Annotated in this window: 44 protein-coding genes, 1 pseudogene and 1 riboswitch (1 of these 46 running past the window's edge); of the genes and pseudogenes, 18 read left to right on the top strand and 27 right to left on the bottom strand. The window is 41.1% G+C overall.

The window, feature by feature from the left end; genetic code table 11:
• The 9 genes from CWC04_RS18160 to CWC04_RS18120 form a co-directional block, all read left to right on the top strand.
• A protein-coding gene (locus CWC04_RS18160) for an alkene reductase (protein WP_096739789.1) crosses the window boundary here: on the top strand, positions 1-323 show its 3' portion. The gene continues 721 nt to the left of window position 1, outside the view; the window shows 323 of its 1044 coding nt (coding positions 722-1044); its start codon lies off the left edge, out of view; its stop codon occupies positions 321-323.
• Positions 324-519: 196 nt separating this feature from the next.
• On the top strand, positions 520-2793 hold the full coding sequence (locus CWC04_RS18155; protein WP_055255334.1) for a TonB-dependent receptor domain-containing protein: 2274 nt from the start codon (positions 520-522) through the stop codon (positions 2791-2793).
• Positions 2794-2879: 86 nt separating this feature from the next.
• Positions 2880-4007, top strand: a complete 1128-nt coding sequence (locus tag CWC04_RS18150) for an alkaline phosphatase family protein (protein WP_138686083.1) — start codon at positions 2880-2882, stop codon at positions 4005-4007.
• A complete protein-coding gene (locus CWC04_RS18145; RefSeq protein WP_138686082.1) occupies positions 4004-5065 on the top strand; it encodes an alkaline phosphatase D family protein in 1062 nt (353 codons plus the stop codon). The genes CWC04_RS18150 and CWC04_RS18145 overlap by 4 nt, the downstream gene beginning before the upstream one ends.
• Positions 5066-5225: 160 nt before the next feature.
• Complete coding sequence (recC, locus tag CWC04_RS18140; RefSeq protein ID WP_138686081.1) at positions 5226-8528, top strand: exodeoxyribonuclease V subunit gamma; 3303 nt, start codon at positions 5226-5228, stop codon at positions 8526-8528.
• Positions 8515-12078, top strand: a complete 3564-nt coding sequence (gene recB / locus CWC04_RS18135) for an exodeoxyribonuclease V subunit beta (protein WP_138686080.1) — start codon at positions 8515-8517, stop codon at positions 12076-12078. The genes recC and recB overlap by 14 nt, the downstream gene beginning before the upstream one ends.
• A complete protein-coding gene (gene recD / locus CWC04_RS18130; protein WP_138686079.1) occupies positions 12075-14036 on the top strand; it encodes an exodeoxyribonuclease V subunit alpha in 1962 nt (653 codons plus the stop codon). The genes recB and recD overlap by 4 nt, the downstream gene beginning before the upstream one ends.
• A 310-nt stretch (positions 14037-14346) precedes the next feature.
• A complete protein-coding gene (locus CWC04_RS18125) occupies positions 14347-15408 on the top strand; it encodes a hypothetical protein (RefSeq protein WP_138686078.1) in 1062 nt (353 codons plus the stop codon).
• Between the two features lie 87 nt (positions 15409-15495).
• Positions 15496-16563: a hypothetical protein gene (locus tag CWC04_RS18120; protein WP_126006591.1), complete on the top strand. Its 1068-nt coding sequence runs from the start codon at positions 15496-15498 to the stop codon at positions 16561-16563.
• A gap of 59 nt (positions 16564-16622) precedes the next feature.
• Here the strand turns inward: CWC04_RS18120 and ttcA are convergent, their stop codons facing one another.
• From ttcA to ccoN, 11 genes are all read right to left on the bottom strand, one after another.
• Complete coding sequence (gene ttcA, locus CWC04_RS18115; RefSeq protein ID WP_029774533.1) at positions 16623-17540, bottom strand: tRNA 2-thiocytidine(32) synthetase TtcA; 918 nt, start codon at positions 17538-17540, stop codon at positions 16623-16625.
• A gap of 103 nt (positions 17541-17643) precedes the next feature.
• Complete coding sequence (gene uspE, locus CWC04_RS18110; protein WP_024032584.1) at positions 17644-18570, bottom strand: universal stress protein UspE; 927 nt, start codon at positions 18568-18570, stop codon at positions 17644-17646.
• A gap of 106 nt (positions 18571-18676) precedes the next feature.
• Positions 18677-19414 carry an FNR family transcription factor gene (locus CWC04_RS18105; RefSeq protein ID WP_126006594.1) on the bottom strand — a complete coding sequence of 246 codons (738 nt, stop codon included), beginning with the start codon at positions 19412-19414 and terminating at the stop codon, positions 18677-18679.
• A gap of 68 nt (positions 19415-19482) precedes the next feature.
• The gene (locus CWC04_RS18100; RefSeq protein WP_126006596.1) at positions 19483-20154 is read right to left on the bottom strand and encodes a sulfite exporter TauE/SafE family protein; all 672 of its coding nucleotides are present in this window, start codon (positions 20152-20154) and stop codon (positions 19483-19485) included.
• Entirely contained in the window at positions 20147-20314 is a 168-nt protein-coding gene (gene ccoS, locus CWC04_RS18095) for a cbb3-type cytochrome oxidase assembly protein CcoS (protein ID WP_002963071.1), read from the bottom strand. Before ccoS ends, CWC04_RS18100 begins: the two co-directional genes overlap by 8 nt.
• Positions 20311-22686, bottom strand: coding sequence for a heavy metal translocating P-type ATPase (locus CWC04_RS18090; protein ID WP_138686077.1), 2376 nt, complete (start codon positions 22684-22686; stop codon positions 20311-20313). The genes ccoS and CWC04_RS18090 overlap by 4 nt, the downstream gene beginning before the upstream one ends.
• Positions 22687-22694: 8 nt before the next feature.
• Entirely contained in the window at positions 22695-23186 is a 492-nt protein-coding gene (locus CWC04_RS18085; RefSeq protein WP_004588822.1) for a FixH family protein, read from the bottom strand.
• Between the two features lie 141 nt (positions 23187-23327).
• Entirely contained in the window at positions 23328-24362 is a 1035-nt protein-coding gene (gene ccoP, locus CWC04_RS18080; protein WP_054982343.1) for a cytochrome-c oxidase, cbb3-type subunit III, read from the bottom strand.
• Entirely contained in the window at positions 24359-24544 is a 186-nt protein-coding gene (locus tag CWC04_RS18075; protein ID WP_004588824.1) for a CcoQ/FixQ family Cbb3-type cytochrome c oxidase assembly chaperone, read from the bottom strand. The genes ccoP and CWC04_RS18075 overlap by 4 nt, the downstream gene beginning before the upstream one ends.
• A 5-nt stretch (positions 24545-24549) precedes the next feature.
• Positions 24550-25224: a cytochrome-c oxidase, cbb3-type subunit II gene (gene ccoO, locus CWC04_RS18070; protein ID WP_004588825.1), complete on the bottom strand. Its 675-nt coding sequence runs from the start codon at positions 25222-25224 to the stop codon at positions 24550-24552.
• 12 nt (positions 25225-25236) lie between these two features.
• A complete protein-coding gene (gene ccoN, locus CWC04_RS18065) occupies positions 25237-26670 on the bottom strand; it encodes a cytochrome-c oxidase, cbb3-type subunit I (protein WP_004588826.1) in 1434 nt (477 codons plus the stop codon).
• A gap of 339 nt (positions 26671-27009) precedes the next feature.
• Between ccoN and CWC04_RS18060 the strand changes: the two genes are divergently transcribed.
• From CWC04_RS18060 to CWC04_RS18050, 3 genes are all read left to right on the top strand, one after another.
• On the top strand, positions 27010-27435 hold the full coding sequence (locus CWC04_RS18060; protein WP_138686076.1) for a hypothetical protein: 426 nt from the start codon (positions 27010-27012) through the stop codon (positions 27433-27435).
• A 919-nt stretch (positions 27436-28354) separates the two neighbouring features.
• Positions 28355-30937, top strand: a complete 2583-nt coding sequence (locus CWC04_RS18055) for a TonB-dependent receptor (protein WP_029774528.1) — start codon at positions 28355-28357, stop codon at positions 30935-30937.
• A 103-nt stretch (positions 30938-31040) separates the two neighbouring features.
• Positions 31041-32393 carry a hypothetical protein gene (locus CWC04_RS18050; protein ID WP_024032591.1) on the top strand — a complete coding sequence of 451 codons (1353 nt, stop codon included), beginning with the start codon at positions 31041-31043 and terminating at the stop codon, positions 32391-32393.
• A gap of 66 nt (positions 32394-32459) precedes the next feature.
• On the opposite strand, the gene CWC04_RS18045 is transcribed toward CWC04_RS18050, so the two are convergent.
• From CWC04_RS18045 to CWC04_RS18010, 8 genes and pseudogenes are all read right to left on the bottom strand, one after another.
• The gene (locus CWC04_RS18045; RefSeq protein WP_004588905.1) at positions 32460-32711 is read right to left on the bottom strand and encodes a hypothetical protein; all 252 of its coding nucleotides are present in this window, start codon (positions 32709-32711) and stop codon (positions 32460-32462) included.
• Between the two features lie 17 nt (positions 32712-32728).
• Positions 32729-33565: a peptidoglycan binding protein CsiV gene (locus tag CWC04_RS18040; protein WP_138686075.1), complete on the bottom strand. Its 837-nt coding sequence runs from the start codon at positions 33563-33565 to the stop codon at positions 32729-32731.
• Positions 33565-37038, bottom strand: a complete 3474-nt coding sequence (gene mfd / locus CWC04_RS18035; protein WP_138686074.1) for a transcription-repair coupling factor — start codon at positions 37036-37038, stop codon at positions 33565-33567. The genes CWC04_RS18040 and mfd overlap by 1 nt, the downstream gene beginning before the upstream one ends.
• A 51-nt stretch (positions 37039-37089) precedes the next feature.
• Entirely contained in the window at positions 37090-37983 is an 894-nt protein-coding gene (locus CWC04_RS18030) for a carbon-nitrogen hydrolase (RefSeq protein ID WP_004588908.1), read from the bottom strand.
• Positions 37980-39035 (bottom strand): agmatine deiminase family protein, encoded by a 1056-nt coding sequence (locus CWC04_RS18025; protein WP_138686073.1) that lies wholly within the window; start codon positions 39033-39035, stop codon positions 37980-37982. Before CWC04_RS18025 ends, CWC04_RS18030 begins: the two co-directional genes overlap by 4 nt.
• A 57-nt stretch (positions 39036-39092) precedes the next feature.
• Positions 39093-39701, bottom strand: coding sequence for a PilZ domain-containing protein (locus CWC04_RS18020; RefSeq protein WP_024032596.1), 609 nt, complete (start codon positions 39699-39701; stop codon positions 39093-39095).
• Between the two features lie 381 nt (positions 39702-40082).
• Positions 40083-40850, bottom strand: a complete 768-nt coding sequence (locus CWC04_RS18015) for a haloacid dehalogenase type II (RefSeq protein ID WP_054982350.1) — start codon at positions 40848-40850, stop codon at positions 40083-40085.
• A pseudogene (locus CWC04_RS18010) lies at positions 40850-41501 on the bottom strand (peroxiredoxin-like family protein). Before CWC04_RS18010 ends, CWC04_RS18015 begins: the two are co-directional and overlap by 1 nt.
• Positions 41502-41621: 120 nt before the next feature.
• On the opposite strand from CWC04_RS18010, the gene CWC04_RS18005 reads away from it, so the two are divergent.
• Positions 41622-42509, top strand: coding sequence for a LysR family transcriptional regulator (locus CWC04_RS18005; RefSeq protein ID WP_024032599.1), 888 nt, complete (start codon positions 41622-41624; stop codon positions 42507-42509).
• Here the strand turns inward: CWC04_RS18005 and CWC04_RS18000 are convergent.
• Entirely contained in the window at positions 42489-43004 is a 516-nt protein-coding gene (locus tag CWC04_RS18000; protein WP_138686072.1) for a DUF2937 family protein, read from the bottom strand. The two genes, CWC04_RS18005 and CWC04_RS18000, sit on opposite strands and share 21 nt — an antisense overlap.
• Before the next feature lie 119 nt (positions 43005-43123).
• Here CWC04_RS18000 and CWC04_RS17995 point away from each other — a divergent pair, with 119 nt between their 5' ends.
• The 4 genes from CWC04_RS17995 to CWC04_RS17980 all read left to right on the top strand — a co-directional run bounded on the left by CWC04_RS17995 (position 43124) and on the right by CWC04_RS17980 (position 49880).
• Positions 43124-43699, top strand: a complete 576-nt coding sequence (locus tag CWC04_RS17995) for an RNA polymerase sigma factor (protein ID WP_004588915.1) — start codon at positions 43124-43126, stop codon at positions 43697-43699.
• Positions 43696-44775, top strand: coding sequence for a FecR family protein (locus tag CWC04_RS17990; RefSeq protein ID WP_138686071.1), 1080 nt, complete (start codon positions 43696-43698; stop codon positions 44773-44775). The genes CWC04_RS17995 and CWC04_RS17990 overlap by 4 nt, the downstream gene beginning before the upstream one ends.
• Positions 44776-44783: 8 nt before the next feature.
• Positions 44784-47819, top strand: coding sequence for a TonB-dependent receptor plug domain-containing protein (locus CWC04_RS17985; protein ID WP_138686070.1), 3036 nt, complete (start codon positions 44784-44786; stop codon positions 47817-47819).
• A 190-nt stretch (positions 47820-48009) separates the two neighbouring features.
• A riboswitch (cyclic di-GMP riboswitch) is annotated at positions 48010-48093 on the top strand.
• A 50-nt stretch (positions 48094-48143) separates the two neighbouring features.
• Positions 48144-49880: a hypothetical protein gene (locus CWC04_RS17980; protein ID WP_138686069.1), complete on the top strand. Its 1737-nt coding sequence runs from the start codon at positions 48144-48146 to the stop codon at positions 49878-49880.
• A 44-nt stretch (positions 49881-49924) separates the two neighbouring features.
• Here CWC04_RS17980 and CWC04_RS17975 read toward each other — a convergent pair whose 3' ends face one another.
• From CWC04_RS17975 to CWC04_RS17950, 6 genes are all read right to left on the bottom strand, one after another.
• Positions 49925-50368: a ferritin-like domain-containing protein gene (locus CWC04_RS17975; protein WP_004588918.1), complete on the bottom strand. Its 444-nt coding sequence runs from the start codon at positions 50366-50368 to the stop codon at positions 49925-49927.
• A gap of 173 nt (positions 50369-50541) precedes the next feature.
• The gene (locus CWC04_RS17970) at positions 50542-51480 is read right to left on the bottom strand and encodes a LysR family transcriptional regulator (RefSeq protein WP_024032602.1); all 939 of its coding nucleotides are present in this window, start codon (positions 51478-51480) and stop codon (positions 50542-50544) included.
• A gap of 17 nt (positions 51481-51497) precedes the next feature.
• On the bottom strand, positions 51498-53216 hold the full coding sequence (gene aceK / locus CWC04_RS17965; protein WP_138686068.1) for a bifunctional isocitrate dehydrogenase kinase/phosphatase: 1719 nt from the start codon (positions 53214-53216) through the stop codon (positions 51498-51500).
• Positions 53217-53416: 200 nt separating this feature from the next.
• Complete coding sequence (locus CWC04_RS17960) at positions 53417-53896, bottom strand: DUF4124 domain-containing protein (RefSeq protein ID WP_138686067.1); 480 nt, start codon at positions 53894-53896, stop codon at positions 53417-53419.
• 82 nt (positions 53897-53978) lie between these two features.
• Positions 53979-55475, bottom strand: coding sequence for a DUF3413 domain-containing protein (locus CWC04_RS17955; protein WP_138686066.1), 1497 nt, complete (start codon positions 55473-55475; stop codon positions 53979-53981).
• A 5-nt stretch (positions 55476-55480) separates the two neighbouring features.
• Positions 55481-55693, bottom strand: a complete 213-nt coding sequence (locus CWC04_RS17950; protein ID WP_004588923.1) for a YejL family protein — start codon at positions 55691-55693, stop codon at positions 55481-55483.
• Between the two features lie 62 nt (positions 55694-55755).
• On the opposite strand from CWC04_RS17950, the gene yejK reads away from it, so the two are divergent.
• Entirely contained in the window at positions 55756-56772 is a 1017-nt protein-coding gene (yejK, locus tag CWC04_RS17945; protein ID WP_004588924.1) for a nucleoid-associated protein YejK, read from the top strand.
• 647 nt (positions 56773-57419) lie between these two features.
• Here the strand turns inward: yejK and CWC04_RS17940 are convergent.
• On the bottom strand, positions 57420-57671 hold a 252-nt coding region (locus tag CWC04_RS17940), incomplete at its 5' end, for a hypothetical protein (protein WP_138686065.1).

Here is a 57671-nt window from a genome sequence, read left to right as displayed (position 1 = left end):
AAGCGGTATTTGATTATTTATTAGCGCAGCTAGATGACAAAAAGCTGGCTTACATTCATGGCGGTATTTTTGATGACAGCACTCAATTTGACTCTTTAGAAGGTAAAACAACCTCGCAGTATTTGCGCGCTAACACTAAAACCAGCCTTGTAGGGGTAGGTAGCTATAGTTTTGATGATGCAAAACAAGCAATAAACAATGACCAGTTTGATTTAATTGCGATTGGTCGTCCATTTATTGCTAATCCAGATTACATTAGTAAAGTGGCTAATAATGAAGAGCTTGTTGCTTATAGTGACGAGATGTTAGCTAAACTATTCTAATGAATTAGTATTTACATATAAATCAGCCTAGGTTTTTGTGCTTAGGCTGACTTACAAATGACATAACAAAGCCATAAAAACCCCACATTTTTTTAACACCCCTGTAAATAAACTTCATTTTTGTTGTCATAATTCGAAATCATACTGTGCCCGCTTTCATAATTACTTTAGATAATTAAAACCAAACGGGATCACAATGTACGCTTTAACTAATAAATCGATTTTGAGCATGGCAATTGCTATGGCTGTATCAACGTCAGCTTATGCAAATGACAACGAAATAGAAGAAATAACCGTTACTGCAAAACCAACCAGTTACGCAAATAATGTGATTGAGCCTGCAATGCTTGATCAACAAACAACGGTTTCGAGTGTGTTATCGGTTATCGATAACTTACCTGGCATTAGCATAAACGAAGGCGATGCATTTGGTGGCGATGACTGGTCTACCACAATTACTATGCGTGGTTTTAGTATTGACTCAAACCAGCAGCAATTAGGGATGACCGTTGATGGTATTCCTAACGGTGGCTCAAACTATGGTGGTGGCGCTAAAGCAAACCGTTACCTAGACACTGAAAATTTAGCCACTGTAGAAGTAGGCCAAGGCACCTCAGACATTAAATCGGCATCGCTTGAGGCACTGGGCGGTACATTTAACTTTGTAAGTAAAGCGCCAAGTCTTGATAGCAGCACCACTTTTGCTTACACCTCGGGTAGCCACGATGCGACCCGCTTTTACGTTAAGCACGAAACGGGTACTTTATTTGATAATACACAAGCGTATGTAAGTTACTCGCAAACTGATACTAGCCGCTGGATTGGCTCGGGTAGCAATGGCGGAAAAGATAACCAACACGCAGAGCTTAAATTTGTAACAACGCTTGCTGATTTAACAATAACAGGGCGTTTATCTTACGATGATGTAAGCGAGACTAACTACAACAGTGTAAGTCTTGCGCAATTTGAACAAACGCCAGAGTGGGATCAGTTAACGTGGAACTGGACCGGCGTTCCACATTACGACCAAATGTTTGCTGAGGGCTGGGGTACACTGCGTGAAAATACGTTAGCGTATTTAAAGTTTGAGTATGCACTTTCGCCAACATCGCTTATTACAGTGAGCCCTTATTATCATAAAAACTCGGGCCGTGGCGATTGGATCCCACCGTATTTAACAACTCCAGTAGATGAAAACGGCAACCCAACCACAGAGGGTGGCACTAACGCAGGCTCTTACGGTTTTGTAGATAGCGCAGGTAACGCACTTGCACCAAACGAAGGGTGTACGGCAAGTTTAAGCTGGCCGTGGGAGTCGGGCCCTGGTTTAAACCCTGCATGTTACGATGATACGGCAATACCTGTAATGTCGTATCGTCATACGCATTACAAAAAAGACCGCTTAGGGGTTACTGCTAACTACCAAGCTACGTTTGGCATGCACGACATAGAAGCCGGTTTTTGGTATGAGCAAAGCGACCGTGACGAGTCTCGCGATTGGCACAAAGTAATTAATGCCAGCATTTACCACCACTTTGATAGCACGCCATACTGGACCCAGTATAAAAACACCTTTGAGACAGACACCCTTAAATGGTACGCGCAGGATTCAATGGCCCTTGGCGATTTCACGCTTAACGTAGGTGTTAAAAAGTACCTTGTTGATATTGAAAAGTACGACCATTATCAAAATGCCACAACCGCTAAAGTTAATAGCGACTCTGATGTGTTATTTAGTGGTGGTATTTTGTATCAGCTAAATAACTCAACAGAGCTATTTACAAGCTACAGCGAAAACTTTGCTGCTATTAAAGACGGGGTGCTTGAGCGCGACAGCTCTGATTTATCAGCCATTGAAGCTGAAACCGCTGAAAATATCGATTTAGGTGTACGTTATCAAAATAACGCGTTAAATCTCACCGCAACAGCGTATTCAATTGAATTTGATAACCGTATTACGTTCATTGCCCCAGGTAGTGACACTGGCGGTATTGATTACACCATAGGTACAAATGGCTCTTACTTAAACGTAGGGGGTATTGAATCGCAAGGTTTAGAGCTGTCGGCAAGTTACATGCTAAGCCCACAATGGAGCGTATATAGCTCGTACACGAATAATGACTCAGAGTACAAAGGCGATGCACCCGGGTTTGAAGCCGGTGAAAAAGTAATAGACTCAGTAGATGACTTATTTGTGCTATCGACCGATTACTTTAGCGGTGATTTCCGCTTTGGTTTATCGGCTAAATACACAGGTGAGCGTGGCGAAGTTGATGGCTATACCGTGGTTGATTTAAACGCAGGTTACGCAACCGATATAAACGCAGGGCCATTTAAAGCTATTGATGTTGCCTTTGTTGTTTATAACGTTACCGATAAAAGCTATTTGGCGGGTGGTACGGGTAATGGCAGCACTTACTTTATTGGTGCACCACGTACAGCAGCACTGACGTTATCGGCTACGTTTTAATAGCCATAATGTACAGTAAATAATTAAAAGCCCATCTTTGATGGGCTTTTTGTTAAATGTACACAGTAATTAGGTACACAGTAATTATGAACTCAATTATAAAAGCCACGATATTTAGCATCATTGTATTAATCAGCAATACCGCAAGCGCAGCGCAAAATCTAGTGCTAGTGACCCTTGATGGTGTGCGCTGGCAAGAGGTGTTTAGCGGCGCAGATAAAAACCTCATTAATAATGCCGATTTTGTTAAAAACCCAACGCATTTAAATAAGCAATTTTGGGCGCCTACCGCCAATAAGCGCCAGCAATTACTCATGCCATTTTTAACTCAGCATGTGGCTAAAAAGGGCGTAATTGTAGGTGATAGAGCAAAGGGCTCTAATATGTCGCTGAGCAACCCTTGGTATTTTTCATACCCTGGGTATAACGAAATGCTCACCGGCGAAGTAGATGAAAAAATTAATAGCAACAATAAAGTATTAAACGCGAATAAAACCATTTTAGAGCGCCTAGATGAGCGTGCAGACTTTAAAGGTAAAACCGCTTTGTTTGGGAGTTGGGATGTATTTCCTTACATTGTGAATACACAGCGTAGTAACGTGTATGTGAATGCGGGTTTTATGCCCATAGAAAACGATTTATTTGCTGATGCTAAGCTTTTAAACGCGTTGCAAAATGAAATTCCAAGCCCATGGGAAAACGTACGCTTAGACAGTTTTACTTACCGATTTGCTAAAGCGTATATGCTGGCAAAAACGCCGCGCTTGTTAGTCATTAGCTTAGGTGAGACCGACGACTTTGCGCACGATGGCCATTACGACCAATATTTAAAATCTGCAAGGCAAAGCGATGCGTTTTTAAAAGACTTATGGAACACAATTCAAACTACACCGGGCTATAAAAACAATACAACGCTTATTGTTACCACCGACCACGGCCGCGGGAGCAGTGCAAGTGACTGGCAGCATCATAGCTCTAAACGTGCGTTGGCTGAGCTGCATTTAGCGGGTAATAAATTTCCTGAGGGCATTGTCGGCTCTGAGCATATTTGGCTTGCTGCCATTGGTCCTGCCATAAAAGGGCACGGCTTAATTAAAACACAAAATGAGCTTAAACAGGCACAGGTTGCAGCCACTGTTTTAAGCGCATTGGGTATAAACCCAAAACACCTAAATTCAAACATGGCACCGTCAATAAGTGAGATTTTAAAATGAAGCAGTTAGTAAAACCTATTACACACGCCGTATTAGCATTAGGGTTAGCGTTGAGCGCAAACGTTATGGCAGCCCCTTCAAAAATTTTATTTGGCTCGTGTGGGCATCAAGATAAAGACATCCCAATATTTGACACCATTAATAAAGAGCAGGGCGATTTATTTATATTTTTAGGTGACAATATTTACGGCGACACCAACGATATGACGGTACTTGCTAATAAATACCAAAAATTAGGTGCAAAACCAGGCTTTAAAACACTAAAAGCGAATACGCCAATCATTGCGATGTGGGATGATCACGACTTTGGTCAAAACGATATTGGTAAAGACTACCCACATAAAGAGAAATCTCGCCAAATTATGCTCGATTTTTGGGGCGAGCCTAAAAGCTCACCCCGACGCACCCGCACGGATGGTATTTACACGTCGTATATGTATGGTGAGGATGAGCAAACCGTACACGTAATAATGCCCGACTTACGCTGGAGCCGTGATGCGCTTAACCACGTAAGCGAGCTTGAATATTACACTAAGCGTAAGCTTAATAACCAAGGCCCGTATAGCCCAACAGAAGTGAAAGGCGCCTCTATGCTAGGTGAGGCGCAGTGGCAATGGCTTGAGCAAGAGCTTAAAAAGCCTGCGGCTATAAAGCTAATTGCCTCAAGCTTGCAGTTATTACCCGATTTTACAGGGTGGGAGTCGTGGGCTAATTTCCCAGAGGATCGTAACCGTTTATTTGCGTTAATTAAAAAGCATCAAGTGAATGGGGTTATTATCATCAGTGGCGATACGCACTGGGGCGAAATATCAAAGTATCAACAAAACCTTGATTACCCTTTAATAGAAATGACCAGCTCAGGGCTCACTGAAAAGTGGAAAGACGTAAGCCCAAATAAACACCGTGTAGGTGATTACACCCACAATGTGAATTACGGCGATTTAAGCATAGATTGGCAACAAGCAGATCCGGCCATCTCACTTAAGCTTAAAGGGATAGATGGTAAAGTGATTATGCAAAGCGCATTTAGCTTATCAAGCATTAGCCCTTATAAATAAAATGACCTGACAAATAAAACGCACAGTGATTAAAATTAACGCTGTGCGTTTAAACTCCCTGCTAACTCGCTGATTTATTAGTGCCAATTTGCTGATTGCGCTACCCCTATAAATGAAAATATCTTAAACTGGTTTTACTTCAAGTAAGGACTCCAGTTGTATGCTCAATATTATTCAATCAAACCGTATGGAAGCGCTGCAGGCTCAGTTTAATCAGCTATTAAAAGTAAACCCGCTGCAAAGCCCATTCGATAAAGAAGTGGTATTAGTGCAGTCGCCGGGTATGTCGCAGTGGCTTAAAATTGGTTTAAGCGAAAACCTAGGGTTAGCCGCGCAGGTCGATTTTCCGCTGCCATCGAGCTTTATATGGCAGTTGTATCAGCAGTTACTGCCCAATGTACCTAAAGAGTCGGCATTTAATAAGCCTAACCTTGCTTGGAAATTATTTGCAATACTGCCCAGTTGTATTGATGAACCGCTTTATTTGCCATTAAAAACCTATTTAGAGGGCGATCTAGACGGGCAAAAAACCTTTGCCCTGTGTGAAAAAATTGCCGATGTGTACGACCAATATTTAATGTACCGCCCGCACTGGATTGCCACTTGGGATAGCGGCAAAGATGAACTTGACGATGTTGATGTAAGCATTGCCCCGTGGCAAAGCGATTTATGGCGAAAGCTGGTGGCGCACAGTAAAGCGCTTGGGCAAAGCCAATTTCATCGTGCCAATATGCAAGGGCAGCTACTCGATGCCCTTGAGAATATGGATAATAGCTTACTACCTAAACGCATTAGTTTATTTGGTATATCGGCGATTGCGAGCTCGCAGCTTGAGGTGTTTGAAGCGCTGAGCAAAAAAACAGAGGTGTTTTTATTCTTTTTTAATCCTAGCGAGCATTATTGGGGCGATGTGGTTGATGAAAAAACAGCAGCCAAAATAAATGCCAAATACGCCAAAATGCCGCTTTTAGAAGCGCAGCAAAAAAAACAAACTAACCCTGATGAAGAATACTACTTTATAGGTAACCCGCTTTTATCGTCATGGGGAAAACTAGGGCGCGATTACTTTGAGCAACTCGTACAACTTGATGCGCGTTGGATTGATGGCTTTATAGATGCGTTTGACGATAGCTTACTGGGTCAAATTCAAAGCGAGATTTACCAACTGGCATTTAAAGGTGAGTCACTTACCGATAACAAGCAATGGTTTATTAATGATGAGGGTAAACTGCCCATTAGCGACACCGACACCAGCATTACTTTAAGCGATTGCCACACACCGCTTAGAGAGGTTGAGCGCCTGCACGACTATTTACTTACTTTGTTTAATCAAAACCCGTCGCTCACTCCTAAAGACATTATTGTAATGATGCCTGATGTAGGTACGTACAGCCCGTATATTGAAGCGGTATTTGGCGGCGCGCAGAACACCAGTCGCTTTATTCCTTATGCATTGGCCGATTTAGCCATAGAGCAAGAAAAACCGGTGCTGAGCTCGTTTGCCAGCTTAGCCAATTTGCCGTTTTCGCGTTTTGGTGTCTCGGATATTCTTGATTTACTGCAAGTAACACAAATTGCCGAAAAATTTGCGCTAGAGGCGCACGAGTACGAACAAATTCAATATTGGCTTGAGCGTGTAGGGGTTAAATGGGGTATAAATGCTGAGCACAAAAGTAGCTTTGATTTACCCGCAATAGATTTAAATACCTGGCAGCATGGTTTAAACCGTTTACTGCTAGGCATAGCCCAGCGCGATGAGCAATGCCCGTTTAACGGCATTTATAGTGCCGATGAAGTAGAGGGCATGGCGCTTGATACCCTTAATAAACTGGTGCATTTTATTGATGTACTGCAGCGCTTTAAAGATGAGCTAACACCTGATGATACCCTTAGCAATAAAGCGGATATTTTATCTGAGCTAATAAATGCTATTTATTACAATGAAGGCGAAGACAGCTGGGATTTACTGGTACTGCAAAATGTTTTAGAGGAACTTAAAAAGCACCACGATAATGGCGATTACGATAAACATGTATCGCAACGAATTGTAAGCTACCTGATAAAACAAGGCATTCAGGAAAAAGGGGTAGGACAGCGCTTTTTAGTGGGGCAAGTTAACTTTTGTACACTAATGCCTATGCGCGCCGTGCCGTTTAAAGTGGTGTGTATGCTTGGTTTAAACGATGCCGATTACCCACGTACGGTGCAGCCAATAGGGTTTGACTTAGTGCCGTATTCTAAAAAACAAAAAGGTGACCGTTCACGTAAATTAGATGACCGCTACTTATTTTTAGAAGCCCTGCTTAGTGCCCGCGAAAATTTATACATAAGTTACATTGGCCGCTCGTGTTTTGACAATCAACCGCGTATGCCCTCAACCTTAGTAAGCGAGCTTTTAGAGTACATAGGCCGCAGCTTTACGTTAGCAAATAACAGCGAAAAAACGCTGCCTGGGTGTTTAATTAATCAGCAGCACTTGCAGCCTTTTAATCGTGCGTATTACACAGTAGACACTGAAGCTGATGAAAAACTGAGTAATCACAGTTTTAATCCTATTTGGCTGCCAAGCGAGCGTATAGACGCGCAGCCGCTAACAGCCATTGATGTAACAGCGCCCGCGCAATTAGAGCTTGATGTATTTATTCGCAGTGTGTGCAACGCACAAGAGAGCTTTTACCAGCAAACATTAGGTTTACGCCTACCTGAATTTAACGAAGTAGCAAAAGATGAAGAGCCTTTTAGCCTAGATGCGCTGCGCCGCTACTTTTATTTAGACGAAATACTGCAAGCCAACATTAATGAGCAACCTTTAAGTACAGAGCAAATATTGCAACGGGGGGAGCTGCCACAAGCCAATGTGGGCAATTTAGTGTATGAGAGCATGGCGCACCGAGTAGATGCACTAGCCGGGCAAGTAAAAGAGCATATTAAAAGCGGCAAAACCGACCCGCTTGAGGTGTCTTTGCGCATAGAGAACACCACCATTGAGGGCTGGCTTAATCATATTTACCTTCAAAAACAAGTGTTTTACCGAAGTGCCAGTATAAAGGCCAAAGATTTAATTAAAGGCTTTATATATCATCTTGTTGCACAAAGTATGGAGCAAAATGTTGAAACCCTTTTACTGGGGCTCGATAAGCAAATTAGCTTTGCACCACTGAGTAAAAATGAGGCCGATGCCTTACTCAATGATTGGTTTTCGTTATACCAAGCCTTGCGCAAAGAGCCTGTGGCATTTTATCCGGTAAGTGGCTATGAATACATTAAAAGTGGTGGCGATATTGGTAAAGCCATTAGCAAGTTTAACCCACAATACATAGGGCGCGGCGAGGGCGAAAACCCGTATATTCGTTTAACGGTGCAATCGCTCAATGACTGCCAAGAAGAATTTATTAAGTGGAGCGAAAAATTACTCTCCCCATTACATGCACATGCAAAGGAGAGTGACCATGCAAGCGCTTAATCCGCTAACAATGCCGTTAAAAGGGCAAAGTTTAATAGAAGCCAGTGCGGGTACGGGTAAAACCTACACCATTACCGGGCTTTATTTACGCTATTTATTAGGCTTGCAAATACCAGGGGAGATAAACACCCCGTTAAGTGTTGAGCAAATATTGGTGGTTACCTTTACCGATGCTGCAACGCAAGAAATTAAAGACCGCGTACGCAGCCGTATTATTGCTGCGCGCGATGCATTACTGGGCCAAAACCCAAATGATGAATTAATAGAAGGTGTAATAGCCGCAGTAGATGATAAACACCGCGCCTTTGATTTACTCGATGCCGCCGCTAAATCTATGGACGAAGCCGCTATATTTACCATTCATGGTTTTTGCCAACGCATGTTAAAGCAGCATGCGTTTGAATCGGGCGTTGCTTTTAACCTTGAATTTATTCTAGATGAGCGCGACATACTGCTCGACACAATTAAGGATTTTTGGCGCGCCTTTGTATACCCACTTAATAAAGAACGCACTGATGCTATTTTAGAGGTGTTTGCAGCCCCTGAATCGCTATTTAGCCAAGTTAGTAGTGTGCTAAATAAAGCCAATGCGAACATAGTGCCGCAAATAAACTTAGATGACGTATTTAAAGCTCGCGATGAGTACATTGCTAAAGTACCCGCTTTTAAAAAAGCAGTGCTGGAGCAAGAGTTTATAGCTGCAATAAAGGGCTCGGGTTTAAGTGGCTCTAAAACACCTGGGCGAAAAGGCAGTTTAACGGCCCTTGAAGGATTTTGTTTAGGTGATGAGTTATTTTTTGAATTTGGCACCAATAAATACTCGTTTGAGGTGTGGAGCAGCGAAAACTTAAGTGATGCCAGTAATTATAAAAAAAATCAGCCATTATTTAGCCACCCTCTGCTTAGCCTGTTTGATGAGCTCAGTGCACTTAATACTAAAATTAATCAGGGTCTTAAAATTGCCGTTGTACAAACCGCAGCTCGGTGGGTTAAACAGGCAATTGTAAAACGCAAGCAAGAGCAAAGTGTGATCACCCCAGATGATTTACTGACTAATTTACACAGTGCTTTAAATGCCGAGCAGGGCGAGGCTTTATCGCAAAAAATAGCGCAGTTATTTCCTGTTGCCATGATTGATGAGTTCCAAGATACCGATCCGATTCAGTACGGAATTTTTAGCAAAATATACGGCCAAGAAAAAACGACGCTTGCCATGATAGGCGACCCAAAACAGGCTATTTATGGCTTTAGGGGCGCAGATATTTTTACCTATATTGGCGCAAAAGAGTCGGTAGAGCCTGAGCAGCAATTTACTTTAGGTACTAATTTTCGCTCAAGCATCGATATAGTAAGCAGTGTGAACAGTTTGTTTTCTAAACATGCCAATAGCTTTATTTATAACGATGCCATACCGTTTAACGCAGTAGCAGCAAAAGGCAAAAAAGCCGATGAAACATTTACAATAGATGACAAACCTGCCACCGCGTTTGAATTTAATGTATTTGTAGATGAAGCTGCAGATGAAAAAAACAAACCCACCAGTAAAGGCGTTGGGCAAGGGCATTTGGCCAGCTATTTTGCTAATAAAATAGTGACACTGCTTGAGCAAGCCGAGCAAGGGCGAGCGTGCATTGGTAAGCATAAGGTGACCGCTGCCGATATTTGTATATTGGTGCGCGACCGTGTAGAAGCGCAAATAATGAAAAAAGCACTGAGCAATGCCAATATTGCTAGCGTGTATTTATCGCGCGACAGTGTTTTTAGCCAAGAGCTTAGCCACCATTTACTTAATTTTTTAACGGCATTGCATGGGCAATACAACGAGTCATTACTGCGCGGCGTATTAGCAGGGCCATTATTTTGTTTAAGCTACAACGAAATTTACGCCCTTGCTGATGATGAAAATAAATGGCAAGAGCACTTAAACTTTTTTGCTCAACTTAGCCATATTTGGAACAAGCAGGGCGCAATGGCGATGCTTGAGCGTTTGTTAAGTCATAATCAGCTGAGCGCTAAGTGGCAAGGGCTTGGCTATAACGTTGAGCGCTGGTTAACCGACTTTAGACACTTAGGTGAAATACTGCAGCAAAAGCAAATAGAGCTAGAAGGCACTTTGCGCTTGCTACGTTGGTTTGCACAAAAAGTAAGCCAGCAAGATGGCGAAACCGTGCAAGTACGCCTAGAGAGTGACGCAAACTTAGTTAAAATTGTGACTATGCATGCCTCAAAAGGGCTCGAGTATCCGCTGGTATTTATGCCTTTTGCCAGTGGCTATCGCGAAACTAAAGAAGCGCTTTATCATCAAAACGGCCAGCTAGTTTACGATTTAAGTAAAAACGAAGACGCCTTAGCACAAGCCGAGCAAGAACGCCTAGCTGAAGACTTACGCTTACTTTATGTTGCCCTTACCCGTGCGGTACATTTTTGTGCACTTGGGGTGTATAACATAGGGCAAGGGCAAAGTAGTCGCTTGGCTATACAAAGTAGTGCATTAGGGCATGTGTTATTTGCAGGGCTTGAGCTTAAAAGTAGCCAAACGTGGCGCACCCACTTAAGTGAATTTTGCGACGCTCACACCGAAATGCATTATCAGCAATTTACGGCTGAGCAATTGGCCGAACAAGGCCAATTAACACTCAATAGCGCAGTGCAGCAAAGCCAAGCGTTAAGAGTTAATACGGTTACAGCCAACATAGAGCGAGATTGGCGAGCAACCAGCTTTAGCGCGCTAAGCTTTAAAAAGCACACCGATCATATTGAGCCTGGGCGCAGCGATGAAGATCATGAAAAAGATGAATTTGCTAACAGCCAGGATGAAATACCATCGCCTTACAGTTTTCCCAAGGGGGCGAAGCCTGGAAGCTGTTTGCATGAAATTTTTGAACAAATAGACTTTACCAGTGCGCAAGTACACCCTACAAATCCAGAGCAAAATTTAGCAGAGGTAGTTAAACATGCGCTGGATAAATACCATATTAGCGAAAGCTGGCAACACGTGACCGAGCAATGGGTGCTTGATTCGTTAATCTGCCCCTTAAACAATGAGGGGTTAAGCTTAAGTCAATTAGCTCCGACAGATTGCCTAGTCGAAATGGAATTTAATTTACCTTTAGATAGTTTAAGCGCGCCTAAATTAAACGAAATACTGGTTAAGCATTTTGGTTTTACCCAAAGCAAACTCGAGTTTTCTCATGTAAAAGGCCTGTTAAAGGGATTTATAGATTTAATTTTTTGCTATCAAGAGAAGTATTATATTTTAGATTATAAGTCTAATTACTTAGGCAATACGCCCGCTGACTATGAAAGCGACCTGCTAGAGCAAGCCATGAATAGCCATCAGTATCATTTACAGTATTTAATTTATAGCGTTGCGCTGCACCGATTACTCAAACAACGCATTAGTGGTTATGCAATAGAAACCCATTTAGGCGGGGTTTATTATACGTTTTTACGCGGCATGCCGGCGGGCAAAGGGGTGTATTTTAATAAGCTTAGCGCAGAGCAAATCACACTATTAGATGGCTTATTTAGCCAAGGAGCCATGTTATGAGTGACTATCCTATGCAGCAAAGCTTGTTTGATGAGCCGCCAGCACCTGCCCAACCGTTAAATACGGTGGAGCTTCTTGACTACTTATTAGATGAAAAACGCATAAGAATGGTAGATGTAAAGCTTGCCTTAATGCTGTGCGACAACCAGCAAAACGACGTGTTTTATATAGTGTTATTGCTGTGTTTAGCACAGCAAAGCCAGCATAGCTGTTTAACATTAAAAGAAGTCGACTGGCAAAACCCGTTTAATTTACGCCAAAGCGACTTTACTAAAACCGAGGGCAATGTACCAAATATTACATCGCCTTTTAACGAAGCCTTTAACTACCTCGATGCGCTTAGCTGTTTAAGTGCCCATAACAGTGTAGGCGAGGCCAAACCCTTACAGTTATTTAACGAACGGCTTTATTTTGCGCGCCTAGCTGATTATGAGCACACCTTAGCTACACGTTTACTTGCGATGAGTGAGCGCCATTTAAATATAAATACCCAGTTACTCAGCCAATTATTAAATGACTACTTTGTTGATAATTCAGCACTGGCGATTGATTGGCAAAAAGTAGCCTGTGCTATTGCCGCAACAAAAGGTTTTAGCGTTATTACGGGCGGGCCAGGGACAGGTAAAACCACCACCGTGACTAAGCTATTAGCTATTTTACAGTCGCTTTATAAAAGTGCACCTTTAAGCATAAAGCTGGTGGCGCCTACAGGTAAAGCGGCAGCTCGTTTAAGTGAATCAATTTTAGGGGCAAAAGAGCAACTTAAAATTATTCCTGAGGATATAAAGGCCTTAATTCCCGATAGCGCGCAAACTATTCACCGGCTTTTAGGGGTTAAACCCTTTACTAATAAATTTAAGCATAACAGCACCAACCCGCTGCATTTAGATGTACTTATTATTGATGAAGCCAGTATGGTTGATTTATCACTCATGGCTAAATTAATAGCAGCACTGCCTGCGCATGCGCGTTTAATATTGCTTGGCGATAAAGACCAACTTGCCTCGGTAGATACCGGCAGTGTAATGAGTGATTTATGCCAAGGGTTAGCATTGGGTGAAACGCCTAATTACTCGCAAGCACGATGTGATGAGCTCAATGCTTTATGTTTTAAAGGAGAGGCTAAATTAGCGGCGCCTGGACATAGCGAATTTAAACTAGCTGATTGCATTGCGTTCTTACAACACAGTTACCGGTTTGATGCACAAAGTGGCATTGGCCAGCTTGCGCTGGCGGTTAATACTAACCATAACGGTATTTTAAAATACGTAGAGCAACAAAGCACACAAGGCCAATTTAACGATGTTATTTTAGATTATGACTTTGTTGCAAAACCCATAGAAAAATTAATAAACAGTGCTGCTAAGCATTACGCTCATTATTTAAATTTAATTGCACAAGGGGCAAGTGTTGCAGATGTTCACGCGGCGTTTTCTCAATATCAATTATTAGCGGCCGTGCGTGAGGGTGATTACGGCGTAAATAGCTTAAACAGCCGCATTGAGCGCGCACTTGTGCAACAAGGGTTAATATCGGTAAGCCCAAACCAGCGCCATTACAGTGGTATGCCCATTATGGTGAGCCAAAACGATTATCAACTTAAGTTGTTTAATGGTGATATTGGTATCTTAATGCCCGATGAAAGCGGGCAGTTAAAAGCATTATTTATTGATGAGCAAAACACGGTTCGGGCGTTTTCACCCGCGCGCCTACCTGCTCACGATAAAGTGTATGTAATGACCATACATAAATCGCAGGGCTCGGAGTTTAGTTATACTGCTATGGTTTTACCGCCGCTTAAACACGCCAGTATGGGTGTAAATAGACAGCTGGTGTACACAGGCATAACACGTGCTAAAAACACCTTTGAGCTGGTGGCCGATAAAAAAGTACTGCAATTGGCCATGAGCAAAAGTGTATCAAGAGCCTCAGGATTGTATGAGCGTTTAAAATACTAATACCTGTTTATATTTAAAGGTTGAACTAATTTCTAAAAACCTAACGTATTTTTATGCGTTAGGTTTTTTAGCTTTAGTACTGCCTAATTACTAGGTATGTGTAAATAATACTAAATATTGCAATTATTTGAATTTAAGCCACTGAATATACAGTCAATATAGATTTAACAGAATTTAAATGATAATAAATTGTTGCATTTTTGAGCGTTGTTCCTAATACTGGTCAATGCATGTGCGCCTGCACATGTGTAAATGAATACCTTAAGTACATAGGCATAAAAATAAAACACTGAACACATTAAGGATTTATATGAACAACTCTAAACGAACACACACACTTAAGTATCTACTTTTTGCCAGCTCTGCGTTTTTAATGAGCTTTTCTGCACTGAGTAAAGATCACAAAATTATACTGATCCACGGCTTACAGGTATCGCAAATAACCAATAAGTCGGGCAGCGATGTAATAAACGACGGTGAAACCTATTGGCAAACCTATTGGAATAACCGTGCTGATGAACGTATTGATTGGCCTGCCTATGAGCGCATTGAAGGTAAAATTGCGACCGATTGGGTATGGCCTAAATTAAAGCAAATATCGCGTTCTAACTTATGTGCTGATGGCTGTGTGCTAGTAACGCATTCAACAGGTGATTTAGTTGCTCGCCATATTATTGATAACCAAGCTAATTGGCTTGAAAATGCAGGGCTTACGCCACTTAATATTGTGGCGACCTTTGATTTAGCGGGAGCAGGGGGCGGCAGCGAGCTTGCCGATATTGCTGTAAGTGCTTTAACTGGCGCAGCATGGAACTTTGCAGTGGATGCTGCACTCAAATGGTGGTTAGGCAGCGATGTGACAGAAGCGGTGGGCGTATTACACGACTTAAAAGTAAATAACGCACGCAAAATTTCGCCGTTTCCAGATGCGCGTACGCCGCGTTTACGTTTTGTAGCCGATGGTAATGAGTACCTAGGTTTAACGGGCGGGTTTTTAAAAGGTAATGATGATTCGGTGGTGGCATCGCATTCATCGTGTGGAGCAAGCGCGGCTAAATCGTTTGGCAGTTGCAGTAGCAGTATTGATACTAATGGCCAGTTAAAATCACAAGGCGATGCCGTTAATAGCTTTATGCCGAACCATTATCCAATGATGATGAGCGACAGCTACAGCCACAACGAGATCCACAATGCGCAGCGCAAAGGGAATGTCACAATTGCCATGAACAATATAAATGTAGATGGTCAAAATGTTGGCTTTAATACATTTGATAAAACAACGGGTACTTGGTTTTGGAAAAAACACTACCGCTATATTAAGGATTCAAACACGCAAAGCGCCTCGGCACTTATTTATAACGTGATCCCTTAATAAGTACCTAAATTTTATAAACGCGTTAGGTATTAAACGCTAGAGCGTGTAGTTATTTGCTGCACGCTTTTAAAGGATTGATGCAAGATGAAAAAGTTTTACATTGGTGCCGCTGTAGTCAGTATTGCGATGTTTTTACTGTGGTTTACAAATAAAAATGAAGTTAAAACGCTTGAGCCTCCCGCTGCACTGGCAATAAAAAACAAGACAGATCCAGCAAGCCCAGATAAAAACACCGTAATAACCATTGATGTGCCAAAACAAAAACAGGCAAAAAGCCCACCCAAAATACATTATGATCAGCACTTGGCCAGTGCCGCAGAGCATGTGGCAATGCAATACCAAAGCGCACTCAAATACCCACCTTATTCGCAGCCCTTAAGCGCACTTGATGAAGACCGTTTAAAGCCCAATCAGTTTTACCCAGTTACAAGCCCCATTGACGATGCGGGTAATGCCCTCGTTGTTAGTTTAGATAAATATCGGTTTGTATACCCGCAAGAAATAACCGTTCATATTGCTGCGCAAAACCTAGCAGAGGTAAATGTAGCGCTAAGCAATACCGATACCAAAGCGTCAATCAGTTCAAAAACCACCACAGCTCAGCAGGGTGAAGCCACAGTAAGCTTTAAAGCCAGTGAAGACTACCCGCGAAATTTACAGCTATTTGTAGAGGCAAATGTTGCAGGTAAAAAGGTGCCTGCAGTTGCGCAAATACAGTATATGCCACCCAGTGCGACGCTTATTGATTTTGATAATGCCTATGTACAAAACGAAAACATGATAGCCACAGCCCATTTAAAGGTGCTTAAAAGTGGCTTATATAGAATTAGAGCTAATTTATACAGTGATACGACCCCACTTGCACATTTGGTGACTAAAAAGAAACTTTCACAGGGCAGTCAAACGGTGGATTTAAAGGCGCATTGGTCGGTATTACCACAAGGGGTGGTTAACATGCGTTTAAGTGACTTTGTGATAGAGCGCATGTCGCCAAGACCAGGTGAGCGTAATAGTTTTGGTAGCAGTGACATTACTGAGTTTGAAATTACAGATTTTGCCTACGATAGTTTGCAACAGTTGCCTTATCAAGCAAACGAGCAAGAACGAATGAGTTTAGAGTTTTTAAAAGGGTTAGCTGATAAAGGCGCTTAGCAGGATTAATGAGTATAAAAAAAGGGGCGAGTAGCCCCTTAACTGTATTTTTAAAACCGTTAGCTTAGGTTAATAGTAACAACATCAGCTTGTTGCTGTTGGTTTTCATCTTCATCGCTTACAGGCGCGTTAGGTATATCTGGTTTATCGAGTGCTATATCGCCGCCATCAATAACGTCGCCGGTTTTTAGGTTTTCAAAGTCAAATAGTTCTGTATCGGCTAAATGCGAAGGCACCACATTTTGCATTGCAGTAAAAATACTCTCAATACGCCCAGGGTGGTCTTTATTCCATTGCGCTAGCATGTTTTTAGTGTGTTTACGTTGCAGGTTTTCTTGTGAGCCACATAAGTTACAAGGAATAATAGGGTAGCCTTGGCTAAATGCGTATTTACTTATATCGGCTTCTTTACAATAAGCGAGGGGACGAATAACCATATGCTCGCCGTTATCGCTCATTAATTTAGCCGGCATGCTTTTAAGCTTACCGCCGTAAAACATGTTTAAAAAGAGTGTTTCGATCATGTCATCGCGGTGATGGCCAAGGGCAATTTTAGTTGCACCCATTTCTTTGGCTGTACGGTACAAAATACCACGACGTAGGCGTGAGCAAAGCGAACACGTGGTTTTACCCTCAGGAATTATATCGGTAACAATGCTGTAGGTGTCTTCTTCTACAATTTTGTATTCAATATCTTGTTTATCAAGGTACTCAGGTAAAACGTGTTCAGGAAAGCCTGGTTGTTTTTGATCGAGATTAACAACAAATAAATCAAATTTAATAGGCGCCACACGCTTTAAATGTTTAAGCATATCAAGCATGGTGTAACTGTCTTTACCACCCGATAGGCATACCATTATACGGTCGCCTTCTTCTATCATGTTAAAGTCCATGACGGCTTGGCCAGTAAGACGGCGTAAACGCTTTTGTAGCTTATTTAAGTTGTATTGAGCTTTGGCTTGAGCTGAGTGAGACACTACGCCCCCTTATAAAACAATGCGGCAAATTATTTGCTGAAAATAAAGGGGCGTATTATATACCCAAGTACTATGGGTATTAAAGCGCTAGTTAAGGCTTTGTTTAACTTTTGGCAAGCGGGCTTACGTAGCCATCAGGTTTTAATGCCAAGACATCGCAGTCTAGGCTATCAATTACGTGCTCGGCAGTGTTGCCAACCAATGCGGCACTTAGCCCCGTGCGCCCTACGGTGCCAATCACCACCAGTTCGCTATTTAAGCGATTTGCTACATCGGGGATCACATCCTCCGGTAGGCCTTCTTCTATAAAGCATTGCTCATTAGTTAAACTAAAGGTTTTAGCAAGCTCGTTGGTAGATTCTATGTGGTGTTTTTTTACAGATTCGTTATAAAGGCCTGGGTTAAATTCTGGTATCTCTATGGCAATATTAATGGGTGTAGCAGGGTAGGCATTAACTAAATTAAGTTTAGCGTTGGCAAGTTCACATAAAAATTGTGCATCTTTAATAATGCGTTTATTAAGGGCTACATGCTCATCGTTTTCACTAACCGCATTGACTGCGGCTAAAATATTACCTTGCTCAGGCCAGGCCATTTCTTTTACAAATAACACAGGTGTGGGACATTTACGTACTAAGTGCCAGTCGGTAGGGGTAAAAATAACCGATTTTAGCGCGCCATGCTGATGGGTACTTTTAACCACTAAATCGTATTCTTGTTCAATCACGGTATTAATAATGGCTTCAAAAGGGCGGTTATGCCAGACCACTTGGGTGGTGATATTTACATCTGGGTAGGTAGAAATTATATCCTTAAGCCATAATTCTCTATCGTTTATAACGGCTTTTCGCATTGCTTCGCGCTCTTCAAACGACAGCATAGTGGTCATTTCGTAAGAAAAGTCGTAAACAGTCATAAAGGCGGTAATACTCGCGCCTGACTTTTTGGCTAAATCAATCGAGCGAGCTAAACCGTGATGGTCATCCTTAGTGGGATCAATAACGGCTAAAATACGTTTAATAGTGTTCATATGCTACTCCCTTTTTAACTTACTTTCAGTGTAACGTAAATACACAGCAGTTAAAGGGGTAGCACACAAATTGTTGTTCTAAATCAAAGTTACAACACCTGTTAGTTTAGCAAGGCTTAATTATTGCTGCCGTTTTGGCGAGTGCGTCGCTGTCTAAAATAGTAATAAATTTACCTTCTACTTTTATTAAGTCCGCTTTTTGAAAACGACTTAATAAGCGGCTGATGGTCTCAACGGTTAGCCCTAAGTAGTTACCTATTTCACCACGAGTCATGGTAAATCTAAACTCTTTACGCGAGAATCCGCGCTCGCCAAAGCGCTCCGAAAGGTTATAAATAAAGCTCGCTAGGCGCTCTTCTGCCGATTTTTTATTAAGAAGTAGCAGCATTTCTTGATCGTAGGTAATTTCGCTACTCATTAAACGCATAATTTGTTGGCGAAGTTTGGGTAATTTACCTGCTAACTCATCGAGTGTATTAAACGGGATTTCGCAGACCATTGATGTTTCTAGTGCTTGCGAAAAGCTCTGGTGAGCCATTTTGCTAATGGCATCAAAGCCGACTAAATCGCCGGCTAAGTGAAAACCGGTAATTTGCTCATCCCCTTGTTCAGACAATGTGTACGATTTAAATGAGCCTGAGCGTACTGCATAAATTGCATTAAGCGCAGCACCGGATTCAAACAAGTAGTCGCCTTTGTGCAGGGGCTTTTTGCGTTCAATGATTTCGTCAAGTTTATCCATTTCTTGGCCATTTAACGAAAACGGCAAACACAATTGGCTGATGCTGCAGTTGTTACAGCTAATTGCACAATTACTTTTAGCGCGACTTTGAGAGAAATCCATAATTTAATCCGTTTTAATTTTTATACACAGCAGTGAAAATAAACCGAGTGGCTTAATGCCGCTGACGATTAATGTACTAGTTTGTCGGTGGCAATGATCAATAGGTACATACCATACCAAATTATAATACTGCCTAACACAATTCGCGTCCATGGGTGGTTAATAACACTATTAAGTTTTTGGGCGGCCAGGCCTAAGGTGATCATGGCCGGAAAGGTGCCAAGCGCAAAGCAAAGCATCACTAGGGCACCATCAAATGCACTAGGGCTGGTCATTGCCCATGTGAGCGCTGAATAAACCAAACCACAGGGTAGCCAGCCCCACAACGCGCCGTAACCCAATGCTTTAGCCGTTGAATCTACAGGCATTAAATATTTATTAAGCTTAACAATATGCTGCCAAATAAGTGTTTTGCCTATTTTTTCAAGCCATTGCAAAGTGGGGCCTAAGCGCATTATATATACGCCTACCAGCAGCATAAAAATAGCCGCAATGAATGAAAGGGTTACAGAAAAAAACGTATTTTGCTTTGCAAATTGGCTACTTATACCCGCAACGAGTGCGCCAGCCAGCATGTAGCTACACGCTCGGCCAATGTTATAAGCAAATGAATAAATAACAGATTGGCGCTTGTTAATGGCCAATTGCAATGAACTGGCAATACCACCGCACATGGCAAGGCAATGCCCGCTACCAATTAAGCCCATTAAAAAGGCGCTGGTGTAAAGTGGGTCAATCATTACTTTTGTTGTGTTGTTCTTTATCATCTTCAAACAAAATACTATGACCTTGTTTGTTTAAATCAGAGAATTGCTCGCTTTTAACGGCCCAAAAAAACACGCCAATGGCAATAATCACAAATAATATGGCAATCGGGATTAAAATATAAATTATGCTCATAACTTTAAAAGCCTTAGTGAATTACTAATCACAATAATTGAGCTGGCAGACATACCAATAACGGCCATCCACGGGGCTACAAGCCCAAGCGCTGCAAGCGGTAAAATAGAGGCATTATACAACAAAGATAGCGTTAGGTTTTGCTTAATGATTCGCCTGGTTTGCTTAGCAACATTGAGTAGGTGCGCAATTGAGGCTAAATCACTGTTTAACAGCACTACATCGGCACTGTTTTTAGAAATGTCGGCACCGGTTTCCATTGCAATGGATAAATGGGCACTGGCAAATACTGGGCTGTCGTTAATGCCATCGCCTACCATGGCAACCACTTCGTTTTGTGATGACCATTGCTCTACGGCGGTTTGTTTATCTTTAGGCGACAGGGCGCTTTGGCTGCTGTTGAGCTTTAACTGTTTTGCTATTTTTTGTCCGGCGTCTGATGCATCGCCTGTGAGCATATGACAGCTCAAGTTTTGTGCTTGTAAGGTACTTATAAGCTCACTGGCACCGGGTTTTACTTTATCTATAAAGTAAAAACGAGCAACTACGCGTTTATTTATAAATAGGCTTGCTTGGGCATTTGTTTTTTTACTGTCAAACCAGCCGCTTTTACCAATAGCGTAATGATCATCTGCGCTTTGTGCACTAATGCCCATACCTGGGTGTACAGTAATGTTTGTAAGGGCAAGCTCGGTGGTGGCGTATTTATTAAATGCGCTGGCTATGGGGTGCTCAGAATAACGCTCTAACTGGGCTGCAATATTTAGCGCTTGCTCTTTAGAGATTGTGTCATCGAGTATATCAATGGCATCTAAGCTAAATTTACCTTGTGTGAGGGTGCCTGTTTTATCAAAGGCAAACAGCGTTAATTGCGAGAGGGTTTCGAGCACATGCGCTTGTTTAATTAACACCCCTTTGCGGGTAAGCGTGGCTACAGCGCACGTTAATGCGGTAGGTATAGCAAGGCTAAGCGCGCAAGGGCAAGTGGCAACCAATACAGAAATAGTGATCCAAAACGCGTGCTCTGGGTCAATTTGGTACCAGCCAATGGCCGTTATAGAGGCAAAAACTAGCAAGCAGGCAATAAACCACTGGGCAACTTTATCGGTAATTTCTACCAGTTTAGGGCGCTTGGTAAGCGCTGTGTGTTGTAAGTGTATAATTTGGTTTAGTAGGGTGTTTTGGCCAATTTTATTTATTTTTATTTCTATTACGCCATCGTGATTAACACACCCAGCATACACATTGTGGCCAATAAACTTATTAACGGGCTGATGCTCACCGGTCATCATCGACTCATCAACACTTGTTTGCCCCTTGATAAGCTCTCCGTCAGCGGGGATAGTTTCGCCAGCCTTTATGAGTACAACATCATTAAGCTTAAGCTTTTTAGCTGCAATAATATGCTCTTGGCCGTTATCATCAAGGGTGCGGGCGGTTAAAGGCAGCAGCTTTTGTAAGTTGGCAGTAAACTCGCTGGCTTTTAATCGAGCCCTAAATTCAAGGTATTTACCTAATAATAATAAAAAGGTAAACATACATACCGATTCAAAATACACTTCGCCTACTTGCATAAATGTGGCATAACAGCTGGCGCTATACGCACCAAAAATAGCCAGCGAAACGGGTAAGTCCATATTTAACTGTTTTGCTTTTAAGCCATTAATAGCGTTAGTTAAAAAGGGTAATGCGCTGTATAAAATAACGGGGGAGGCAAGTACTAGGCTTATCCACCTAAAGTATTGCTCAAAGTTATTATCCATACCCGAGAACATGCCAAAGTACATGGCAAAGGCAAACATCATCACTTGCATGGTCATCAGCCCTGCAACACCTAAGCGGCGTATATAGGCTTTTGCTGATTGTTGCTTTTGTTGGGCTTCGTCATCAGCTTGAAACGGGTAAGCTTTATAGCCAATTTTGGCTAAGGAAGTAATAATTTCGCTCAGCGGGGTTTGGGTTTTATCCCATTGGATCATGGCACGGTTAGTTGAGGTATTAACATCAACGCGCTTTACCGTTTTTAAGCTAAGTAATTGCTTTTCGATAAGCCATGCACACGCGGCGCAGGTAATGCCTTCAACACTTAAAAGTACTTGGGATAAGTTATCGGTTGTGGCTATAAACTCATCTTGTATGTCTTCGTTGTCGTAGCTTTTAATAAGCGCGAGTTGCTCAGGGACTAACTGCTCTACTTTACCAGCGCGTACGGTGCGGTATTTGTAATAGTCGGTCATGCCTTGGTCAACAATGTTTTGCGCAACTGCTTGGCAGCCAATACAGCACATAGGCTGTGGCGTGTTATCTATTGTTACGGTTGCGCGAAATCCATTTGGCACACTTTCAAGGCAATGAAAGCAAGAAACGCTCATAGTGGTGGCTACTTATAATTTGGGGTAACTAACAAAGGCTGCTCGGTAGGAAGAGTAATGTTTTCTTTTAACTTCCAACTACCATCCACCGGCTCTATAAATACAGAGTAAGCACCTGGTGTGTAGTTATCTAAAAGGGCAGTAAATTCTTTATTTGCATTAGGGGTAAGCGTTGCTTCAAAGTCATGCGCTTTGATGGTGCGATGATAAAAAGACAGCTTTAAAGCGTGTACGTTACTATAATCGCCTTTAGTAAAGGCAAAACTGGCACGCTCGTTTGTAACATTAAGCTTGCCATGTAAAAACAGTGCTTTGGCTTTTTCAAACTTAGTAAGTTCTAAGTTTATTGCTTTGCCTTTTTTATAGTAATCATCAACCACCATATCTGGGCCGTTGCCCACAGCAGTAATAATTAAGGTTATGCACCCGATAATGGCCGCTAGCGGAAAAAAGATTAAAAACCAAGGCCAAAAATTTTTATACCACGGAGTAGGTTGCATAGTTGCTCTAAAATTAGTTTAGGTAGGGCTATTTTATAGCAAATATTTGTAAAAGACTAAAAAAAAGCCTCCGACTGGAGGCTTTTTTGATCTGGATTAATCTGTTGAAATAAAAAGATTAATTAATAGTTAACTGGGTGTTTATTTATCTTGCGATAAACTGTAAACATAGGCAGTTAACAGGTGAATTTTATCTTCACCTAAAATGTCTTTCCATGCTGGCATTACACCGGCGCGGCCATGGTTAAGGGTTTCTTCAACAGCGCGTTGAGAGCCACCGTATAACCAAATGTTATCTGTAAGATTTGGTGCACCAAACGGTAAGTTATGTGCAACAGAGCCTTTACCATCTGCACCGTGACACGCGGCACACATCGCAAACTTAGCGGCACCCGCAGCGGCATCTTTTTGGTTAACAGTACGACCAGACAAGCTAAGTACGTGCGCTGTCATTTCTTTAACGCCTTGCTCACCAAGTGCTGCACTCCAAGAAGGCATTGCGGCTACACGACCATAAAGAAGCGTTTCTTTAATTTTGTCTGGTGAGCCACCGTATAACCAATCTTTGTCAGTTAGGTTAGGGAAGCCCGTTGCACCACGTGCATCTGAACCATGACATTGCGCACAGTTTTGCGAGAATAAACGCTGACCAATTTCAAGTGCTAACTGGCCGTCTGTTTGTTCATGCTTTTCGCCATTTTCAAGGGCTACTTGCTGCGCTGCATCACCTTCAAATTTAGAGTTAACTAAATCTAATACTGGTACTTGTGCAAGCTTGTTAAAAATAGGACCAAAGCGCTCTTGTGCTGCTTCGTATTCTTTATCAAGCTTAACATAGCGGCCTTCTTCTTTTGCTTTAGCCGTGGCTTCTTTAGATTCAGCTAAAGAGGTAATACCTTGGTTAGAGCTTGTCCATTTACCTAAGCCTTCCCAGTTACCTAAACCTGGATAAGCTGCTAAGTAATATACCGACCAAATAAATGTTGCGAAGAACATGTACGTCCACCATTTTGGTAGTGGATTATTTAGTTCGGTAATGCCGTCATATTCATGTCCGCAGTCTTCACCTTCTTTTACGCCAGCATAGTTTTTAAGGTTCCAAACTAATAAGCTAAAAATGATGATTAAGCAGGCTAGGGTTAATACAATAACCCAAATACTCCAAAAGCTAGTCATTTTTCAGACTCCTTTTCCTCGTTAGAGAGTGTGTTGTTATGTTTTTTTTCATCTTCGAAAATGGCATTAGCAGCGTCATCAAAACGATTTTTGCTACGCTTGCTGTATGCCCATACAACAATCACAATAAACAATACTAAAATTACCAGAGTCAAAATGCCTCTGTATGTTCCGTAATCCATAATAATTACTTCAAGTGGGTGCCAAGTTGCTGTAAATACGCGATTAGGGCTTGCATTTCTGTTGCGCCTTCGCCGTTATTCATAGCGTTAACTTTATCAACATCTGCTTGTAGCTCTTCGTCGCTGCCATAACCTAAACCCGGGTGTTTAGGGTTTTCTGGGTTAATAGCAAAAGTATCACGGAAAATTTGTAGTTTTTTCAGAGTCAGGCTGGTATCAACCTTAGTCTCTGCTAACCAAGGAAAACCTGGCATGTTCGACTCAGGAACCACGGCGCGTGGGTCAACTAAGTGTGCATAATGCCAATCGTCCGAGTAACGGTTACCTACACGTGCAAGGTCAGGACCAGTACGTTTAGAACCCCATTGGAAAGGGTGATCCCATACTGATTCGCCCGCTACAGAGTAGTGACCGTAACGCTCAACTTCATCACGAAAAGGACGAATCATTTGTGAGTGACAGTTATAACAACCTTCACGTACATAAATGTCACGACCTTCCATTTCAAGCGCGTTAAGTGGGCGCAAACCTTCTACAGGTTTTGTTGTATCGTCTTGGAACATTAGCGGAGTAATTTCAACTAATGCACCAAAACTAATAGCAAAAACAGTCAGAATAGCCATTAGGCCAACGTTCTTTTCTACTATTTCATGTTTGTTTTGTGAATTTTTATTGCTCATCATCTCACTCCGTTATGCTAATTGTGCTTGCGCGTCTAACTTCAGTGATTCTTTCTCAGCTGAAATTGTACGCAGAACGTTGTAAGCCATAACTAACATACCTGTAACGATGAATACACCGCCTACAAAGCGCATAATATAGAAAGGATGTGATGCTTCTAAAGACTGAACAAAGCTGTACATTAATGTACCGTCAGAGTTAACTGCACGCCACATTAGACCTTGCATAACACCTGAGATCCACATTGCAACAATGTAAAGTACAACACCTACTGTGTGTAACCAAAAGTGCGTGTTAACCAATTTAACGCTGTACATACGACCTTGTGCGAATAACGCAGGGATAAGGTGGTAAATAGCACCAATTGAAATCATCGCAACCCAACCTAGTGCACCTGAGTGTACGTGGCCGATAGTCCAATCTGTGTAGTGAGATAATGCATTTACAGATTTAATTGCCATCATTGGGCCTTCAAACGTAGACATACCGTAGAAAGACAATGAAACAACTAAGAAACGCAGTACTGGGTCAGTACGTAGCTTATGCCAAGCGCCAGAGAGGGTCATTATACCGTTAATCATACCACCCCAAGACGGTACAAATAGGATAATAGACATAACCATACCTAAACTTTGCGTCCAATCAGGAAGCGCAGTGTAGTGAAGGTGGTGAGGACCTGCCCAAATGTAAAGTGAAATAAGTGCCCAAAAGTGAACTACCGATAAACGGTAAGAGTAAACTGGGCGACCTGCTTGCTTTGGTACAAAGTAGTACATCATACCTAAGAAACCAGCCGTTAGTAGGAAACCTACAGCGTTGTGACCGTACCACCACTGAACCATTGCATCTACCGCACCTGCGTAGATTGAGTATGATTTAGTTAACGACACAGGCACTGCCATGCTGTTTACAATGTGTAGCACTGCAACAGTAATAATAAAGCCAGCGTAAAACCAGTTAGCAACGTAGATGTGCGATACTTTACGTTTGATCAGCGTACCAAAAAATACCACTGCGTAAACTATCCATACTACCGCGATTAAAATATCGATTGGCCACTCAAGCTCTGCATATTCTTTAGAGCTAGTAATACCCAGTGGTAATGTAATTACGGCTAATACAATAACAAGCTGCCAACCCCAAAAAGAGAAAGCGGCGAGTTTGTCTGAGAAAAGGCGCGTTTGACAAGTACGTTGAACGACGTAATAAGACGTCGCAAAAAGTGCACTGGTACCAAATGCGAAAATTACTGCGTTCGTGTGTAACGGACGTAGTCGAGAGTATGTTAACCATGGTGTATCAAAGTTAAGTGCTGGCCAAGCTAATTGGGCAGCAATCAGAACCCCAATACTCATGCCAACGATGCCCCAAATCACTGTCATAATAGCGAATTGGCGTACAACTTTATAGTTATACTCAGTTTGTGATGCTACTGTTTGGCTCATTTTCTGGCTTCCGCTGCAATAAATGCGTTTAGAAATGAATTACCCACCGTTTAAAGTGGGGCCTACTATTTTCCCCAAGCGTATTACCTAAAACGTTCAAAGCCTGAATGCTTCAGAAAACAAACTCGAGAAACCCTTATTTTTTGCGGGTGAAATGATAAATTTTTTGGCCTAAAAAAGATAGGTCAATTACATAAAATTATGACATCAATCAAAGTTTGTGAGTTTGTTGTTTATTTTTTGATACAGATTGTACCTATATTAACCAAACATCACACTGGCTATTGTTATTTCAAAGCATGCTAATTAAGATTTGTTTTTATTTAGCGCGGATTTGTTATGCATATATATAGATTATCTTTGTTTTTAATGCTGTTTTTTGTATTAACAGGCTGTGACAATGCCAATCAAAAAGATCAAAAAGCACTGTTAAAAACAAATTGCGACACGAATCAGCGCTGTATTTATAATACCGGTGTTAAAGTATGGTTAAGTGATAAAAATATTACCCCCGAAACCCCCTTTAATATTTACCTTGATTTACCCGCCCACCTAAAAATAGATAACGCTAAGCTTGAAAGTATCACCATGTATATGGGTTTTATTCCGCAAAAGTTCACTAAAGAAGCAACTATTTATAAAAGTGACACTATGGTGGGCATATGCTCTGAGAAAAATATGCTGTGGCAACTGATGCTTAATTTAAGCAATGTTCAAACTGGTGAGCAAATCACTCATTTTTATAATTTTTATGTGACGTATTAAGGTACCTTTTTCCTGCCAATCATTTTTTTAGCTGGCGCATAATAAAAGTCAGCTATTAATAAGGTATTACTATAATAAGCTATTCCTATAATAAAGCAGTACTATTAAGCGGACGTCTTTCATATGCAGAGCTGCAATAGTAGGTGTATAAAATTGTATTTAAAGCACTAACACACATTTAAACCTCTTTGCTACCTTGTATGCCGTAACCTTTTTTTCATTCTCATCTGTTTTATGTTGGTGTGCTTGCTCGTTCTTGTTATAGAGTGAATTGCCTTACGCCAATAGGGGGCTCCGTCATATTTATAGTAAAAGCGTATTACTTGTATTACTGAGCATGTAAAAAAGTAAATCCTGCTTACTTTCATGATCACTATTTTAATAAGGCTAAACGCCCTCAAATTAAGACCCTCTAACGATTTGCTAAATCAAATAACTCCTCCTGATCCGAGCAAACGTTGAAGTCTCGCTGAACAAAAAATATTACCCAAAAAACTAAATAAATAGCTTAATAAGACTATTTAAGCGGTAAATCTGCATATTTATGGTTATTAATTTTATTACAGCTTTACGGTTTTACTAATGCGCTGTGATTAATATGTTAATTTTTCTAAAAAGGGTATATTTATCTATTAATTACATTTGATTACAATCTGCATAACTTTGATTTCAGGTGTGTTTTAATTGCTTTATTCTTGTTGTATGGCTATGATTTTTAATTGTTTTTTTTAGTTAACACTGCAACAAGTTATAACCTTTGTACCTTTTTTGGTTATTCTTTTTTGGTGTTGTATATATAACGATCTCTCATTAAGTTTTTGTTCAGTTAACTCAGCCTAAGTTGCCCCCCTGACTCACAATTCTTATAAAAAGTGAGCATTACCAATCAAGGTAAATTTCCAACAAGTAGGGTTTATTCATGAAAAAATCAACTCTTGGTTTAGCTGTAATCGCAGCAATCCCAATGTTCTCAAGTATGCAAGTAGTAGCGGCCGAAGATGGCGCAAACGCTATTGAAAAAATTCAAGTAACGGGTTCTCGCATTAAGCGCGCAGATATGGAAACCGCTAGCCCAGTTACTTTAATCGGTGCAGATGACATTGCTGCAACCGGCGCAGTTTCGGTTGATGCCGTATTACAAAAAATGACTGCTACTGGTGGTGCAATGACCAACCCAGGTATCAATAATGGTTCTGGTGGTAATGCTTCTATCGATTTACGTGGTTTAGGTTCACAACGTACATTAGTACTTGTAAATGGCCGTCGTATGATCAACTCAGGCACAGGTGCTGCCTCTACTGTTGATTTAAACACTATTCCTGTTTCGATGATCAAGCACATTGAAGTACTTAAAGATGGTGCATCTGCAGTATACGGTACTGATGCGGTTGCAGGTGTTGTAAACATCATCTTAAAAGATGACTTTGAAGGTTTAGACTTAAATGTTAAATCTGCAATCACTACAGAAGGTGATGCTGATGAAACGTCTTTCGATATCACTATGGGTGGTAGCTTTGGTCGTGGTAACGTTGTAATTGGTCTTCAGTACACTGACCGTGGTGACGCATCTCAAGCAGATCGTAGCTTCTCTGATTGTCCATTAACTGAAGATGGCGACGGCAGTGCACCTTACTGTTCTGGTTCTTCATACACGCCAAATGGCCACGTATGGTCAGGTGATGAATCACTACAAGGTCAAGCAGACAACGGTTGGCATGACTTTGGTTCTGATGATGCGTACAACTACTCATCAGACAGCTACCTATACACGCCTATGCGTCGTTTAAACCTTACAGGTATTGGTAGCTTCGATTTAACAGATGACACGCGTTTATACTCAGAATTCACATACTCTAAGCGTTGGTCAGAGCAACAAATGGCACCACAGCCAGTATGGTTTGACTTTGATTACACTGAAGAAATGGGCGATTCACTAACAAGCCACAATATTAACTACGGTGATGAAGTTTCTTACGGTCGTCGTATGACAGACACAGGTACTCGTGATTTCTCACAAGTTGTTGACACTGTGCGTACTGTAGTAGGTGCTGCAGGTTACCTTGACAGTGGTTACGATTGGGATGTGTCAGTAATTTTTGGTCGTAACGATTCAGTTGACCGTTTAAGCAACCTTCACAACATGGGCTCTATCCAAGATGCAATCGAAGCGGGTGACTTTAACCCACTTATGCAATCTTCTTGGTCTGCTGAGAACTTAAGTGATTACGTTTACACTGAGCAAAACTCAGGTGGTAGCCAATTACTAATGTTCACTGCATCATTAGCTGGTGAAGTAATGGAACTTCCTGCAGGTTACGTAGGTTTTGCTGCTGGTGTTGAGCGCCGTGAAGAAAAAGCATGGTACATCCCAGATTCAATCACATCACAAGGTCTTGCAAACGACCCACGTGTTGAGCCAACAAGCGGTCGTTTTGACGTAAACGAAGCGTACTTAGAGCTTGCAATTCCTTTAGTTAGCGATGCGTTCTTAGCGCAAAACGTTGAACTAAGCACTGCAATCCGTGCTTTCGATTACAGCACTTTTGGGTCTGACGAAACATGGAAACTTGGTTTAACTTGGCGTGTAAACGACGAAGTAATGCTACGTGGTGTTCGCTCTACAGCATTCCGTGCGCCTACAGTAGCTGAGCTATACTCAGGTAATTCACCTTCGTTTGAACAAGTTAGCTTCCCTGGTGCACAAGACCAAGCAGAAGTAACTGTTGGTGGTAATGACCAATTAACGCCTGAAGAAGCTGATACGCTAACAGCAGGTATTGTGTACGAGCCAGAGTGGTTTGAAGGTTTCTCAATGACGTTAGATTACTACGACATTGAAATTGAAAACGCAATTGCTACTGTTAACAACCAATACATAGTTGACTCTTGTTTAGCAACAGATGGTTCATTAGCTAACCAAAGTACTGCGTTATGTAGCTCTGCTGCGGTATCGTTTAACCAAAGCACTGGCCGTATTGCTTTTAATAACCAACTACAAAACGTAGGTTACGAGCAAACTAAAGGCTACGACTTAAACTTAAACTACACATTTGATGCAGCTGGTCTGGCGTGGAATACATCACTAGATGTTACTTACCTAGACGAGTACCTAGTAGATGTTGTTGAATCAAGCATTGATTACGCTGGTTTAATTACTTCTGGTATCGGTGGTTATGCAGATGTTAAAGCTAACTTTGAACTAACTGTGAAAGGCGATGCTTGGAACGCAAACTACAAAGCACGCTACATTGCAGGAATGGATAGCTACAGCTGTCAAGGTGATGAGTCATCATGTTATGCGCCTACAACGCCTTCAGTTGTATACCACGACATAAGCGGTGCTTACATCTTTAACGAGACTGTGTCAGTAACAGCAGGTGTTAACAACTTATTTGATAAGCAACCTCCTTACTACACAGGTAACAACGATTCTAACACTGACCCGTACACATACGATGTACTAGGTCGCCGTGTATTTGCTGGTGTAAACGTTAAGTTTTAATTAGCACATTAATCGTATTAAGGCTCAGTGTTTACTGGGCCTTTTTTATTGAACAAAATTAAGGAGACCAGTACACTTATACACTCAATAAAAGGAGAGTTGTTTGATAAAACAAGACGAAAATTTATCTTTTGTCATAGAACCAGAGTTATCCCCGCGCTCTGAGCAGCGTATCGACCTGTATTTTTCTATACCCAATGAAATGGGTATAAACGTGCAAACCCTCAGTGAAGAATCTTATTTTAATAACCACTTTAAATCGCACTTAGCTTATAACGCTAAAAACATACACTTACCCTTAGTGCGTAGCCGCTTTGTTAGTAAAAACAAAGGTGAGCAACAAGATTACCGCCAAAACCTTAATTTGTACTGTTATCAGGTGCGTTTAGCGCTCGACGCTGATATTAAAGATGCATTAAAAATTCAAGAAGTGGATGCTTTTTATGCCCGTGCACAAGAGCTGTTTGAGCAAAGTGAAGGGCTGCTAAAAAAGCTGCGCAGATATACTCCCGATGATGAAAAACTGGTGCCGTTTTACACCAATGCCGATAACTATTTAAGTTGGCATGTGGAGCAGTCGTTTTTAAAACTATTAGATGAAGGCCCACGCAGCAGTGACTTTGCGAAAGAGCGCAACGACTTACTGCAATTTTGTAAAAACGAAAATACATACCGGTTTGAGCAAAATTACAACTCAGAAACCACGTTGCAAGATGGTAACCGCATTACAAATAAAATGCGTTTACTGCAGCGCCTTATAGAGCACGGCGTTATTTTGCATCGCAATACGCGTTATTTAAATAGTTACCTAAAGCGTTTAGTAAAAGGCACGGTTACAGCTGTCATTATGGCATTTGTAATGGTGGTTATACTTAATGCGCGCTCAACCTTTACCGAAGTTACCGCTACCCTTATTTTAATATTAGGGGTTATTTACGGCTTGCGTGAGATATTTAAAGAAGACATTACACGGGTAATTTGGCGTGCTATTGTACGCGGGCGTCCTAAATGGCGGTTTGTATTTAAAAACAGCATCACTAAAGACCGCGTTGCAAGTCAGTTTGTGTGGCTTGAGTATATGCGTTTTAAAAAAATCCCTAGTGAAGTAAAAACAATATTTTCAAAAAGGCGTCAGCAAAACAAGCTAGCCGCGCAGTGGCTGCATTTTGCCAGTGAAACACGTGTTTCTGCTAAAGAGTTTTTACCAGGCTACGATACCCTACAGCAAAGTATGCGCTTTAATTTGGCGCCCTTTGCACGGTATTTAAAACGCGGTGAGGGCAAGCTGTATCATTTAGATGGTAATAAAATATCAAAGCAAGCGGTTGAAAGGCGCTACCAGTTAAATTTGGTGATGGTATTAAAAGATGAGGAAAGAACTTTATACCAGCGTTACAAAATAACCCTCAATCGCAGTAAAATAGTCAATATTGAACTTATTTACTCTAAAAAATAGAAATAAAAAAGGGATAGCTACGGCTATCCCTTAGTGTCATGTAAATTTACCTAATTTAGCGCAGTATTACTGTGTAATACCGTGCTTAGAATAAATAGTTACCTTGTCTGAAACGAGTGTTATTTCAATGTTTTTAGACTCATCACCCCATACACAATTAGTATGTAGGGTTTTTTCAACGCAGTTATCAGCAGAGCCTAAAATAGCTTCTACTTCGGCTTTATCCATGCCAACTTCAATTTTTTCGTAGTTTTCTAGGCTTACTTTTGAACAAGCTGCCAGGCTTAGCGTTGCTGCGATGATCAGGAGTTTTTTCATTGTTATGTCCTATTGATTTAGTGTTTATACTTGCGTATTTGTACAATCATGCCCATACGAGGATGATCAAAGTAATGGATTTCACCACTTATTACACGTTTAAATTGTGAAAAGCGGGCCGATTCTATATCCCCATTAGGTAGTTTTTCGTTTACGTCAAAATCAGCGGTTATGTAAAGGTAGTGGCGTAAATGTATTTTAAATAAACCATCTAGCTCCCAATAGCTTAAGGGCTGCTCTGAGCTATCAAATAGCTGTGGCTTACTTTGTACTAGGCTAATAAAGTCGGGATTTGAATAATTAGGCGTAGTGTTAACGTCGCGTTTTATATGATCCCCAGAAATTAAATGTATGCTTGGCGCACGCGATTTACTTGCCCCTTCAAAGCGCCAGCCGGTATGTAGTAGCGGGGCTAAACCTTTTCTGTCCAAAGCGCGGCGCTGGGCAGTAAATTGTAATTGCTCTGGTGCGAGTAAATAGGGCTCATCCATTGTATCTTGTGCCGGTGCTAATGGCGTAACGGGTAACTCGTCGTAACTTTGCATAAAGTCGATACTGTTATCACACACACCCGATTGTGGGTTGGCATTAACTAAAGAATCGGTAAACGAGCGTTTTTGAAAGCGACTATCGCCATCTATACATGCCTGCATAGCTTGCTCTGTGTATAAAGGGGTGAGTAGCTCTAACGTATTTTTCGCCTTAAGGGGCTCGTGCTTTAAGCTAAAGTCTTCTTGTAAATAGGGGGCAGGGCGCTGTTTAAATACCAGCACTTCTACTTCAAACCAACGTTCTGCAAATGCGGTGCTGCTAAATAAGCAACATAACACGATAAGCGATTTTTTTAGCAACATTAATGGCTAACCTTTTTTTCGAAATCTGCAATCATTGCAGTGACCATTTTTAAGCGTTCACGAGGGTTTACCTCATTAATCGCAAAGCGCAATTTATTTGCGCCATCCATTTTGTACACATGGGGTGCACTTTGTATCAAGCCTATGATGAAGCTAGGATTAACCTTCGTATTTTGGCTAAATTCAAAGTATCCCCCTTTAGGGTTTGCTTCTATTTTTGTAATTCCTAAATCGCTGGCACGCATTTTTAGTTGCTGCATACTAAATAGGTTTTTAGTGGCATCAGGTAATAAACCAAAGCGGTCTATAAGCTCTACTTGTAATTCGTCCATATCGGCAAGGTTAGCACAACTTGCAATGCGCTTGTACATACCTAAACGCGCATTAACATCGTGTATGTAATCATCAGGTAGTAAGGCAGGGAGTTTTAAATCAACTTCAGTTTGCTGCTGAAGCAGGTTTTCAAGCGTTGGCTCTTTACCATTTTTAAGGGCATTAACCGCTTGCTCTAGCATTTCCATATACAAGCTAAAGCCAATAGTTTGCATTTGCCCTGATTGATCGTCGCCTAATAGCTCACCCGCACCACGTATTTCTAAATCATGTGTGGCAAGGGCAAAACCTGCGCCTAAATCTTCCAACGACTCAATTGCTTGTAAGCGTTTAGTGGCATCTTTAGAAAGTGCTTTAGCATCGCCGGTTAATAAATAAGCATACGCTTGGTGGTGGCTTCGCCCAACACGACCGCGTAATTGGTGTAATTGCGCAAGGCCAAGTTTATCGGCTCTGTCCATAATAATAGTATTAGCAGTAGGCACATCAATACCGGTTTCGATAATGGTGGTACATACCAGTACATTGTATTTTTGATGATAAAAGTCTGTCATTATTTGCTCAAGCTCTTGCTCTCGCATTTGCCCATGAGCAGAGGTGACACTAGCCTCTGGCACCCATTCGCTGATCTCTTGCGAGACTCGCTCAATAGTCTCAACATTGTTATGCAAAAAGTACACTTGGCCGCCGCGTTTAATTTCACGCAGTATGGCTTCGCGTATTAAGTCGCTGTCGCGTTGGCGTACAAAGGTTTTAACCGCTAAACGCTTAGCAGGTGGGGTGGCAATAATTGATAAATCACGCATGCCGCTCATCGCCATATTTAAAGTACGCGGAATAGGCGTTGCAGTAAGCGTTAATATATCTACATCAGCACGTAATGACTTTATTTTTTCTTTTTGGCGCACACCAAAGCGGTGCTCTTCATCAACAATCAGTAAACCTAAGTCGTTAAATTTAATATCTTGCTGAATTAATTTATGCGTTCCAATAACGATATCGAGTTTACCGTCGGCCATTTTTTCAAGCGTGTCTTTTTGCTCTTTAGTTGAATTAAAGCGCGACAACACTCCCACTTCGATAGGGAAATCGGCAAAGCGGTCTTTAAAGTTTTCATAATGTTGCTGAGCCAGCAGGGTGGTTGGTACTAACACGGCGACTTGTTTGTTATCGTTAACCGCTACAAACGCGGCGCGCATAGCCACTTCTGTTTTACCAAAGCCTACATCACCACACACTAAACGGTCCATAGCAAGTTTTGATTGCATATCACCAAGTACGGCTTCAATGGCATTACGCTGATCGTCGGTTTCTTCAAATGGAAAGCTGTCGCTAAATTGGCGATAGCTTTGCCCATCGAGTGCAAATTTGTTACCTGGTTTTGCTTGGCGCTGTGCGTAAATATCTAATAGTTCGGCGGCTACGTCGCGTACTTTTTCGGCGGCACGCTTTTTGGCTTTCTCCCAGGCATCTGAGCCAAGTTTGTGAAGCGGGGCGCTTGCTTCTTCACCGCCCGAATAACGGCTTAGCATATGCAGTGCCGATACCGGCACATACAATTTTGCTTCACCGGCATAGGTTATGGTAACAAACTCAGTGATTACACCTGCCGCGTCAATTGTTTGCAGGCCTTGATAGCGACCAACACCGTGATCAAGGTGCACAATTGGCTGGCCCTCTTTAAGCTCAGCTAAGTTACGAATTAACGCATCTTGGCTTGCTTCGTATTTATGTTTACGGCGCCTGCGTTGCGACACTTTAATACCTAACAGCTCTTGCTCGGTAATAATAGAAAGGCTAGGTTTTGTGCCCAGTACAACACTTTGCTCAAGAGGGCTTACAATTAAGCCTACATCGCTTTGGCTTTGTGTAAATTGCTGTAAGCTTTCAAATTCTTTAAACTTTAAGCCGCTTGGCTTAAGCACGCTTAATAGAGACTCGCGGCGACCATCAGACTCAACACTTAATAAAATACGGCTTTTTTTCTTTTTTTGCTCTGCCACATAGTTAATAAATGCGCCGTAGGGTTCGTGTTGTTTATGATCGATTCGTACTGCGGGCAGCTCGCTCACATTTAAGTTTTTATTGCCTGCTTTAGTGGGTAATTTAGCTTGCGATAAACGTATTCGTGCAAACTCACCTAAATTAGAAAACAACTCATTAATAGGTTGATACAACTCGCTGGGCGCCAGTAGTGGACGCAGAGGATCTACTTTACGGTTTTCGTAGCGTACGTTTACATCGTGCCAAAAGGTATCTGCGGCGTGTTCTAAATCACCTAGTTGCATAACCGTAGTGGTGTTTGGCAAGTAATCAAAAATGGTGGCAAGCTTTTCAAAAAACAGCGGCATGTAGTATTCAATACCGGCAGGCCAAGTACCTTTGCTTACTTGCATGTAAACAGAGTCTTGCTCTGAGCTGGCACCAAATTTATCGCGATAATTTATTCTAAAACGCTCAACGTCTGCTTCGTTGGTTGGAAATTCATGCGCGGGCAGTAACTCAATTTTATCTACTTTTTCATCTGAGCGCTGGGTTTCTACGTCAAATAAACGAATAGAGTCGAGTTCATCGTCAAAAAAGTCGAGCCTAAATGGGTGCACACTGCCCATTGGGTACAAATCAACAATAGAGCCACGTATTGCGTATTCGCCGTGCTCCATTACTTGTTGTACGTTTAAATATCCTGCTTGTTCTAAATTACTGCGCAGGTTATGGGTGTCGAGTTTATCGCCTACTTTAAAATTAAGAGTAGAGCCATAAATAAACGAAGCAGGCGCAGTACGTAGCATTAACGTAGATACAGGCACTATAAGTACGCTTTGCTGCTCGTTTTTTAAAGTGTTTAAAGTGGCTAAGCGCGCTGAAATAATATCTTGGTGCGGAGAAAAATGGTCATACGGCAAGGTTTCCCAATCAGGAAATACCATTACCGGGTTATCTGGCAATAAGTATTCGAGCTCGGTTTCAAGCCGTAATGCGCTTGGCGTATCTGGCGTAACTATAAGCACTAAATCGTTTTGCTGCTTTACACCTTCTGCAATGGCTATACTTAGTGCACTGCCAGTTAGCTGCCCCCATTGAATTTTATCTTTTTGAGATTTTACCCACGGCAAGGCTGCCCATTGCTCAAACGCCATTTAGTGCTCCATTTTATAGTTGGCGTTTGCTCACAAACGCCATGCAGTTATTTAGTCTCGGTAAATTTTTGTTAAGTCTTGATAGTGATCAATTCTGCGGTCGCGTAAGTACGGCCATATACGTCTTACGTTTTCAGAGGCTTTTTGATCAAGTTCTACTACTAAAATTTGCTCATCAGTATTGTTCGCCTCTGAGAGCATTTCACCTTGAGGCCCTGCAATAAACGAGTTACCCCAAAATTGTATACCTTCGCTTTGTCCGCTAGGGTCGTTTTCGTGCCCTACACGGTTACAGCTAATAACGGGTACGCCGTTCGCAACCGCATGCGCACGTTGGCTTATTACCCACGCGTCTTTTTGGCGTGTTTGCTCTGCGTTATCATCACGTGGGTCCCAGCCAATTGCAGTTGGGTAAATTAATACTTCTGCGCCAGCCATGGCCATTAAACGGGCCGCTTCAGGGAACCATTGATCCCAGCATACTAAAACACCTAATTTACCCACTGAGGTTTGAATTGGCTCAAAGCCTAAATCGCCTGGGGTAAAGTAAAATTTTTCGTAAAAGCCCGGGTCATCAGGAATGTGCATTTTACGGTATTTACCCGCAATGGTGCCGTCTTTTTCGAGTACCACCGCGGTATTGTGATAAAGCCCGGTGGCACGTTTTTCAAACAGTGAAGCCACAATAACGATGCCTAGCTCTTTAGCAAGCTCGCCCAGTGTATTTGTGCTTGGGCCCGGAATTGTTTCGGCTAAGTCAAATACATCAACATCTTCTGTTTGACAAAAATACAGACTACGATGCAGCTCTTGCAAAACCACAAGCTGTGCGCCTTGCTTAGCAGCATCACGAATGCCAGCAATCGACTTTGCCATATTTTGGCAGGCGTTATCACTGTTAGTTTGTTGCACTAAGGCAACGGTTAATTTTGCAGGGCTTGTCATTGTGCTGCTCCAGCTAAAAATCCACGAGGTAACTGCATGGTAATGCAATGTAAACTACCAAATTGTTCAATAATAGGTAGGCAATTAACGCCAATAATAGTGTGCGCTGGGTACGCTTTTTGAACTTGCGCTAGCGCCAGTGCGTCGTTGTCATCGTTATACGTAGGGACTAAAACCGTATTATTGATAATCAAGTAGTTTGCGTACGTTGCCGGTAAACGGGTGTTGTCATCATCAAACACTGGTTTTGGCCACGGCAAATCAATTAACGTATATGGGGTATTATTTTGCGTTTTAAAGCTTTGCAGCTGCTTTTCCATCGCATCTAATGCGTTAAAGTGCTCATCTTCTTTAGCATCGCACTTAACATACACAAGTGTATTATTGGGTGCAAAACGGACCAGTGTGTCGATATGGCTGTCGGTATCGTCACCAGCTAAGTAGCCATGATCTACCCATAAAAAGTCAGTTGCGCCTAAATGCGTTGTTAAAATTGACTCAATATCGCCTGATGATAAATCGGGGTTGCGGTTTTTATTCAGTAAACATTCGCTGGTTGTAAGCAACACACCGTGTTCGTTAATTTCAATGCCGCCACCTTCAAGTACCACATTTAGGGCTTGGTAATCAGTGTTTGGATTACTTAGCTGGTTTACCAGTACGGCGTTAATTTTATTATCGAGGGCACTTTCGAACTTATTACCCCAGCCATTAAAGATAAAGTCGTAAATTTTAAGTTGGCGAGCGTCGTCAATATTTGCGCAGGTAATAGGGCCGTGATCCCGTGCCCAGGTATCGTTTGTTGGTGTAACAACAAAGTGCACGTGGCTTAAGTTTATATTCGCTTTTGTAAGCAAGGCAGTAATGTGGCTTTTAAGCGCCGTGTTATGGGCAACAATAACAAGCTGCTGCACGGCTGTGATATGTGTTGCAAGCTCAACATAAACAGGCTCTACGCGTTCAAGCGTATCAGCCCAGTCGGTCTGTGCATGGGGCCAGGTAAGCATAACGGCGTCTTGCTCAGCCCATTCAGGTAAAAGTCTAAAGTTCATGAAGTTTTGATACAAATTACGGTGGCACTAGTTTAGCATTTTACATGCATATGTCAGCTATTTATCGCTGCTAGAATCATCGTCAATTTGCTCGAGTTCTTGGCGTTTTTTTAGCTGGCGTGTTTGTGCATGTAAGCTGGCTCTGACAACTAATTCTTGGTCTGTGGTTCTTATTGCAGTAAACAGTAATGTGTATTGGTAGTGTTCGCTGTCTTGTTTTTCAACGGCCACAACTTCTGTATAACAGTATACGGCTGAGGCTTCGTGGTGCAAAAATAGCTTTGTTCTAAATGCTTGGCCTATTGCGTATACATCAGGCGAAGTAAAGCGAATGCCGCCTCCGCCGTAGCTATCGCACTGTATGGCGTTATCTTGAGCTTGCTCTGAGGCTAAAATGTGGCTCATTATTAAATCAATTTTACGCGACTGTGCTTGTAAAAAAGCCGCCAGCTCTTGTGCTAAATCGCCTAAGTTTCTAAGGGGTCTTAAAGAGGCCTGTTCAAGCTCACTGACTTCGTTAGCTAGCTTAAATAGAGGTGGTATGTCGTCTTCAAGCGCGAGTTGAGATTGCGGCACTAACTGATTTTCTACAGCAAATAAGTTTACTCGAATGCTTTCATTTATTTGAAAGTATTCTTCAAATTCGCTTAATCTTTGACTGTTCATAATTATCTCCACTGCGTATTCATTAAATAGTAGCGTTGTGGGGAGTAAATTGCTAGCAGATAAAAATGCTAAATGGTTTGTTTATAAGCCAGTTTTTAAGAATGTTGATTAGGGCGTGTTGAACTTTGCGGATTGAAATTTGTTCAATCTAGGGGCGATTAAATTGCGGCGTGAGGTTTGTAACCTAGTGGACATGATAACTGCTCCTGCGTTTCGCCTATTTATGTGGAATAACCACACTTATAGGCTCTGTCTTGCCTAAAAACCAAACACACTGCTGCAAATTCAACTATTAAAAATCAACACGCCCTAATAAAAAAAGCGGCCAATGTCATCCTAACATCGGCCGCTTGGGTATTGATTAATTAGCGCTGGGAGTGCTTATTTAAGTAGAGCGGCTAATTCATGTAAATCTTTCACAACGTGGTCTGGTTTTTTTGCCAGTGGGTAAAGTGTTTTACCTGGGCGGGCTATAAAGGTTGTTTGTAACCCGGCTTCTTTAGCGCCTGCTACATCCCAACCGTGCGCCGCTACCATCATTGCTTCATTTGCTTTTACATTTAATTTTGTTAGCACCCACTCATAGGCACGTAAGTCTGGTTTATAAATTTTAATATCTTCAATGCTGTAACGCGCATCAAAGAACGACATTAATCCAGCGCTCTCAAACTGGGCTTTAACGCCTTTGTTCGAAGAATTTGTCAGACTTACTAACTTATAGCCCTGTGCTTTGAGTTTTGCCAGTCCTTCTTTCACATCTTTGTGAGGAGGTAGGGTTAAAAGCGGGGTGACTATGGCTGTTTTTGCTTGTTCATTCGTAATAGCTATGTTGTTATTTTTGGCAACCATGCGCAGCGATGCAACGCCAATTTGACCAAAATCGTGGTAATTGCCACTTACAGTATCAACGAGTGAATGATGCAACATGGTCGAAAACCAAAGTGGTAATAAATCCTCACGCCCGCCAAGCGCTTTACCAATAGAGGTGCGCATGGAGGTTAAATCTAACAAGGTTTCGTTTACATCAAAAATAAGTACTTTAGGTTTCACTTGTGCCTGTGGCTCCTCAGCCATAGCGTAGCCAGAGGCAAGGCTAGTACCAACAAGAAGTGATAGGGTAAGGGTTTTTAACGATTTTAAAATAGACATTAGTGTTGCTCCGATTCAAGGGCTGCCAATACATCAGTAGGCTCTGCGCGTAGGGTATAGTCTTCGTTTAAAAAGGCATACGTAATTATGCCTTTTTGGTTAATTACATAGGTTGCTGGTATAGGTAATGTATAACTTTATATTGCCGTAGTACTTTTCAAAATCAATACCAAACTGGCTATAAAGCGCCACAATACGCTCATCTAAAGTAAACAGTAAACCAAATTGCTCGGCTACCTTGTTATTAATATCTGAAAGCACATCGAATTCAAGGGCATTTTTTTGTGCGCTAGATAACGTCTGGTCGGGTAATTGTGGTGATATCGCAACTAACTGCGCATTGTGTGTTTTAAATTCGGGTAAGTGATCGTTAAGTGCTTTTAGCTCTAAATTACAATATGGACACCAGTTACCACGGTAAAAGCTAATTATTACCGGGCCATTATTTAATAAATCAGCGAGCTCAACTTGCTCAGCGCTATGATTGTTTAAACTGAAATTGCTTACTTTAGCGCCTACCTGTAGCGCATTATCTTTTATATGCTGAGCAATGAGATCTTCATTTGTCTGCGCCATAAGGGCTAATACATCGCTAGGTAGCTTCGCTTCTTTTTGCACGTTATAGGCATCAATTTGTGCTTTTAAATTCATTATTAAATCTCGAATATAACTGTACGGCGATTATGGGTGTTTTAGTTATTTAAATATATATTGCAAAACTGAAAGCTTCATTCGAAAATATTAAACATTAAAAACTGCCTAGCCAAATGTATGTATAATTTAAGTGACCTAGAAACATTTATTGCCGTCGTAGAAAATAAAGGGGTGCTTGCAGCTGCGCGTGAGCAACGTTTGTCGCCGGCAACAGTAAGCCACAGGCTAAGCAAGCTCGAGCGCGAGCTTTCAACCGTGTTAGTGTTTAGAGACAGCAGACGAGTAAGGTTATCGCCCGCCGGTGAGCTATTTTATCATCGTGTAGGGGCTATTATAGAAGCCTTGCACGATGCAGAGCACAGCATTGGCGCACGAAGCTCTTCGGTGAGTGGGTTATTACGTGTGACTATGCCACCGTGGGTTTTTTCAAAGTATGTTATGCCTAAGTTGACCGAGTTTGAAACCCAATATCCGCAACTAAAGCTCGACTTTTTAATTACTGATCATTTTGTCAATGTGGTCGATGATGCACAAGATGTGGCAATTAGAGTAGGGCAATTAACCGATTCTGGCCTGCTTTCTCGCAAAATTGTCAACAACTCCCGTATTTTATGTGCAGCGCCAAGTTATATAAAAAAGCATGGTATGCCTTGTACACTAAGCGAACTGAGCACGCACTATTGGGTGTGTTTACCCTGGCAAAGGCAGTTAAAACTGTATGATGAAAATAATAAAATACACACCTTTAATGCCAAAACGCGCTTTACTATTTCTAATTCCGATAACATGACGCAAGCAGCCCTTGCCGGACATGGCATAGCCATTAAATCTAAAATTGCGATTAACGATGAGCTAAGTGCCGGAAACTTAGTAGAGGTGATGCCCAATGTAATGGCACAAAGCGACGCGCCGGTGTGGTTTTTACGGCCTCAAAATAGCTTAACAACCCGTAAAACCGAGGTGTTTTATGAGTTTATGAAGTCTTTATTTGCCAGCTATGAATAAGCGGTAATACCCGCGCTTAATAATGAATAAGGTTACAAAGCCAATAAACTCAGCAAAAATAGCAATAATAATGGCGCTAACAAGCGCTGCTATTATGGAGTCTTTTTTTAACACTATTTGCCCTTCAAAGCGTTGCCATACTTGCTTTTTAATGGTGAGAAATTCGCTGGTTAAAGTAAATAAATAGGGCGATTGGTTAAAGTTATTAACTGCCACTTGTAAAGAGTGCTGGCGATTATTGAGGTTTTTAATATGGGTAGCCCCCTTACCCACAATATCATCCCCAATATTTTCGTAGTGGGCAATTAACTTGTTTAAATCGTTGTTAAAGTAGTTTTGAGCATCTTTTTTAAACGGGGCTAATGCGTTATTTGCTTCAATTAAATGTGCTTCTAAAGCGTGCCCAAAGTCGCTTACAAAGGCCGGTATTTGTACCCCTAATAGTAAACCTGCTGCAAAAAAACTGAGCCTTATGTAATCTAATAATTTACTCATTTGATCTCCTGTTTACTCAAAACCCACCTAAACAACGCTAAATTAACATTTGCGCTTGTTTTTATGTCAAAAACTCGTAATCTATCGGTAATAAAAATAACAATAGGCCTATGTTAAGGATGACTACCAAAGTAAATATGACATCAACGTTTGTTGATATCACTAAGCAGTTAAAACGCTTTGTGTCGCGTATTGTACAGCCCGATGACGTAGAAGACATTGTGCAAGAAACCTTTATTAAAAGCTACGAAGCTGATTTAAAACAAGATATTCAGTTTAGACGCAGTTACATGCTTAAAACTGCAAAGCACTTAGCGCTTAATCATATAGCCAAGTGGGATAACAAGTTTAATGACTCGTTAGAGCACGACGCAGAATTACCCCCGCTGCTTAAATCCTCACAACTTGAGGATGAATACACCTCAAAAGAGCGTTTTTTACTTTTTTGCAGAGCAACGGATCAACTAAATTCTTCTATCCGTAAATGTTTTATATTTAAAAAAGTGTACGGTATGAGCCAAAAAGAAATCGCCCAGCACATGCAATTAAGTGAAAGCACAGTAGAAAAACACATTGCCAAAGGTTTATTACAAACCATGTTATACATGAAAGAACATGAACAAAATCATAACCAATCTGCGGCGCATAATTCTGCTTGTAATTCGGCTCTATCAATTGAGAGGGCAGCGAAATGAGTAATGTTCATCAATTTACATCAAAAGATTTAATTTTAGAAAAAGCCTGCCAATGGATCAGCGCAATTGATAGGGGCTTAAGCGAAATTGAAAAAGAGCAATTTAAGCTTTGGATGATGCAAAGTACCGCCCATCAAGATGCCGTCTACGAACTTGCGCAGCTATGGGATGAATTGGCCGTATTAAACGAGTTAAGCAGTTTATTTCCGCATAGAAGTGTAAAACAACCCCAGAAAAAAAGATGGGCGTTTTCTAGTGCCATTGCCGCGAGCTTATTTGCAGCATTAATGGTGTGTAGTTACTTATTAATTAACCTTGAAAACGGCTACAACGAAGAGCTGGCTAAAATAAATTACACCAAAATTTATACTACGAAGGTGGGCGAACAAGCCACGTATGTTTTACCCGACGGCACCATAGTGCAATTAAACACGAATAGCCTATTAGAGGTAGCTTATAGCAAAGGGCGTCGTCAGTTATTACTGAGTAAGGGGGAAGGGCGTTTTAATGTAGCAAAAGATGCATCGCGCCCATTTAGTGTGATGGCTGGCGATAAGAGCTTTACGGCACTTGGTACTGTATTTAATGTACAGCGCAATAACTCTTCTGATTTAGAGCTGGTTGTAACCGAAGGGAAAGTGATGATCACCGACCCAAGTGTTGCGGTAAGTGCCAACGATTTTAAAGACTACCAACTGGCTGATAATAACGCTAAAAAAGTACGTAAAATCAATGCCAATATTGTTATCTCTGGCGAAAAAGCAATTATAGAGCAAAGCATTACTAAACCTATCACACAGCTTTCTGTGGATGATGTACAGCGTGATTTAGCGTGGCAAAATGGTATGTTAATTTTTAATGGCGAGCATTTAAGCGATGCATTAAATGAAGTGAGCCGTTACACCTCTACGCGTTTTGAGCTTTCAAGCGATGAGCTTGCCAATATAAAAGTGGCGGGTGTATTTAAAGCTGGTGATGTTGAGGGGCTACTTGAGAGTTTACAGACTAACTTTGCAATTGAGCATGAGCGTTTAGGTGAACATATGGTGAGCCTAACACAGCAAACTAAATCATAAGAAATGTTATGCATATCAAACAAATGTTAGGTGAAGTTGCATCTTTAAATGTTATTAGTAAAAAAAAGTTTAAAAAAAAGATAAAAAACTATAGAGGAATTTTGTTTGTCAGCTGTTTATATAAATTGCGCAGTAACCAAACGCATTTATTTAGTGGTTTAAGTGTACTTGCTCCGGCTATTTTTAGCTTGAGTGTGCAAGGGGCAACACAGACCACTGGGCAAATGGTGCAATTTGATATACAAGCGCAGCGAGCAGACAAAGCCTTAATAGAATTTGCTAAACAAACAGAGCAAACCGTGGTGTTTTCTTATGAGTTGGCAAAAAATTACCAAGCAAATTCGGTTTATGGTTTTTATACCCAATTAGATGCACTGCAAGCATTATTAAGTGGGACTGAGCTCGATGCGGTTGTTGATCAAAATGGTTTACTGAGTATAAAACTCAAACAAATCAATAGGAAATATAACAACATGATGAAGCTTTCAGGGGTTAGTGCAGCTGTATTACCAGCATTGCTTGCAGCAAATTCACACGGTGTGAATGCAGCAGAGGGTGTTGCACAAGAGAAAATAGAAAAAATTGCTATTGTAGGTAGCCGCGTAGCAGGGCGCTCAGTAGAAGATTTACCCGTACCCGTTGATATTTTAAGTGCTGAAGCACTTGAAAACACAGGCCAAACTGAAGTTGGCCGTATGTTGCAATCTATTGCGCCTTCATTTAACTTTTCAAGCTCGTCAATCAGTGACGGCACTGATGCCTTACGACCTGCAACACTGCGTGGTTTAGGGCCTGACCAAACACTTGTGCTTATTAATGGTAAGCGCCGCCATCAGGCAAGTATTATTCATATCAATACCTCAGTAGGGCGTGGTACCGCAGGTACCGATATGAATGCTATTCCAGCCTCAGCTATTAAACGTATAGAAGTTTTACGAGACGGCGCAGCAGCGCAATACGGCTCAGATGCAATTGCCGGTGTAATTAATATTGTACTAAAAGATGGCAGCGAAGGCGGCAAAGCAGCGGTTAATTACGGCCAATACTCAGAGGGTGATGGCGAAACAGTAAACGTTGATTTTAATAAAGGGTTTGCCCTAGGTGATAGCGGCTACTTAAATGCAACACTTAATTACCGCGACCGCTCGCCTACTAACCGCGCAGGTTTGCACGGCTCGTGTCAGTTTTATGGCTGTACAGAGCTTAGCGACGGTACTTTACTGGCAGGCGATCCACGTGAACTGACCGCCGACAGAGACACTTTTCGTATTGGCGATGCCGACTCACAACAATTTGGCTTAACCGTTAATACAGGGTATGAGTTAGGTGGTGGTGAGCTGTATGGCTTTATTACTTATTCAACGCGCGATAACGAATCAGCAGCGTTTTTCCGTCATAATGCAAATGCGGGCGGTAACCCTGTTTTACAAGACAACGATGCAACTATCCCGTTAGGCTTTTTACCGAAAATTAATACCACAATTGATGATATTTCTTACAACTTTGGTTACAAAACCGACTTTGATAACGATGCAAGTTTAGATGTATCGTACACCTACGGTGAAAACAGCATTGATTACACAACAAGTGACACAATCAATGCCTCGTACGCTAACTTTTTACGTTACGAGCAAGGTTTAAGTGCCGCTGATATTCGCAGTACTATTCCGCGTGAAGCCTATGCCTATGGCATGGAGTTATCACTGCAAACCATTAATATAGATTTTACACAAAACTTTGATGACTACTCACTGGCTATGGGTGCAGAAATTCGTACCGATGAATACCGTATTTTAGAGGGCAGCGAATATGCTTATCGTGATTACGACACCCTTGATGGGGTAAGTATTTATAGTGGTTTAAGTGGCGGTGTAGGCTCTGAAGATGCCTCTGGCGGTACGCAAGGTTTTGGTGGTTCTTCGCCGGCATCATCGGTTGATGAGTCACGCGATGTAATTTCGTTTTACCTTGATGCAGAAACCTACCTAATTGAAGATGTCATTTTATCAGGCGCACTGCGTTACGATAATTACAAAGGCTTTGGCGACACAGTAAACTTTAAGCTTGCGGGTAACTGGGCAATTACTGATGATGTGTCACTGCGTGGTGCATTAAGCTCAGGCTTTAGAGCGCCATCAATGCAGCAATTGTATTTTAACAATATCAGCACACAATTTGTTGTGGCTGAAGACGGCTCATTAGTTGCTGAAGAAGTAGGTACATTCAGAAACGATTCAACCCTTGCACAAAGTTTAGGTATTCCAAAACTTAAAGAAGAAAAATCGCAAAACCGCAGCTTAGGTATTGTCTACAACGTTACGGATAACATTAATGTTACTGTGGATTACTACTCAATTGATATTGACGACCGCATAGTAATTAGTAACCGTTTAGGTAAAGGGCTTTCTTCAAGCCTAGATGCTGCATTAATCAGCTCAGGCGCAGGTGCAGGGCAGTTTTTCTTAAATGGTGCAGATACCGAAACTTCGGGTATTGATTTTGTAGCTACTTGGAATACCGAGGGATTAGGTGGCACGCTTGATTTTACTTTAGCAGCTAACTTTACTGAAACTGAGGTGGTATCGTTATTTACACCATCGGGCTCAGGGCTTGAAACCGTACCGGTTGAAGATGTTTTCTCTGATCAAGAAATTTCAATTATTGAAGAGTGGCAACCAGAAGATCGCATCAACTTAAGTGCGCTTTACCAGCGTGGTGATTGGACTGTAAACCTTTCACTTAACCGTTTTGGTGAATACACAGTAGAAGATGGCGGACGCCAAACCTACGGTGCAGAAATTTTAACTGACGTTAAAGTTAACTACTTCGTGACTGAAGATTTATCTGTAAATATTGGTGCAAATAACTTATTTGACGTGTACCCAGATAAAAACACCATTGGTAACTCACGCTCGGGCACAATTGTAGACTCAAATGGCAATACGATTGTAAGCAGCGATGGGGTATTTGAATACTCTCGCCGTTCAGCGCCATTTGGCTTTAATGGTGCTTATTACTACGTAGGCGCAGAATACCGTTTTTAATAAATAACACTCCCTTATGTTATTTAAGTTCAAAGGGCCGTAAGGCCCTTTTTTTGTAACTTACTAATTTCGAAGTATATTGATTTTTTACTAATGATTTATTGCTTTTTATGCTTGACATGGAGTACTAAAGGATTAGAATCCGCCGTGTTCTGATTGTTTTTCGAACATGCAGAATAAAATTTATTAACATTAATTTCGGCAAATTCACTGAAAGGTGAAGACGCAAAATCTCCGGTCTAAGGGCTTAGCCTATGATAGCGGGATCGCCTCATACAATAAATTGTATGCAGTAAAGCGTCATGCCATCTCATTGGAGATCGTATGAGTATGATGAAGATCAAATTACTACTTACCCTTTTATTAATATTTTCATTTAATATTAATATTGTTTCAGCAGATACTGCTATAAAGTTCAATGGCGCCAATAGTTTTGCTAGTTTTGATGTTTGGCAACCTTCGGGCCCGTTTAAAATAGTAGTGTGGCTTGGTGAAACTCCTAGTGACCCATCGAAGAAAACCTATCTACTTTCTAACTCTGATACAAAAGAATTTGTATTATTTAATCAGTCAAGTGTACAAATCAAGCTTGGTGATAAGTATCCCGGTATTTGGAATAAACTAAACTTCTATCAAACACGTTTTCTAGAAATTACTGTAAAAAATGGAGAGTTAATCGCTTCCGATGGGCTAAAAAGTTTTTCAGTTAAAAAAGACTTTATTGACCCTACAGATGTATCATTTAATTGGCTATTTAGAAGATCTAATAAGTTTTCCGAAGGTTCTCTCCAGGGCCTAGGGTTGATAGATCTGAATAACTTTGAGAATAGCCGCAATTTTGGGGTAAGTGCCACAGGTGAGCCACAGTTAATTTCCGCAAAGGAAGACTCATTTTTTGAATTTCACAATATTACACCTGCTGATTTAATAAGCGGTTTAGAAGTTCCTAATCCTAACGTCTCTGATGTAGATAATATTTCAGATTTAGCGGATATGATATCCACTAAATATCCAGGTAACCCAATGATTAACAAGACATCAAATACAGGCAATGAGTATGCTTGGAATGGCTATTACTGGTTACGAACTTACCTACATTTTTACAGTGTAACTAATAAGATCGAGTATTTGGATTTGGCTATTGAACTAGCGAATAAAATGCTTAGTGATACGGATATGACTCGAAATAGAAATAGCTTCTCTCCAACAAATAGTTATAAACGGGCTCCTAAACTTTTTTTAAATGAACGAGATAAAATTGCACCAGGGTGGGAGAGGTCACTTAATGATTCAAGTATAACTGTATTAACAGATGGTATGATTTTGAATGGTATTATGCGTATAGTCGATACTATTAGATCTGAAAATTTAACAGATTACTTCACTTTTGCTGATTTTTATACATCAAGTGCCCAGAGAATTGTAGATAGTCATGAAAGCTCATACAGCATAAGTAAAAACCCAGCGATCAAAGGGAGTTTTTATTATGTAAACCTTTATAATGATAATTATGGTGATTCTGGATTGTATAGTAATCCTTTAGCACATAACCATAATCTGACCATGGCAACTGCGATGTTATACTTAGACAAATGGAGTGATAGGCCTGATTTTTATAAACCCAAAATAATGAGTATTATAGATTTTTTCACAGATAACCTAGAATACCATAATGATGGTACCTGCACTTGGAACTATAACTGGGACAGACGCGGAGAATCACATGAAAGATATGAAGATATTAATCATGGTCATATTGATGTCGGTTTTTTTGTTGTTGCAGAGCGAGAAGAGTATTTTAACAACTTAGATATCATGAAGTGCTTAGCAAAAACTGCCGTTGAACGGATTGCTATTGGCCCAGGACCTATACCACAATTTGTAACTGGCGAAGGTATAAGTCAAAAAGGTGAACAAATTGCATTTTCTTATGACTGGCGTGAATTATCTAAATTTGAGCCTTCAATTATAAGTCGTTCTAATAATATTATGAGACATGCAGTAGCTAGTCCCACTTGGTTTAGACAATACGCGGCTCTAGCTATGACCTTAGAAAATTAAATTTAAAATGGCTTAGTTACAACATAACTAAGCCATTTTGAGACCTAATGCTTTTGCATACGGCTCATTTCGGTGTGGCAGCTTTGCATCGTTAGCAAGGTTTTCGCTAAGGCTGCTTCACAGTCGGCTGGCTGTGGTTTATCCATCGCTGCTTTAATTTCTTCAAGGGTTTTATCTTCTACCTCTTCAAGCTCTTTAACGTATGTTTTATCGTTATGAGAACTAAACGAAGTGAGTAGGGCTGTGTAAGCTCTGCGTGCTTCTACAGCAAAAGAAGAGCCGTCTTCACGCTCACCTTTTTCGTTAACAGCATAAGGTTGTAAGCGCTCAACACTTACTTTTCGTGCGTCAATCATGCGTTGAAATAATGCGCCAATGGCTGGGTCTTCAACTTTCTCTTGCGCTTTTTGATAAAAATCAATGCCACTGTTCATTACTTGGATGATGTCAGTAATATGAGTTGCTTCTGTTCCTTGATGGGTATTCATAATGACCTCTCTTTACATGAATTTAAGTTTCATAGTAACTAAAGCAAAGGCCATTCCAATTCCATTTTAATTTTTAACTTGTTGTAATTATTGATTATTTCTTTATTTAGCAAGCTGCAAGGCTATTTAAAATAAAATAACCTCGCAAATTTTACATGGCTTTTGTAATAAGGTTATTTAAGCTCATCCGCCACTTCGGCTACTTTTTGGCGTAACCAAATATGACTTGCATCACGATGCAGTAAAGGGCTCCAAATCATATCTAGTTCAAAAGGCGGTATAGGAAAAGGAGGCTCTAAAATTTTAAGGCCTGCATCATCTAAGTAAATATTGGCAGCCTTTGAAGGTAAGGTCGCCACTAAATTTTGCTCTTTTGCTAAATGAATGGCTACGTGGTAATTACGGGTAAACGTGGCAATATTTCGGTGTTTACCAAAATGGGCAAGTGCTTCATCTACCCAACCTAGCTTTTGTACATCTTTAGGGTCCATCCCTACGCCAACCCCAAAGCCGGTTTTACTTACCCATATATGGCGGGCTTTTAAATAGCTGTCTAGGCTAAAGTTTTCGATAATTGGGTTGTCGGCTTTTACTAAGCAGCAAAAGCTGTCTTTCCATATACGTTTATGATGAAAAGATTGCGGAAGGTTTTCAAAGCGGTTAATTGCCATATCCACTTTACCATTTTCAACATCATGAAATGTTACATCACTAGGCGTAAGTATATCTAGGGTTGTATCTGGCGCTTCTTCATGAAGTTTACTTAAAAGCTTTGGCGCTAATGTACTGGCTGCATAGTCACTGGCCATTATTCTAAATACACGTTTACTTTGGCTGGCTTCAAATTCGCGATTAGGTGCGAGGGTTTCTTCTAGGGTCATTAATATACCGCGAATAACCGGTTGTAGCTCTATAGCACGCTCTGTGGGGACCATACCTTCACTAGTACGTACCAAAATTGGATCATTAAACAAGTTTCTTAAACGCTTAAGGCCGTTACTCATAGCTGGTTGAGTAATACTTAACTGGTTAGCGGCGCGGGTTACATTACACTCACGTAATAGGGTGTCGAGGTAAACCAGCAAATTTAAATCTATTTTACTTATGTTCATTGTGTGTCCTTTAACGCTTACCAGTGATGAATAAAGCGTTGTGCTGTCGGGTATGGGTATATGTGACTAACATGACCCTTTTTTATATTTTGCTGAGCTTGCTTCCAAAAACTAACATCAACAAGCTCGGGGTGTGTACTGAGCAAAAACTGTTTGTACTTTGGGTTTGGCATAACAAAGGTACAAAGTTGCTCAGGAAAAACATCTTGCGGCGCAACTGAGTAGCTTTGTTCATCAGTTAAGTAATCATCATAGCTTTTGGCCTTAGGTAAGGCCCTAAAGTTCATATCTGTTAGGTATTGAACCTCATCGTAGTCGTAAAAAATAATGCGCTTGTGTTTGCTTACCCCAAAGTTTTTAAGCAGCATGTCGCCTGGGAATATATTTACCGCAATCATTTCTTTAAGTGCTTGGCCGTACTCTTCTATTGCATCGGCAGCACTTTCTTCGCTGGCGTTTTCTAAAAATAAATTAAGCGGTGTCATGCGCCTTTCAATATATAAATGCTTGATAATAAGCCACGGGCCTTCAATTACCATAGATGAGCCAATGGTTTTATGTAGCTGCGCCAGTAAATTACTATCAAAGCGTGCCAAAGGAAATACGACGTTAGAGTATTCTATGGTGTCGGCCATGCGGCCAACCCGATCATGGCTTTTTACCAGTTGATAGCGTTTAAGCACGGTATCGCGGCCAAACGGTTTGCTTTCGCCAAACTTATCTTTAATGACTTTAAATACATAGCCAAAAGAGGGCAGCGTAAATACCATCATCACCATGCCTGGTGTGCCTGGCGCTATAATAAAGTTATCGTCTGAGTGAGACAAGTGATGTAAAAATTCACGGTAAAACTCTGTCTTACCTTGCTTATGAAACCCAATGGCATTATAAAGCTCAGCAAGTGTTTTATTAGGCATAAGTTGATTTAAAAATCGCACCATAGCTGAGGGCGCATGGGTTTCAACCATAAAATAAGCCCGTGCAAAGCCAAAAATAACCCGCATTTGCGATGATTTAGTTAATAGCGCATCGAGGTATAAGCCTTTATTTTCATGGTGCAGTACTGCAATAATAAAAGGCTGCACACCGCTTTGAGAGACCACACGGCCGACTATGTAAGCTGCTTTGTTACGATAAAAAGGCGCATGCAAAATATCAAAGCGCATTTGCCAAGGCTGGTGGTGAGTGTCGGGCGCTTGTTTGTAAAATGCCTTTACGAGCAAACGTATATCCCGCTCTAAATTTACAAACGGGGCTTTAAAATCAAAATGCTCAATAATGCGCTTTATTGTGGGCTTTAAACCATCCACCACTGGAAAGTAGCTGCGGTACTCTGCCTCAACAGGAATGGCAGGGGCATCTTTTAATGTGGCTTGTACAAATATAAAGTCGTTATGGAAATAGCGTCTGTGGTACAAACGGCAAAATACTGAGTTATAAAATGTTTCGGCAAGTTCAGCTTGAGGGTGAAAGCATAAAAAGCGCTGGTACAGTATTTTTACTTCAAGCCAAAGCTGCTCATCTAATTGCTCAGTTAACTGTGCTTGTTTTAATGCTTTAGTGGTTTCGTTTACTCTGTCATCGTAGTAACTAATACGCAGTTTACTAATTTCATTAATTTGCTGCCAATCGCGATTTGCAAAGGCAAGCGGGGCTTGGGCGGTGGTTTTTTGAAACAGCTGATAATGCTTTTTAAAACCCGTTAAAATTAATTCAGCTATGTGGCGTGGCTGCATAAACACTCCTTAAAAAAGTGTATATAACGATTTTAGTACAGCATTTATAAATGTTAGTGGTGCTGTAGTGTTATACACGTTAGAGCTTTAACTCTATAGTTGTTAAGGTTATGTTATTTTAAGTTTAAAACCAAGATAAATATTCTCAGTTTTTATACTTTTAGCTTAAAGCATAATTGAGTGTGATGGCAAAAGCTAAGTTATTGGTAGGAAGCTATTTTTTTCTCTAACTTTTTAATGCGCTTTTCAATTTCGGTGGTTTGCTTTTTATGATCTTTATTTATTATTTTTAATTGCTTGGTAATATCTTTGCTAATTAACTTTTTGTCCTCGTCATCTAAAATACGGTTGAGGCGCTGTTGTTGGTTGTATTCTGCGCGGTCTTTTTTACGTTTTATAATCGCTAATTTATTAGTATTACTTCTCAGCTCTGCTTGTAGGTCAAGCACGATCCGTTCGCGCTCTAATGCGTTTAGTTCTTTTGTGTAATCTTGCGCCGGTGCAGTATTAATTCCCGATACTGTATTAATTGTGTAGGCGGTAGCGTTATCGTTACAAGGGAATTGCGAAAAAATAGTGCCGTTTTTTGTCACGCATTTATAGTAAGTTGTGGCATTTTTCGCTTGAAGAGAAAGTGGGCATACCATTACTGCGCATAAAAAAAGTGTGTGTTTTTGCATTAAGTTCATCCCTGAGCGTTTACTATGATTTAGTAAATATAACCTAGCTTGGTGTTATAGCAAGCTAGGTTAAGGGATAGGGCTATTGTGTGTAGGTTTTTAGCTTTTTAATACTTTGTACTAAAAACGGGATATCGAGGCTTTGCTCAATAGAAAAACCTTCAGCGGCAGATATATTTTTATAGTTACCGTCTGAATCTATTAGCGTAATTCTATCTTTTTTGTAAGCAATAACTACGCCTTGCGAGTAATTAACGCCAGTGTCCGTTTTTTTCTTATACAGGTTTTCACCTAGCATGGTTTGTTTAACCACAGACTTACAGTTTAAGTATTGGCCTACACTGGTTGCAATAATATCACTGGGTTGAATAAGTCCATCTACCTTGGCTATTCGCTTATCTGAACTGTATAACACCGATGATGTAACTACTTCCGAGCTATTATTAGCTAAGCTAAACGCAAAAATATGGGTATCGTCACTGCGAGGAGCCGGATTATCTTCACCTTTAATGATTTTAATTGCGCTGTTTGAATGCGCTTGATCGTTTATAAAGTTTAGCTGTTCAATTCCAGCAAGCTCTATGCTTCTGCGCTGACTTTGCCACGCAGGTAAGGTTTGCTCTGATAAAATAGCCATTTTATAAAAAGAAGGTAAGCCATACACCAAACTAAACAAGCTATCGCCATGGTGTGTCGGCTGTAAAAACTGATCAGTTTTATGTAGGTTGCTATGCTTAGCAACAAAGCGTTTTAACTGCTCGTTGCTATCAAATACAAAAATATCGACTTGCTGCGCGGTGTAATCTTCACATTTTTGCATTGGAGCAGGTATTTGGTAATTAATATTTTGGTTATTAATTCTTACATTGTGAGCTTGTTTATAGCTTTCAATGTCGAGCAAATCATTTTTTGCTAATAAACTTTTAGCGGTCGTAGGGTACGACAGCGGTAGAACGTTATCTTGCTTCGTTATATCAAACTTTAAATTTGCATCTGCCCAAATGTGAATACTGTGGCTAAGTGCAAAACATAATACTAAAAACGAGCTGGCAAAACGGGCAAACTTAAGTTGTTTTAAACGCGCTAAGTGCTGCCACGTATAGTTACTTACAACTAACTGGAAGCCTAAAATGAGTAAAACAATCCCCCCGGCTAACAAGGTAGTAAGGGCAGGCGAGCTAGTTAGACGATGCCACAGTAAGGAAATGATTTCCGGTAGCGCAGAAGAGCTTAAATGATAGCCCAAATTAACGTATACATACGCATCAAGCGTTAAAATAGACGCCCCAAGCGTAGCAATAACGGCAGCCATACCTCGAATATGTCGAGGGTAGGGAAACACTAAGCTTAAAGGAAATACCGTCAGCACAAATGCTAAAAAAGCGATAAAGCTCGTATGGCTTAACCACGTCACTAACATATAGGTAATACCCATAAAGCTAGTTGGCGGTGAATCTGCAAATAAAAAGCTTAGGCTAATAAAAAGCGCTAAACCAATATTTGCAAAAGTGAACCAGTGGCCCCAACTTAATAACTGACTCGCTTTTGACGAAAACTGATTGTGCTGCGATAAATTCATATAATTTATTTAACCGACTGAGCAAGTGCTTTTGCAAAGTTCTCAGTTACGGCTTGTCTTTTCCCTGCAGGTACATGCTCTTTTAGGATATGCGTGATAGAATTTCCTAAACACATAAGGCTTAAATCAACCGGCGCATTGTGTTGCGTTAGCACATCAATGAGCTGATCGACGATTTGTTCTACTTCTTCATTAGAGTATTTTGATAAGATTGGCATCAGTTGGTTCAATAAAAGAGTTATATTCTCGTATTTTAACACCAGAGGCGTGAAAAACAAAGATGACAACAGACGTTAAAAAATTAGTCGTTCATTATGTAGACAAAAAAGACGACGATACGCAAATTCACCTACGAAACGATGAAATGGTGATAAACGATAAAGTCGCTGTTTTTATCGAACAACTTCATCATGCATACAACTCAAAGCCAGGTAAAGGTTACTGTGCATTTAGTGGCGATAAAAACAGTGTTGTAGCCTCGGCAATGCAAAGCTATCGTAATGACGAGTTAGGCTTTTGGCACATGACCGAGCAGGCATCTACTGTTTTAAAAGAAGAGTTAGATAAATATGCTTTTAGCGAAACAGGCTACTTAGTATTTTGTCATTATCAGTATGTGGCTACTGATTACATGCTAATAGCTATGATCAATATTAAAGAGCATTACAGCATGACCTCTGAGCTTGATTTAGCAGCGTCGCGCCACTTAGATATATCGCGCATGCAACTAGCTGCACGTATCGATTTAACCGCGTGGGATACTCAAGCTGAGGACAATCGCTATATCTCTTTTATTAAAGGGCGAGCAGGTCGAAAAGTAGCAGACTTTTTCTTAGACTTTTTAGGTTGTGAAGAGGGCATAGACCCTAAACAACAAAGCCAAGTGATGCTTAATGCCGTTGAAGACTATTTATCGGAGCAGTCATTCGATAAATCAGAAAAAGACGAATTACGTAAGCAAGTATTTGACTACTGTAACGATTGCGTGACCACGGGTGAAGATGCAAGCGTTACTGAGCTCTCGGCTACGCTAACGAAAGGTGACGATAGTCCGTTTGATAACTTTTGCAAAGAGCAAAGCTACGACTTAGAAGACTCTTTCCCGGTCGATAAAAAAACGGTGACCAGTATGGTTAAGTTTTCGGGTTTAGGGGGCGGTGTTAGTGTTAGTTTTGAGCGTAAACATTTAGGTGAGCGCGTAACTTACAATGAAGCGACCGATACACTGGTTATTAAAGGCATTCCACCAAACTTAAAAGATCAGTTACAGCGCTTTATGGAAAATGAAAGCGAATAAACTCATTTGATCTAGTTAAAAGCCGATTTAAGAGCGCGATATTTTTATCGCGCTTTTTTATTACCTTTAATTTAGTTTTATTAATGCTCTAAAGCGCAGCGCCTCTAAATCTCTTCGAGGATAAATCCTTTATTACAGGCTTTGCCCGTCACACCAACAAGTTGTGCGTCCAGAAGTAAAAATAGCCACGATGCTAAATTTAAGCTGCAGGCGCAAAGCTAGCTTGCGCGAGAAGCAGCGCAGCTATTTATTTTTGCAAATAAAGATCTATTGCACAAAGGGAAGTGAATGAGAAGAAAATGAGAAAACCACACCAATTTAAACAATTGTTTTTTCATTTTTTCTCTAAAAGCGCAGCGTCTCTTATCCTCTTTGTGAATATGGGTTTATTACGGGCTTTGCCCGTCACGGCAACAAGTTGTGCGTCTACAAGTAAAAATAGCCACGATGCTAAATTTAGGCTGTAGGCGCAAAGCTTGCTTGCGCGAGAAGCAACGCAGCTGTTTATTATTTGCTAATAAAGATCTATTGCACAAAGAGAAGTGAAAGAGGAGTAAATGAGAAAATACATTTCAGGACAAGACAGGTATTAAAACAAAAAAGCCGCGCTATTTTTACATAGCGCGGCTTTTTAATGAGGCTAAGGGTTACTCAGCGCTCATTGTTTTAGTCATGTCTGAACTAGCACGACCTGCAGGTTTAATTGACCCTGCGCGTAAGCCACTATCAGGAACTAACTCACGCTTATCGTGTGCCATGGCAACTGATGTATACTTTACGTCGCTATCAGCAACTGGTGTCGGTTGAGCCATAGGCGCGCTTGCAGCCCCTTTGCTTATAACCGTTTTTGCATTGGCATCTTTTTGTTCAGCTGCTTTTGGCTCTGCTTTAACAGGCTC

Source organism: Pseudoalteromonas sp. S2893 (assembly GCF_005887105.1).
Lineage (GTDB): Bacteria > Pseudomonadota > Gammaproteobacteria > Enterobacterales > Alteromonadaceae > Pseudoalteromonas > Pseudoalteromonas atlantica.
The sequence above is the reverse complement of the archived record's forward strand: the minus strand, read 5'-3'. Positions and strand labels throughout refer to the sequence as shown.

Coding starts and splice junctions, on each gene's coding strand:
- CWC04_RS18155 (WP_055255334.1), top strand. CDS start 520: ATGTACGCTTTAACTAATAAATCGATTTTGAGCATGGCAATTGCTATG.
- CWC04_RS18150 (WP_138686083.1), top strand. CDS start 2,880: ATGAACTCAATTATAAAAGCCACGATATTTAGCATCATTGTATTAATC.
- CWC04_RS18145 (WP_138686082.1), top strand. CDS start 4,004: ATGAAGCAGTTAGTAAAACCTATTACACACGCCGTATTAGCATTAGGG.
- recC (WP_138686081.1), top strand. CDS start 5,226: ATGCTCAATATTATTCAATCAAACCGTATGGAAGCGCTGCAGGCTCAG.
- recB (WP_138686080.1), top strand. CDS start 8,515: ATGCAAGCGCTTAATCCGCTAACAATGCCGTTAAAAGGGCAAAGTTTA.
- recD (WP_138686079.1), top strand. CDS start 12,075: ATGAGTGACTATCCTATGCAGCAAAGCTTGTTTGATGAGCCGCCAGCA.
- CWC04_RS18125 (WP_138686078.1), top strand. CDS start 14,347: ATGAACAACTCTAAACGAACACACACACTTAAGTATCTACTTTTTGCC.
- CWC04_RS18120 (WP_126006591.1), top strand. CDS start 15,496: ATGAAAAAGTTTTACATTGGTGCCGCTGTAGTCAGTATTGCGATGTTT.
- uspE (WP_024032584.1), bottom strand. CDS start 18,570: ATGAACACTATTAAACGTATTTTAGCCGTTATTGATCCCACTAAGGAT.
- CWC04_RS18105 (WP_126006594.1), bottom strand. CDS start 19,414: ATGGATTTCTCTCAAAGTCGCGCTAAAAGTAATTGTGCAATTAGCTGT.
- CWC04_RS18100 (WP_126006596.1), bottom strand. CDS start 20,154: ATGATTGACCCACTTTACACCAGCGCCTTTTTAATGGGCTTAATTGGT.
- ccoS (WP_002963071.1), bottom strand. CDS start 20,314: ATGAGCATAATTTATATTTTAATCCCGATTGCCATATTATTTGTGATT.
- CWC04_RS18090 (WP_138686077.1), bottom strand. CDS start 22,686: ATGAGCGTTTCTTGCTTTCATTGCCTTGAAAGTGTGCCAAATGGATTT.
- CWC04_RS18085 (WP_004588822.1), bottom strand. CDS start 23,186: ATGCAACCTACTCCGTGGTATAAAAATTTTTGGCCTTGGTTTTTAATC.
- ccoP (WP_054982343.1), bottom strand. CDS start 24,362: ATGACTAGCTTTTGGAGTATTTGGGTTATTGTATTAACCCTAGCCTGC.
- CWC04_RS18075 (WP_004588824.1), bottom strand. CDS start 24,544: ATGGATTACGGAACATACAGAGGCATTTTGACTCTGGTAATTTTAGTA.
- ccoO (WP_004588825.1), bottom strand. CDS start 25,224: ATGAGCAATAAAAATTCACAAAACAAACATGAAATAGTAGAAAAGAAC.
- ccoN (WP_004588826.1), bottom strand. CDS start 26,670: ATGAGCCAAACAGTAGCATCACAAACTGAGTATAACTATAAAGTTGTA.
- CWC04_RS18060 (WP_138686076.1), top strand. CDS start 27,010: ATGCATATATATAGATTATCTTTGTTTTTAATGCTGTTTTTTGTATTA.
- CWC04_RS18055 (WP_029774528.1), top strand. CDS start 28,355: ATGAAAAAATCAACTCTTGGTTTAGCTGTAATCGCAGCAATCCCAATG.
- CWC04_RS18045 (WP_004588905.1), bottom strand. CDS start 32,711: ATGAAAAAACTCCTGATCATCGCAGCAACGCTAAGCCTGGCAGCTTGT.
- CWC04_RS18040 (WP_138686075.1), bottom strand. CDS start 33,565: ATGTTGCTAAAAAAATCGCTTATCGTGTTATGTTGCTTATTTAGCAGC.
- mfd (WP_138686074.1), bottom strand. CDS start 37,038: ATGGCGTTTGAGCAATGGGCAGCCTTGCCGTGGGTAAAATCTCAAAAA.
- CWC04_RS18030 (WP_004588908.1), bottom strand. CDS start 37,983: ATGACAAGCCCTGCAAAATTAACCGTTGCCTTAGTGCAACAAACTAAC.
- CWC04_RS18025 (WP_138686073.1), bottom strand. CDS start 39,035: ATGAACTTTAGACTTTTACCTGAATGGGCTGAGCAAGACGCCGTTATG.
- CWC04_RS18020 (WP_024032596.1), bottom strand. CDS start 39,701: ATGAACAGTCAAAGATTAAGCGAATTTGAAGAATACTTTCAAATAAAT.
- CWC04_RS18015 (WP_054982350.1), bottom strand. CDS start 40,850: ATGTCTATTTTAAAATCGTTAAAAACCCTTACCCTATCACTTCTTGTT.
- CWC04_RS18005 (WP_024032599.1), top strand. CDS start 41,622: ATGTATAATTTAAGTGACCTAGAAACATTTATTGCCGTCGTAGAAAAT.
- CWC04_RS18000 (WP_138686072.1), bottom strand. CDS start 43,004: ATGAGTAAATTATTAGATTACATAAGGCTCAGTTTTTTTGCAGCAGGT.
- CWC04_RS17995 (WP_004588915.1), top strand. CDS start 43,124: ATGACTACCAAAGTAAATATGACATCAACGTTTGTTGATATCACTAAG.
- CWC04_RS17990 (WP_138686071.1), top strand. CDS start 43,696: ATGAGTAATGTTCATCAATTTACATCAAAAGATTTAATTTTAGAAAAA.
- CWC04_RS17985 (WP_138686070.1), top strand. CDS start 44,784: ATGCATATCAAACAAATGTTAGGTGAAGTTGCATCTTTAAATGTTATT.
- CWC04_RS17980 (WP_138686069.1), top strand. CDS start 48,144: ATGAGTATGATGAAGATCAAATTACTACTTACCCTTTTATTAATATTT.
- CWC04_RS17975 (WP_004588918.1), bottom strand. CDS start 50,368: ATGAATACCCATCAAGGAACAGAAGCAACTCATATTACTGACATCATC.
- CWC04_RS17970 (WP_024032602.1), bottom strand. CDS start 51,480: ATGAACATAAGTAAAATAGATTTAAATTTGCTGGTTTACCTCGACACC.
- aceK (WP_138686068.1), bottom strand. CDS start 53,216: ATGCAGCCACGCCACATAGCTGAATTAATTTTAACGGGTTTTAAAAAG.
- CWC04_RS17960 (WP_138686067.1), bottom strand. CDS start 53,896: ATGCAAAAACACACACTTTTTTTATGCGCAGTAATGGTATGCCCACTT.
- CWC04_RS17955 (WP_138686066.1), bottom strand. CDS start 55,475: ATGAATTTATCGCAGCACAATCAGTTTTCGTCAAAAGCGAGTCAGTTA.
- CWC04_RS17950 (WP_004588923.1), bottom strand. CDS start 55,693: ATGCCAATCTTATCAAAATACTCTAATGAAGAAGTAGAACAAATCGTC.
- yejK (WP_004588924.1), top strand. CDS start 55,756: ATGACAACAGACGTTAAAAAATTAGTCGTTCATTATGTAGACAAAAAA.